Origin of the sequence: Snuella lapsa, assembly GCF_039539345.1 — a bacterium.
GTDB lineage: Bacteria > Bacteroidota > Bacteroidia > Flavobacteriales > Flavobacteriaceae > Snuella > Snuella lapsa.
On the sequence record NZ_BAABCY010000063.1, the window covers coordinates 1 to 57,671 of the forward strand.

The following is a 57,671-nucleotide window of genomic DNA, read 5'->3' on the forward strand; positions in this document are numbered from 1 at the left end:
TAATTTTTAATATAACTAAAGTGCTGCAATGAAATTGCAGGGTTTTAGACCCTAATTTGAAACCAATAAAACGAATTTCACCTCCATAAACAAACCGAGCAATACTAAATTAGTATTGCTCGGTTTGTTTTAACCAATTATTAACAAAAGACCCGAGAATATTTTAACCAATCATTAACAGCGCATAAAGAAATATTTTAACAATTTGCATTGCTCAAATAAGGGCTGTATATTCGAGGTTTTTAAAAAATAAACATAATGGAAGAGATAGGTACAATTGATATTAAAACAATTAATGAAAAGATAGAGAAAGAAAGTGCTTTTGTTGATTTGCTAATATTAGAAATGAACAAAGTTATTGTAGGACAAAAGCACATGGTAGAGCGTTTACTTATTGGTTTGCTTGGTCAAGGCCATATTTTGTTAGAAGGTGTTCCTGGTTTGGCAAAAACATTAGCCATTAACACCTTGGCCAAAGCGGTACATGGTAGTTTTAGCAGAATACAATTTACGCCAGATTTATTACCTGCGGATGTAACTGGTACGCTAATTTACAACATGAAGGTTAACGATTTTTCCATTAAAAAGGGTCCTATTTTTGCAAATTTTGTGTTAGCTGATGAGATTAACAGGGCACCTGCTAAAGTACAATCGGCTTTACTTGAAGCTATGCAAGAAAGACAGGTTACCATTGGAGACGAGACCTTTAATCTGGACAAACCATTTTTAGTAATGGCAACACAGAATCCGGTAGAACAGGAAGGAACTTATCCGTTACCAGAAGCACAGGTAGACCGTTTTATGTTAAAAACGGTTATTGATTATCCTAAACTAGACGAGGAGCAACTTATCATGCGAGCCAATTTAAAAGGGGCATGGGATCAAGTGAACCCTGTTGTATCTATAGATCAAATCTTAAACGCGCAACAAGCAGTTAGGGAGGTCTATATGGATGAAAAAATAGAAAAATACATTCTGGACATTATTTTTGCAACACGATATCCAGAGAAATATAAACTTGCCGACTTAAAACCATTAATTTCTTTTGGGGCATCGCCACGTGGTAGTATTAATTTGGCAACGGCTGCAAAATGCTATGCTTTTATAAAGCGTCGTGGCTACGTAATTCCTGAAGATGTTAGGGCTGTAGTTTACGATGTGTTAAGGCACAGAATTGGTATTACCTATGAGGCTGAAGCAGAAAATGTAACCTCAGTGGATATTATCAACAAAATAGTAAATGAAATAGAAGTACCTTAAAGGTTAACAGTACTCAGGGGCAAATAGCAGTTGCTCGCGCTACTGATTACTAAAAAGACTCAACAGTTATTATCATAGCTGTAAACTGAGACTGAAAACTGTTTACTGAATAAATGGATACTAAGGAATTACTAAAAAAAGTACGAAAAATAGAGATCAAGACACGACGGTTGTCTGATCATATTTTTGGAGGGGAATACCATTCGACCTTTAAAGGCCGTGGTATGACCTTTAGTGAAGTACGCCAATATCAATTTGGCGACGACGTACGAAATATAGACTGGAACGTAACGGCCCGTTACAACGAACCTTTTGTAAAGGTTTTTGAAGAAGAGCGAGAACTTACCATGATGCTCATGGTAGATGTTTCGGGTTCTGAGCTATTTGGTACCGAATCCCAATTTAAAAATGAAGTAGTTACTGAGATAGCAGCTACCCTAGCGTTCTCTGCAACACAGAACAACGATAAAATTGGTTTAATTTTATTTTCTGACAAAGTTGAACTTTATATCCCGCCTAAAAAAGGGCGCTCGCATGTACTCAGAATTATTCGGGAACTTATCGAATTTGAACCGGAAAGTAAGCAAACCAATATTGCGGAAGCTTTGAAATTTATGTCTAATGTAATGAAGAAAAAGGCTATTGCTTTTGTTTTATCTGATTTTATAGCGGACGACTATAGCCAAACAATGAAAATTGTTGCCGGAAAACATGATGTTACTGGTATTCGTATCTACGATAAACGTGAAGAGGAGATTCCAAATCTAGGCATGGTACAAATGCAGGATGAGGAAACAGGTGAGCTTATGTTGGTAAATACTGCTTCGAAGAAAGTACGACGAAACTACAGTAAATTTTATCACGAAAAAGTAGATTATTATAAAGAGAGTTTCAATAAATCGGGTGCAGGTACAATAGATTGTCGCGTAGACGAAAGTTATGTAAAAAAGCTTTTAGGGTATTTTAAACAAAGAGGATAATACGATTACGATTTATGGTTAACAATTTTAGATTTACAAATTTTAAAATAAAACAGGATAAGAAACTTGTTTTGTCTTTATTCTTTGTTTTTTGTTCTTTATTCTCCTTTGCGCAAGTAAAAGCTGCTATTGATTCTACAAGTATAAAAATAGGGGAACAAATAACCTATCACATTCAAGTGGAAACGGACACCACTAGTTTGGTGGTTTTCCCTGAGGGACAAACGTTCACACCTCTTGAAATGATAGCATCTTATCCTATAGATACTTTAAAAAATCAAGACAGGTACAATCTTATAAAAAAGTATGGCTTAACTCAATTTGATTCGGGAGCTTATACTATACCGAGACAAAAAATAATAATTGGGGATAAAACATTTTTTACCGACTCCTTAAAAGTTGTGGTAAACAATATAATTATAGACACAACGAAACAAGGACTCTATGATATAAAGCCTATTATAGAGGTTAGGAAATCGTCAAGTAAATGGTGGCAATATGTTTTACTAACACTTTTAATTCTGGGCATTATAGGTTTTTTGATGTTTTGGTTTATATGGCGGAAAAAACCATTAACGGAGGCTGAACAAATAGCTTTATTACCTCCTTATGACCGCGCTAAATTAGCATTGAAAAAACTTGATGAAAGCCACTATTTGGAGCACTCTGAATTGAAAGAGTACTACTCTGAATTAACACTCATTATTCGTAAATACTTAGATGAAAAGGTGTACGATCATTCTTTGGAAAGCACTACGGATGAATTAATTACAAGACTACAATTGCTTAAAGAGGCCAACAAAATAGACCTAAGCAGGGACACCATAAAAAACATTGAAAACATCTTAAAACGGGCCGATTTAGTAAAATTTGCCAAATCGGCTCCAGATATTGCCTTAGCTGAACTGGACAGGGAAACGATTGATGCAGAAATAGACCATGTAAAAGAAGTGCTTCCTGAGCCCACGGAAGAAGAAAAACTTTTAGACGAAAAGTACAGGGAGACCTTGGAACGTAAAAAAAGGCATAAAAAAATTATCATTACTGCCGTTATTAGTGTGTTTCTTTTATTTGCTACCATAACTGGGTTTTCGATAAAATATGGTTTTAACTATGTAAAGGACACAATTATTGGCCACAGTAGCATGGAGCTTTTAAAAAGCGATTGGGTAACCAGTGCTTATGGTTTCCCTCCTATAACATTATCTACGCCAAAAGTATTAAAACGTATGACTCCCCAATTGCCAGAGGAACTAATGGCTCAAGTGGACATGACTATGTTTGGGTATGGTAGTTTAATAGATAAATTTAGTGTTGTTGTTGCTACTTCCAAATTTAAAAACCTAGGTGAAAATAAAATTGATATAGAAAAAGCCATAGAGGGTAACTTAAAAACATTTGAGGCTGCTGGTGCTCAAAATATTGTTACCAAGAACGAAAAATTCGCAACACCCAATGGTGCTGAAGGTATTAAAGTATATGGTTCTCTAGACTTACCTATACCTAACACTGATAAACTGGAGAGGGGCAATTATGTTATTTTAGGCTTTACCGCAGAGCATGTTATTCAACAGCTTATAATGTCATGGCGAGAAAATGATACTTACGCAGACCAAATAGCAGAACGTATTTTAAACTCAGTTGAACTTAAAGAAGCAGCAGAATAATGTTTGAAGGGATCCAATTTTTAAACAAAGAATTTTTCTGGGTATTATTAGCACTACCCCTAGCTATACTTTGGTATAGTTTTAAGCATAAAAAGCAAACCGCTGAGCTTAAAATTTCCAGTTTAAAAGGGTTCAAGCTTACCAACTCTTGGCTACCAAAAGTTAAGCATCTATTGTTTATATTTAGACTAGTGGCTTTAGCCCTACTAATCACTGCCCTAGCCAGACCTCAAACGGTCGATGTATCTACAAGAACAAAAACCACTCGCGGTATAGACATCGTCATGGCAATAGACGTATCGGCCAGTATGTTGGCAAAAGACTTGTCTCCTAACAGGCTAGAAGCTCTAAAAAATGTGGCTGCGGAATTTATTAAAGGTAGACCTAACGATAGAATTGGTCTTGTAGAATATGCTGGTGAAAGTTATACAAAAACGCCTATTACGAGTGATAAAGCTATTGTACTAAGATCGTTAAAGGATATAAAATACAACACTATTATAGAGGGAGGAACTGCCATAGGTATGGGATTAGCTACTGCTGTAAACCGATTGAAAGACAGTAAAGCCAAAAGTAAAGTAATTATTTTACTCACCGATGGTGTAAACAATTCTGGCTTTATAGATCCTAAAATAGCAAGCGAACTGGCTGTAGAATACGGCATAAAAACCTATACTATTGGATTAGGCACCAATGGAATGGCCTTATCTCCAATAGCAATAGATCCAAGAACTGGAGACTTTCAATACGGGCGTGTACAAGTTGAAATTGATGAAGAGCTTTTAAAGGAAATAGCCCATGTTACGGGAGGGAAATACTTTAGGGCAACTAACAACAAAAAACTTCAGGAGATTTACAGTGAAATCAATAAGCTTGAAAAGACAGATATAGAGGAATTTAAGTACTATAATTACCAGGAAAAGTATCGGTCGTTAGTGATCTTGGCCGGACTGCTTTTAATAGTGGAATTACTATTGCGATTTACCTTTTTTAGAAGTTTTGTATAACAGAAAGGTGTATATGTAGTAGATATGATCTGTGAAATGTTTGAATGGTAAAAACAAATTAAGATAATTAATGTATTTGAGGGGAATAACTAAACAAATACACGAAAAACAAATAAAAGATTAATGTATCAATTAGAAGAGAAAATATGGTTTTGGGCATTGATTATTATTCCGATAATAATCCTATTCTTTTTGGTGCTCCAAATATGGAAACATAAAGCTCAGTCCCGTTTTGCCAACAAGCAATTACTTAAAAGATTAAGCCCAAATAGGTCGTTATTCAAATCTATTCTCAAAATTATTGTTTTGAGTTTAGCTTTTGCCTGTTTGGCTATAGCCTTGGTAAATCCTAAAGTTGGAACAAAGTTAGAAACGGTAAAACGTGAAGGTGTGGACATTGTCTTTGCTGTAGATGTTTCTAAAAGTATGCTAGCTGAGGACATAGCGCCAAACCGATTGGAAAAAGCAAAACAACTGGTAACGCAAATAATAAATAATTTGGCCAGCGATCGAATTGGTATTATTGCCTATGCAGGAAAAGCATTTCCTCAATTACCAATTACCACCGACTATGCAGCTGCCAAGATGTTTTTACAAAACATGAATACCGATATGCTGTCTTCGCAAGGAACGGCTATAAATGAAGCCATTAAATTAGCAAAAACCTACTTTGATGATGAAGAACAAACCAATCGGGTATTGATTATTATTTCTGATGGTGAAGATCATAGTGAAGAAGCTGCTCTGGTTGCTGAAGAAGCTAACGAAGAAGGCATTCGCATTTTCACTATTGGTGTAGGAGACATAAAAGGAGGCCCTATTCCGGAGAAAAGAAACGGGATTGTACTTAACTATAAAAAAGACAGCAATGGGGAAACCGTAATTACGCGCTTAAATGAAGAAACACTTCAAAACATTGCAAGTAAAGCCAATGGTATTTACATTAATGGGAAAAATACTAATAGTGTTGTAGAAAATATTCGTGACATATTAAATGCGATGGACAAAACAGAATTCGAAGCGAAGCAATTTGCCGATTTCAAAGATCAATTTCAATGGTTTTTAGGCTTTGGTATTTTCTTCTTACTATTAGATATTTTCTTGCTAGAACGAAAAACAGCTTGGCTTAAAAAGTTGAATTTATTTAACGAAAACTTATAGTTAACTAACAATAAAGCGGCTTTGTTTAATAAAAATGGTTAAACATTTATAATTTTTTTAACGATAGGAAAAAATGAGGTTTTATATCTTAGAAATAAAAATGAAACAGATAACAACATTTATCTTGGTATTGATTGCTTCATTTTCTTTTTCGCAAGAGATGGACAAGGAACAATTATTGGCTCTAAAAAAAGCGAATGATTATGTATATGAAGCCAATAATTTAATAGGTAAAGAAGATTTTGTTTCGGCCGAAATGGCCTACCGAAAAGCCATTTCCAAACAACCAGAGAACATAGCAGGTATCTATAATCTAGGCAACTCTTATTATAGCGAAGGAAACTTTGAAGAAGCTTTATACCGCCTTCAGGAAGCAGCTAAAAATGCTGCCTCAAAAGCTGAAAAGCATAAAGCTTTCCATAATATTGGGAATGCCTTAATGCAAAATAAGAGATGTAAAGAAGCTGTTGAGGCCTTTAAAAATGCTTTAAGAAATGATCCAACTGATGATGAGACTCGTTATAACTTAGGAATAGCAAAAGCCTGCGAAGAACAGCAAAAACAGGATCAAAAGGACGAAAATAAAGACGATCAAAACAAAGAGGATAAGGAAAACCAAGATCAAAATAAAGACCAGCAAGACAAAGAAGAAAACCAGGACAAAAAGGATCAAGAAGGCGATAACAAAGACGATCAAAAAGACGAGGAAAAAGGTGAAGAGGATAAAAAAGAAGGGGACGACAAGAAAGACGAGGAAGGCAAGCCTAAAGATGAAAAAGAAAAGAAAAACGAAGGTGACAAAAACGAAGACAAACAACAACCAAGACCACAATCTGGACAGTTGTCTCCTCAGCAAATAAAAAGTTTGTTAGAAGCCATGAACAACCAAGAACAAAAAGTTCAAGAAAAAATGAATGCTGAAAAACAGAAGGGCATCAAAATAAAAACAGACAAAGATTGGTAAAGTAAATTGCGATTAATTGATTACAAATTTTGAGATTTGCCTTATATCCTAAAAATGTAAATCGTAGATTTAACATTGTATATAAATAATGAATTTTATAAAAAAACATATTATACTGGTTTTATTACTCGCTACAAGTTTGTTATCTGCACAGGTAACGTTTGAGGCAAAAGTTAGTAAACAAAAACTAGGCATCAATGAACGTTTGCGTATTGATTTTGTAATGAATCAAGATGGCGATAATTTTAACCCTCCTGATTTTAATAATTTTACTGTAGTAGGAGGCCCCAATCAATCGGTACGCAATATATGGAACAATGGTGTAAGAAGCTATGAGAAAACCTATAGTTACTTTTTAGCACCTAAAAAACGTGGCAATTTTACTATTAACCAAGCTACAATTAACATAAAGGGAAATGTATATAAAACGCTTCCCATTAAGATTGAGGTCACAGCAGCAATAGATAAACCAAAGGACCCTAATGATCCAGATTATATTGCTTCTGAAAACATTCATCTAGTTGCCGAAGTTTCTAAAACCAATCCTTATCTAAACGAAGCTATTACAGTTGTTTACAAACTATATGTAGCTTTGGATACTGGCGTAAATAATTGGCGTGAAATAGACAGCCCCAGATACAATGACTTCTGGAGCCAAAATATGGATACTCAAGGACAAAAAGTTCAAAATGGCACTTATAATGGCGAGGATTATCGTTTCTTGGTATTACGAAAAACCGTATTGTACCCTCAAAAAACAGGGAAGTTAAATATTGAGCCCTTAACTTTAGACATTTCGGTGCAAGTCCCAACCAACAGACGCGATATTTTTGGCAGCCGTTTAATGAAACGTGTTAACAGAACGGTTTCTGCCGGCAATAAGACAATTAACGTTAAGCCATTGCCCGAAGCAGGTAAACCAGTAGATTTCACTGGAGCTGTAGGCGACTTTAACTTTGATGTTACTACATCGAAAACAGAACTCAATGCAACTGAATCTTTACAAATTAAGGTTGGCGTTCGAGGTAATGGTAATTTAAAACTGTTTAAACTCCCTAAGGTTTCTTTACCAAGCTCTCTTGAAGTTTACGAACCAGAGCATACCGAAAACGTTAAAACAACTTTAGCTGGTATGCAAGGTAGTATTTTAGATACTTACACTGTGGTACCTCAATACAAGGGCAAATATCCAATACCTAACATATCGTTTTCGTACTTCGATTTAAAAACTGAAAGTTATAAGCGATTAACTTCCAAAGATATTGTTATTGATGTACTAGAAGGCCCTACCAATAATGCCGATACAAATGACAATACCGTTGTTTCCAACATTGGAAAACAACGTGTTGTTTTAAATAGTGATCAATTTGCTTTTATTAAGACCAAAACAACTTTTAAAGGTGTTGAGGACTCATTTTTCTTCAAAACAAAATTGTTTTGGAACTTATTATTGTTGCCATTTATAGCGATTCCATTGGCTATTGTAATTCGCAAAAAGAAGGCCAGTCGGGATGCCGATGTTTTAGGCAATAGAATTAGGAAAGCAGATCGCTTGGCTAAAAAGTATTTAAGTAATGCCAAAAAATCACTTGGTAAGAAAGAAGCTTTTTATATTGCTTTGGAAAAAGCATTACATAATTACTTAAAAGCTAAATTACTTATTGAAACAAGTGACCTTAGTAAAGATAAAATTATTAGTTTACTTAAGGAAAAACAGGTAGAGGACAGTGTTGTTAATGAATTTATTCAAATTATTGAGAGCTGTGATTTGGCACGCTATACTCCAATTAACAATGTAACAATGCAGGAAGACTATAACAAAGCTGCAAAAACTATTTCTTTAATAGATAAACAAGCGAGTTAAGATGAGAAACATCCTTTATATCCTAATATTTCTGTTTAACCTAGTGGGTTTTAGTCAAAATGACGCTTTGTTCGAGCAAGGAAATACCTTGTATAATGATGGAAAATATGCCGAAGCTATAGAAAAATACCAGGCTATTTTAGACGCTAAGCAGCATTCATCCGCATTATACTTTAATTTAGCAAATGCCCACTATAAGCTTAATAATATAGCACCGAGCATTTACTATTATGAAAAGGCTTTACAATTAGATCCTAATGATACGGATATAAAAAACAACCTAGCCTTTGCAAAGAACATGACTATTGATGCCATTGATATTGTTCCTGAAGGTTGGGTTGCCAAACTTATAAAAAACATCACCAATAGTTTGTCTTTTGATAACTGGGCCAAGTTAGCCATCGTTTGGGTATTCTGCTTCGTTGTTTTATTTTTAATTTATTATTTCGCTTATACTACCTTTAAAAAGCGCCTGGCATTTATAGCTAGTTTAGCATCTTTATTTTTATTGTGTATTACGCTTGTATTGGCTTTTCACAGCTATAATTTAACTAAAAAGGATCGCCCAGCAATTATTTTTGCTCAAGAAAGCAAGGTAAAGAGCGAGCCCAATTCCCGAAGCGAAGAGTCCTTTAGGTTACATGAAGGCACCAAAGTCCAAATTTTAGACACTGTTAACAATTGGAAAAAAATTAAATTAACCGACGGAAAGACGGGGTGGGTTTCCAATCAAGACATTAAAGCTCTTTAATAGCTTTCTTTTTATTATCTTGTAAACTACACATTCCTGTTTTTTAAGCATAGGAAGTAATAGGCATAGTACAAACAATTCAAAAGAATCATTCAATGGACATTCAAAAAGTTTTTGAAAACAATAAAACGTGGATTCAGGATAAATTAGCGGAAAGTGAACATTATTTTGAAGAATTGGGAAAAGGGCAAAATCCTGATTTATTGTACATAGGATGCTCTGACAGCCGTGTTACCGCCGAAGACCTTATGGGTGCTCAACCGGGCGAAGTTTTTGTACATCGTAATATTGCTAATATGGTAATAAGCATAGATCTTAATGTAATGTCGGTAGTTAACTATGCAGTAGATCATTTAAAAGTAAACCATATTGTTGTTTGTGGACATTATGCCTGTGGCGGAGTAAAAGCAGCCATGCAATCGGCAGATTTAGGAATCTTAAATCCTTGGCTACGCAATATTAGAGATGTATACCGTATTCATAAAGAAGAATTGAATGCAATTACCGATGAGGACAAGAAATACAACCGTCTGGTAGAACTTAACGTAAAAGAACAGTGTGTTAACTTAATAAAAACGGCAGCCGTGCAACGTGCTTATCGCGATCGGGGCTTAAAAGTTCATGGCTGGGTATTCGATGTACACACTGGAAAACTTATAGATTTAAAAATTGACTTTATAAAATACTTAAAAGACATTATGGAAATTTACCATTTGGATTAGTAAATACCATTTACACCTAAAAACCACCCAATATAGTTCCTTTCTTGTACTATACTTTTGTTTTTCTGGATCAAGTTTCTCTATAGATCAAACTTGATCCCCTGAGCCAATGGCAATTCGGTTGTATAATTAATAGTATTTGTTTGGCGTCTCATATATACTTTCCAGGCATCTGATCCAGATTCCCTTCCGCCTCCAGTTTCTTTTTCACCACCAAAAGCTCCTCCTATTTCGGCTCCAGAAGTCCCAATATTTACATTTGCTATTCCACAATCGGAGCCTACAGCTGACAAAAACTGCTCAGCTTCTCTTAAATTGTTGGTCATTATTGCGGAACTCAGCCCTTGGACAACTTCATTTTGAATAGCGATAGCATTTTCAACATCTCCAGAATATTTTAGTAAGTATAGTACTGGAGCAAACGTTTCATGCTGCACAATGGTATAATCGGGTTGTGCCTCGGCTATAGCCGGCTTTACATAGCATCCACTTTCATAACCTTTCCCCGAAAGCACACCGCCCTCAACAATAATGTTCCCACCCTCATCAGTCACTTTTTCTAAAGCACTTTTATACATCTCTACTGCATCTTTATCAATTAACGGACCTACATGATTGTTTTCATCCAATGGATTACCAATACGTAATTGCCCATAAGCTTCTACTAGGGCTTTCTTTACCTGTTCGTAAATGCTTTCGTGAATAATTAAACGGCGCGTTGATGTACAACGCTGTCCTGCAGTCCCAACAGCACCAAAAACAGCACCTATAACTGTCATTTTTATATCGGCATCGGGTGTTACAATAATGGCATTATTGCCACCCAATTCTAGCAACGATTTTCCTAAACGCGCCGCTACTTCCTGTGCAACTATTTTACCCATTCTAGTAGAACCTGTTGCTGAAATTAAAGGAATACGTTTATCCTTGGTCATAAACTCACCAACTTTATAATCGCCATTAATTAAACATGAAATACCTTCTGGCAAGTTGTTTTCGGCCAACACTTCAGCAATTATATTTTGACAAGCAATACCGCATAGAGGTGTTTTTTCACTTGGCTTCCATACGCAAACATCCCCACAAACCCAAGCCAAAGCAGTATTCCAAGCCCAAACAGCAACTGGAAAATTAAAAGCAGAAATAATCCCAACAATTCCTAATGGATGGTATTGTTCGTACATACGGTGCCCAGGACGCTCGGAATGCATTGTCAAACCATGTAACTGTCTTGACAATCCAACAGCAAAATCACAGATATCAATCATTTCTTGAACCTCTCCCAATCCTTCTTGATAACTTTTTCCCATTTCATAAGACACCAATATTCCCAATGACTCCTTCTTTTCTCTTAGTCTTTCTCCAAACTGGCGCACAATCTCTCCGCGCTGTGGAGCTGGCATCATTTTCCACGTTTTAAAAGCTGTGATAGCAGAATCCATCACTTTCTCATAATCAGATTGGGTCGTTGTCTTTACCTGACCAATTAGCAAACCATCTACAGGCGAATAACTTTCTATAACCACTCCACTAGAAAAGCTATGGGTTCCCGTAGAGGTACCTTCATTTATATGTGCAACACCTAGTGTTTTAAGTGCTTTATCTATACCTATATCTGTAGCAACTGCTTTCATGAATTATCAATTTATTATTTATCGTGAGTTTATTTGCGAATATAACAATAATAAGCTTTTATATTAACAAAAACCTACTAATCTTATATACGACTAGCTAACAGTAATGGACTTCTTTTTACTTATTAAAATACGTAAAATAACATATCCTAAAATACCGGAAACAAAGGATCCCAGTATAACCCCTATTTTTGCAGAACTCAATAAAACAGGATCCAAAAAGGCAAGATTTGCAATAAATAACGACATGGTAAATCCAAGTCCACCAAGAAAAGCGACACCAATTATATACTTAAAGTTAACGCCTTTGGGCAAGTAGGCTATTTTTAGTTTTACGGCTAACCAAGAAGCTAATGTAATCCCTATAAACTTACCTCCAATTAATGCAATAGCAATAGGTAACACCAATCCAAAATCAACTACTGTACTACTCGTTAGGGTTACTCCTGCATTTGCAAAAGCGAAAACCGGCATAATAAAGAATACAATCCAGGGGCGTAAATCATGTTCTATTTTTTGCAAAGGTGAATTGATTTTTTCTGAGGCAATTCTTATGTCTACAGCTGCATGTACTTGTTCTATTTTTAATATCTGATGTGAGCGTACATGTTCCTTCTCTTTTACAAAACTTTGCAACGATGCTTTAATGTTTTCAAAAAACATATCCAGAGTGGTTCTTCTTGTCGCGGGAATAGTTAATGCCAATAGTACGCCTGCAATTGTAGGATGGATTCCCGATTTTAAAAACAGTATCCATACTACCACACTAAGTGGAAAAAATATAAACTTTGAAAAGTATTTTTTAAGTCCCAAAAACACCATGAAAGCGAGGATAATACCTGCATACAAAACCAATGTTAATTGTATATCTGTAGCATAAAAAACAGCTATAACTATAACTGCTGCCAAATCGTCTACAATTGCAAATGCTGTTAAAAACACCTTTAACCCTATGGGTACTTTTTTTCCAAACAATTGTAAAATACCAAGGGAAAAGGCAATATCGGTTGCCATAGGAACTCCCCACCCCCGAACTAAATCTGGATTAGAAATTGAATTAATGTAAATAATAATTGGCACTAAAACACCTCCTAATGCAGCAATAACGGGTAAAGATGCTTTTCGAATAGATGAGAGTTCACCGTCTAATATTTCACGTTTAATTTCCAATCCAACATGAAAAAAGAAAATGGCCATTAAACCATCATTTATCCAAAGGTAAAAGGGTTCTGTTAACTCAAAACCTTTCTCTACAAAACCAAAAGTAACCTCACTTTTTAAAAGATCGTGGTATAAATAACCCCACGGTGAATTAGCTGCGATTAAAGCCATTACAGTAGCGAACAACAACAAAAAGCTACCAGAGTTGGAAGTATTTATTATGCGATCAACAGGTTTTAAGAATGTATTCATTAAACTATTCCATTTCGATTTTCAATATACGCAGAGCTTTAGAAGCATAATATGATGTTTATCATATTTATCCATTTACCAATTGAAATCCCTTAATTTATAGCAGCCAAGGTCATAGAAACCACAGTTTGTTTCATTGCTGTACAAACCATAAATATTAAGCAATGTGATTAGTCTTTCTATATTGAGAAAACAGATAACCTCTCAAGTGAAACAATATACTTGCAAGACTCTGCAATAGCAACTCTTTTTAGTTAAAATTTACTAATGAAATCATCTTTAGTTCACTACAAAACTGTTAACTTTATTTCTTTAACTAAACCTATGGTTACAAGTCCATAGGTATTAATGTAGATTAAAAATTTATTTTGCTATGAACACACGAATATTTTTTGACGCTATCGTTCGTGAATTTGTGGTATATAAAGGTTTTTAGAAACGGAAAGTCTTGTACTAAATACATAGTCTCAACTAACGATTAAAACCAATGAACTGCTTATGAAATGAGCCATAATAACTGAATGGTAATACTCACTGAAATGTTTAGTGGCGAATTACATCTGACCTTTGAAAAACAATAAACTTTAAACAGGTGAAAAAATCTATATATCTACTTGCCTTGGTTTTCACTTTTACATCCTGTAAAAAAGAAAACAATTCTACAACTTCCAATATATTAAACAAACAGCAAAACAATAAGTTTGGAATAGTTATTCATGGAGGCGCTGGAACTATTCTAAAAGAAAACTTGAGTTCTGAAAAGGAACTTGAATACAAAGAAAAACTTGAAGAGGCTATTCGCACAGGTTATACCATTTTAAAAAATGGCGGCAGTAGTATTGATGCTGTTACTAAAACCATTAATATTTTAGAGGATTCGCCATTGTTTAACGCAGGAAAAGGAGCTGTATTCACCAATTCGGGAACCAATGAACACGATGCTTCTATAATGGATGGAAACACATTAAATGCAGGTGCTTCGGCAGGAACGACAACTGTTAAAAACCCTATTAACCTAGCTCGATCTGTTATGGATAAATCTCCTCATGTGATGCTGTCTGGTAAAGGAGCAGAGATCTTCGCTAAAGAACAAGGTCTTGAAATTGTTGACCCAAGTTATTTTTACACAAAAAAACGCTTCGAATCACTCCAAAACATAAAAGGAACACAAAACACAGAGCTTGACCATAATAACAAAACAGCTTTTTACGATACTGCCATCAAGGATTCAAAATTTGGTACTGTTGGCTGTGTAGCTCTAGACCAGAATGGCAATTTAGCTGCTGGAACTTCTACAGGGGGTATGACCAACAAACGTTGGGGACGTATTGGTGATTCTCCAATTATTGGAGCAGGCACCTATGCTAATAATAACACCTGTGCGGTTTCCAGTACTGGGTGGGGCGAATATTTTATTCGTGCTGTAGTAGCTCATGACATATCTGCTCTTATGGAATACAAAGGCTTATCCTTAAAAGAAGCTGCGAAAGAAGTCATTCAAAAAAAAATACCCAAACTCGGGGGCAACGGAGGCATTATAGCCATCGATAAAAATGGCAATATGGTTATGGAATTTAATACAGCAGGTATGTTTCGAGCAACCATAAATGACCGTGCTGAACTATACATTGCTATGTACAAAAAATAATTAAGAAGAATTTAACAATAACCCATAATCTAAACCTGAAAAATCAAGCGTATGTATTTAATAAGACTATACTTACAGTAGTAAATTCATACGTTCAACTTATCCCTTATTACTATGCGAATCCATAATTTTACAGCCATTGTTCTTCTACTAGCTTTAGGCTTCTCATGCAAAAAGAAACCATCAGAAACAGATAATATTTTCAAATTTAGGGATTATATTAGTTACACTACTTCTGGATTGACTTCTGTAACGCAACCCATTCAAATTAATCTGTCTCTTCCAATCGAAAACTGGGGAGCAGGAGACGAAATCACTAAAGAGATTATAACTGTTTCGCCTTATGTTCAAGGCAAATTAACCATTGTTAACAAACACGTGCTTACATTCACTCCCGATGCTTCTTTAGAACCTTCTACAGAATATACTGTAACTGTAAAATTAAGTAAGCTCTACAAAAAAATACCCGATGCTTTTAAGAACTATACCTTTCAGTTTAAAACCATTACTCCAAACTTCAATATAACAACTACTAGTTTACAGTCTTATAACAAAACTTGGCAGTATTTAGAAGCTTCAATCCATTCTGCGGATATCATTCCCTTGGAAAAAGCTAAACAGCTTGTAACTGCATTTCAAAAAGAAAAGAAACTGCCTCTGGTCTTTAATGAAACCAACAAACAAGCGAAGGTTTTTAATTTTAAAGTGGATAGTATCCATCGTAAGGTAGAGGACGGTGAAATAGTAATAAAATGGAACGGAAAATCCATTAACGCAGATAATGTTGGTGAAAATAAATTAAACATTCCGGGTATCAATAATTTCACTGTAGTTGGTATTGATATTATTCAATCTCCTGAGCAGCATTTATCAATTAACTTTTCTGATCCATTAAAAAAACAACAAAACTTTGATGGGTTGGTAACCATTGAAGGTGTTAAGAATCCTAAGCATATTGTTAAGGGCAATGTGCTTAAAGTTTACCCCGACTCTAAGTTGTCTGGCAACATTCAAGTTGATATATTGCAAGGCATAACTAATACGGATGACTTTAAGCTCAAAACACCTTTTTCTGAGACCTTAACTTTTGAAACATTGAAACCGCAAGTCCGATTGATAAGTAATGGTACCTTTTTACCAAACTCAAAAGACCTAAAATTTAATTTTGAGGCGGTAAACCTTAAAGCTGTAGATGTTAGGGTCATCAAAATTTTTGAAAACAACATACTTCAATTTTTGCAAGATGAACATTTAAGCAGTAATAATGGATACGCTATTAAAAAAGTAGGGCGTCGTATAGCAAAGCAAACCATTCAATTACAAACACCTGCTGATAACACAGAAAAATGGAAAGCTTATAGCATTGATTTGTCCAAATTCTTTAAGGCCGATCCTGGTGCCATGTACCGCATTGAATTAAGCTTTAACAAAAGTTATTCGCTTTACGATTGCGAAACAAATCCATCGGCTTCCAGTACTGAGGATGATGACGAAATTTCTGAAACAGACATTGAGGATGACGACTTAAGAGAGGAAGCCTATTGGGACAACATTACATACCGATATAAAAACTACACATACAACTGGAGGGAACGTGAGAATCCGTGCCATGATGCCTATTATCACAGCGATAGGATCGTCTCCCAAAACATTATTGCTTCTAACTTGGGCGTTATAGCAAAACGAAGCGCCAACAACTCCTATTATTTTGCCGTAACTAATGTATTATCTACCAACCCTGAGCCCAACGCTACTATTAGGCTTTACAATTTTCAACAACAAGAAATTGAAAAAACCGTAACGGATGAAGAAGGGCTTGCAATCATTGATGCCCAAAAGCACGCTTCGTTTGCTGTTGTATCCAAAGGCAATCAGACTGCTTATATAAAACTAGCAGACGGCAATTCTCTATCTCTTAGCAAGTTTGATGTATCTGGCAACAAGCTACAACGAGGTTTAAAAGGCTATATTTATGGTGAACGTGGTGTTTGGCGTCCTGGAGACTCATTGCACCTAACTTTTATTTTAAATGACCAAGCCAATAAGCTCCCTAACGGGCATCCTGTTAAAATGGAAGTTACTGATCCTAACGGAAAACTAATCTACAAAAATACAACACCTAACAACCTTGATAACTTCTATAAATTTATTGTTCCCACTTCTACTGAAGACAAAACAGGAAATTATAATGCAAAGGTGTCTGTTGGCGGTGCCACATTTAGTAAAAACTTAAAAATAGAAACGGTTAAGCCCAACCGCTTAAAGATTAAAGTTGATTTTGATGATGTAATACTTACAAACCAGAAACCTTTAAAAGGTTCTTTGGATGTTAAATGGCTGCACGGCTCTCCAGGTAAAAATTTAAAAGCGGAGGTTAAAGCTAAGTTTAGTATTTCAAGTAATAACTTCAAGAGTTATAAAAATTACACCTTTACAGATCCTACACGACAATTTAGCTCCGAAGACATCACTGTTTTTGAAGGCACCGTGAATAGTAATGGCCTTGCAGAAATAAACAGTAGCTTAAAAGTAGGCAAAAATGCTCCTGGCATGCTTAACGTGCATTTTTTAGTAAGAGCCTTTGAAAATGGTGGAGATTTCTCGATGGATGCATTTACCAAACAATATGCACCATACGAATCGTTTGTTGGTTTACGGTCACCTAAAGGCAGTGTACACGGTTCGCTTTCTACAGACAAAAGCCAAACTTTCGACATAGTAGTCGTTGATGCCTATGGAAACCCTATAAAACGTAACAATCTGGAAGTAAAAGTCTATAAAATTGAATGGCGTTGGTGGTGGAACGCTTCTTATGATAACTTATCGAGTTATGTATCCAGCACATACCACAAACCGTATTTAGACTCTAAAGTAAATACCGATGCTAACGGAAAAGGGCATTTTACATTAAAGATTCCAGATAATGAACGAGGCCGTTACCTTATTAGAATTACTGACCCTGTTAGCGGACATTCGACCGGACAAACTGCTTACTTTTACAAAAACTGGTATACTCCGCCAGGAGATAAAGAAGCTGCTAAAATGTTGGTGTTTTCAGGTGATAAAGAACAATACAACGTTGGTGAAACGGCAAAAATAACTTTTAAGTCAGGAACTGAAGGTCGCGCCTTAATAAGTATTGAAAATGGCACGGAAGTCTTAGATTACTGGTGGGTAAAAACGAGCGAAGGAGAGACTAAAGTAGATATTCCCGTAACGACCAATATGGCTCCGAATGTATTTATTAACATATCCCTTTTACAACCACATGCCATAACCTCCAACGACCTTCCCATTCGTTTATATGGTATCATCCCTATACGTATTGAAGACCCCAATACCAGGTTAGAGCCAGAAATTCACATGCCAGATGCATTGCGTCCAAAGCAAGAGTTTGAAGTAGCCATTTCTGAAAAAAACAAAAAACCCATGACCTATACTATTGCAGTAGTAGAGGAAGGCTTATTGGATCTAACCAATTTTAAAACTCCAAATGCATGGAATACCTTTTATGCCCGTGAAGCACTGGGTGTTAAAACATGGGATATTTTTGACGATGTTATTGGAGCTTATTCGGGAAGCATCGAGCAAGTATTTGCTATTGGTGGCGATGGGAGTGCATTAGCGGGTAAAAATAAAAAAGCGAATCGTTTTAAACCTGTGGTCACTTATTTAGGCCCCTTTAGTTTAAAGGCAGGAGAAACCAAAACGCACACAGTAAAAATGCCTAATTATGTAGGTGCTGTACGAACCATGGTTGTTGCTGGTAATCATATTACAGGAGCTTATGGAAGTACTGATAAATCGGTAGCAGTCAAAAAACCGCTTATAGTATTGGCTTCATTACCAAGAAAATTAAGTCCTGGCGAAAAAGTTACCTTACCGGTTACCGTTTTTGCAATGGAACCCAAAGTAAAAAATGTATCTGTTAAGTTAAAACTTAGCAACGGCATTACAATTACAGGAGACAACACCAAAAGCCTTACGTTTTCAAAACCTGATGAGCAAATGGTTTATTTCAACTTAGACGTAAGTAAAGCAATAGGCTTGAGTACCGTAGAAGTTATCGCAAGTGGAGATGGTGAAAAGGCCAGCTATAAAGTAGAAATGGATGTATTAAACACAAATCCTATAAGCTCTAAATCTATCGATGCATCTTTAGAAGCATCAACCTCTAAAACCATAAACTTCTCTACATTTGGAGTTAAGGGCACCAATTCGGCAACGATAGAGTTTTCTACCATTCCTCCAATGGATTTCAACCGTCGTTTGCAATATTTAATCCGGTATCCCCACGGTTGTGCTGAGCAAACCACATCCAGTATTTTTCCACAGTTATTCTTGAGCGACATTTTTGATCTGACACAGGATAAGAAGCAAAATATTCAAAACAACATTAAAAATGGTATAGCTCGTTTAGCTCGTTTTCAACGCCCTAATGGAGGCATGAGCTACTGGATTGGCGAAACTACTATTAACGACTGGGCTACAAGCTATGCTGGACATTTTATGATTGAAGCCGAAAGAAAAGGTTATATGCTTCCTCTTTCATTTAAAGCAAACTGGCTAAAATACCAAAAACAAGCAGCTAGAGATTGGCGTCCTAGTTACAGAGTTTACAACTCCGATTTGGCACAAGCTTACAGACTTTATACGCTGGCTTTGGCAGGTAGTCCAGACCTCGCAGCCATGAATCGTTTAAGGGAATTTACAGAGCTTTCTAACGAAACAAAATGGCGATTGGCGGCAGCCTATGCTCTTGTTGGACAAAAGGAGGCCAGCGATAAAATTTCACAATCAGCGAATATTAACTTTCAGGCTCCAAAATATAATTACCACACTTACGGGTCGGTAGCCAGAAACCGCGCTATGGCTTTGGAGACCATGGTACTCACCAAAAGTTCTAAAATACGGGAGCTGGCACAGTATATTGCCAAAGATCTACCTGGCAAGCAATGGATGAGCACACAAACAACAGCATATAGCCTTTTAGCTATGGCTAAAATGGTAAGTGCCAACGGCGGAAAAGCTTTAAACTTAAGTTACACAGTTAACGGAACAACTGAAACCATCAGCACCAAAAATGCCATTGCGCAACGCCATTTGAAAATTATTGAAGGTAATAACACATTATCTTTTACAAATAATGATGAGAACCTAGTCTACATACGCGTTTTAAATTCGGGAAAACTACCTTTAGGAAAAGAATTAATAGAGCAACGCGGATTAAGTATTTCTGTTAATTATTTGGATTTAAAAGGCAATCCCATTACTATTTACAAGCTAAAACAAGGACAAGATTTTGTTGCCTCCATAAAAGTAAGCAATCTAAAAAATGAAGATGTTAACGACATTGCCTTGACACAAATTATTCCTTCTGGTTGGGAAATTGTAAATACACGGTTTACAGATTATGGCGACTCAACTACAAGTCAAGCCCGCTTTACGGATATTAGAGACGACCGTGTCAATTATTATTTTGATTTACCCAAAAAAGGAAAACACAGTACAAAAACCTTTAATATCATATTAAACGCTTCTTATTTGGGAACCTATTATTTACCGGGCACACAGGCAGAAGCCATGTACGACAATGACTATCTGGTTAGAACAAAAGGACAATGGGTTATAGTGGAAAAATAAACGATCCCATTCCGCAAAAGTATTCCTTCCCTTTTATGGGAAGGTGTCCACAGGGCGAAAGGGTTAAAAACTAAACCATAAGCAACAAAATCCATAACCACAAGTATCTTGAAGAAATCGCCAGTAATTTTAAAGAATGAACCTCTTCAACTCTACCCCAAGCTATTGGAATAGAGACACTCCTCCTTGGTAAGAAGGAGAATTGGTAAACAAATCAAAGACGGAAGTGTAAAAAAGCATGAACAAAATACAATCCCGCATAAGGCAGCATAAGATAAAATTGGTAGTAATTACCTTGGTTTTAATTGCTTATTATTTTTGTTTACCCAACCCATTGTTTAAAACACCTACTGCTACGGTCATTACAAGTTCCAACAACACCTTATTAGGTGCAAAAATTGCTATTGATGGCCAATGGCGTTTTCCTCACAATGACAGTATTCCTGAAAAATTTAAACAAAGTGTTCTCTTATTTGAGGATGCCTATTTTTACAGACACCCAGGGTTTAACCCCATATCCATCTGTAAAGCGTTTTCTCAAAACTTACGATCGGGTTCTATTAAACGTGGTGGAAGCACACTCACCCAGCAGGTCATTAGACTAGCACGTAAAGGGCAACCAAGAACGTATTTTGAAAAATTAAAGGAAATTATTTTAGCAACACGACTGGAGCTTTCTACTTCTAAGGATAACATATTGGCTCTTTACAGTAGTAACGCTCCTTTTGGAGGGAATGTTATTGGTCTTGATGCTGCATCATGGCGTTATTTTAATAGAAGTCCATATAATCTGTCATGGGCTGAAAGTGCTACGTTAGCCGTATTACCCAATGCACCCAGTTTAATATATCCCGGTAAAAATCAGAAACGTCTTTTAACGAAAAGAAATCGTTTACTAAAAAAATTGCTACAAAATAATGTTATCGATTCCCTGACATATCGTTTATCTATTGCCGAACAATTACCCCAAAAGCCCTACCCTCTTCCGGAAATAACACCTCATTTACTACAGAAAATAGCACAAACGCATCATGGAAAACGATTAAAAACAACTATTAATATACAATTACAAGAACACATAAATTACCTTGTTAAAACCCATTACAATCAATTAAGCGAGAATGAAATTTTTAATGCCGCTGTTTTGGTTTTAGACGTTAAATCAAGAAAAATTTTAGCCTATGTTGGCAATACGCCAACACATATGCTTCATCAAAAAGACGTGGACATTATAGACAAACCCCGCAGTACGGGTAGTATCCTTAAGCCCTTTTTATATGCTGCTATGTTAGACGCTGGCGATATACTACCCAATACTTTGGTTGCCGACGTACCAACACAATTTGGAAACTACAATCCCAAAAACTTCTCTAACGATTATGACGGTGCCATCACTGCAAGCAGAGCTTTATCACGTTCATTAAATGTCCCAGCGGTAAGAATGCTCCAGGAATTTGGACTGGACAAGTTTTACCATTATTTAAGTGCTTTACATTTAAAAGATTTAAAATACAATGCCAATCATTATGGTTTATCTCTTATCTTGGGTGGTGCCGAAAGTAATCTATGGGACCTATGTAAAAGTTATGCTGCTTTGTCTTCTACCTTAAATCATTTTTCGGAAACCTCTGGCAGATATTATACCAATGAATTTTGTGATCCAATTTTTATTGAAGACACCTCTATAAACTTTGGAGAAATAATAGCAGAAAAACCACTTTTTGACGCTGCCTCTGTTTATTTAACTTATGAAAGTTTAAAGGAAGTAAACCGCCCAGAAGGAGACGAAAGTTGGGAGTTTTTTGATGGTTCTAAGCAAATAGCCTGGAAAACGGGCACTAGTTTTGGTTTTCGCGATGCATGGGCCATAGGAACCACCAAGGACTATGTGGTAGGCGTATGGGTTGGCAATGCCGACGGAGAAGGGCGCCCAGGGCTAGTAGGTATAGAAACCGCTGCTCCAATTTTATTTGATGTATTCGATCTGTTACCAAATAGTGAATGGTTTTCTAAACCTTTTGACGAGATGCAAGAGATTAAAGTTTGTAAGTTGAGCGGCTACAGGGCTTCACAATTTTGTGACACCACTGAAGACACCTTCGTCCAAACAAGCGGATTAAAAACTAAGCCCTGTCCCTTCCACAAACTTATCCACTTAGACAAAACCGAGACACATCAAGTAAACTCCTCTTGTGAATCAATAGATAATATTACACATAAATCTTGGTTTGTATTGCCTCCATTAATGGCTCACTTTTACAAAACCAAAAACCCATTTTATAAACCGCTACCAAAATTTAGAATTGATTGCTTGCAAGATAATGCTGTTTCTATGGAATTTATCTATCCAAAAGAAAATAATTCCATCTTTCTACCTAAGGAGTTTGATGGTAAAACAAACGATTTAGTCCTTAAGATAGCACATTCTAAGCCTGAGTTAACGGTGTTTTGGTACCTAGATGCAACCTTTATGGGAAGCACAAAAGATATTCATGAATTTTCCATGATCCCAAAACCCGGAAATCACACCATTACGGTTGTTGATGAATTTGGGAATGAAGCCAAAAGACATATAACCATTTCGGAATAATGGTTAGCGCAAAGGGAACCCTTTAGCTGCCCACCAAGGATGTATTTCAATTATCAGGCGTTTTGCTTTTACCATCGGATCGGCATTAGCCAAGCTATCTGCCATTTTTAATGTTGGCACATTGTAAATAGTCATCCCCCGAATATCGCCATCGTCTCCAAAAGGCCCTGAAATATCGGCATAACCAAGCTCATACATTTTTGTTAAGTGCTCTAAATGCGCTTCTTGTAACATGGCAGCTTCTTCTTCATTTTGAGATCGTATAGGTCCTTTTTTTAAAAATGCTATAAAATACTGCTGCATTAAAATTGTATCTTTTGTAGTTTCGTCCACATAATCAAAAAACTTAAATCCTTTCGTTTTAAGTTCTGCCTTTATTTCTTTGATCGTTTTTTCGACAGGTACTTCCTCAATGATTTCGACAAGTGTATCCACTACAGATTCCACAGTCTCGTTCTCTTGTGAATCGACTACTTTAGGTTCTTGTTTACAAGCTAATAATAGACCAATTAATACGTAAAATGCTAATATTTTCTTCATCTGTATAAATTTAATTAGTATGGTATTTATCGAAACTATTTCAAAATATTCTATACAACTCTTGTAATTTTTACCAAGTATTAAAGGGTTGTTTGATTAGTTGGGAATTGTAGTACTGTACTTGGCCTGTAACTTCTTCGCCTAACCAAACAGGTTTCTCAAAAGTATCGGTTATAGCATTCAATTCGATCTCGGCAACTACCAACCCTTCATTATCTCCATAAAACTCATCTACTTCAAAAACATGGTCTCCTACTTTTACCTCATATCGCATTTTATCAATAACGCCTGGTTCACATAATTTAAAAAGTAATTCGGCATCCTTTTGGGATATCTCTTTTTCCCATTCAAATCGTGATAACCCATCGGCTGAAGAAATACCTTTTACCGTTATGTACCCTACTTCTCCCTTTAACCTTACACGCACTGTACGCTCTTTGTGGGTATTTAAAAAGCCTTGAATGATTCTTGTTTTTTTTAATGCTTTGCTTTTAAAAGCATCAGAAATTACTAAAAATTTACGTTCTATTTCTATCAATTGTCAATAATTTTAATTGTTTATCATGGTATTTACCTAGAAAAGCCAATGCCATTATTGCTCCAACGGTGGCATATAACATATCTGACTGCGTATCCCAAATATATCCTTGGGTACCAAGAAAAGAATCGCCTCCTTCTCCTGTTGATAAAGAGACACCCCATTCAATAAATTCGTAAGCAGCACTAATTGCCAAAGCAATACAAACAACAATAAAATTCAGCCATTTATAATTGTTTACCACCTGTTTTCTAACAAGCACCTCTCTGGTAATCATTGCAGGTACAAAGCCTTGTGCAAAATGACCTAGCTTATCGTAATTATTCCTTTGCTGGTTAAAGACTTCCTGTATCCAATCAAAAAGAGGTACCTCTGCATAAGTATAATGCCCTCCAACAATTAAAATTGTACAATGGATAAAAATAAGTGAATATATCAGGTTTGTAAATCTGAACCTTTTAAAACTAAAGACTAAAACCAAAATTCCCAGAATAGCTGGTAAAACTTCTAAAAACCATGTGAAATAATCGTAGGGTCCAATTGAAGACCAGACAAATAATAAGCAGAGCAACGCCAAAAGCGAGTAAATTAATTTCATGATTTCATTCGTTTAAACTTTTGTAGTTGTTTGATAATAAATTAATTACAAAACCGAGAACGTATGCAACCGCTACGCTCTCTCATTAAAAATTTAAACATTCCCTTTTGTGAAAAAGTGCTTAAATTTTATTAATGTTCGTTTCACACCTTAATAGTATCTCATCCAAAGATATCTTATTTTTGAAACATTCAAGTTTAAAAAAGTGTCTAACAATCTCCACATACGAAAAATTATCCATGTTGATATGGATGCATTTTATGCTTCTGTAGAACAAATGGACAATCCCGATCTTAAGGGAAAACCCATAGCTGTTGGAGGTGGAGGCAAACGGGGTGTAATAAGTGCAGCCAGTTATGAAGCCAGAAAATTTGGTGTAAAAAGCGCCATGTCTGGTAATTTAGCTTCTAAACTATGTCCACATCTTATTTTTGTAAAACCTCGTTTTGAACGCTATCATGACATCTCAAAAAAAATAAGACGTATTTTCTTTGAGTATACCGATTTGGTCGAACCTTTATCATTGGATGAAGCATATTTGGATGTTACCCACAACAAAAAAGGGAATCCTAGTGCTTCACTTATTGCTAAAGAAATACGGGAACGCATTTTAAATGAAGTAGGACTAACAGCTTCTGCTGGTATTTCCATCAATAAATTTATAGCCAAAGTTGCCAGCGATTACAATAAACCCAATGGACAAAAAACCGTAAATCCAGAAGAAGTCATTACTTTTTTGGAGCAACTAGACATTCGGAAATTCTACGGCGTTGGTAAGGTAACCGCCGAAAAAATGTATCAATTAGGCATCTTTACGGGAAATGATTTAAAATCTAAATCCATTGAATTTCTAAACGATCACTTTGGGAAATCAGGAAGGTACTATTATTATGTTGTTAGGGGCATACATACCAGTGAGGTAAAACCAAATAGAATACGTAAATCACTAGCAGCCGAACGCACTTTCAAGGAAAACCTTTCCAGTGAAATATTTATGCTGGAAAAATTAGATCACATAGCAGACGAAGTATCTCGTCGATTAATAAAAAGTAAGGTTTCTGGGAAAACAGTAACTTTAAAAATTAAGTATAGTGACTTCACCCTCCAAACCCGAAGTAAGACCCTTCCTTATTTTATAAGCGATAAGGAACTTATTTTTGAAACTGCCAAAGAGTTATTATACCAAGAAAAACTTAATAACTCGGTACGATTATTAGGCATTTCTCTTTCCAATTTAAATACCGAACCCAAGAAAAAGCCAGAACAAAATAGTGTAAGCGTTCAGTTAAAGTTTGAGTTTTAAATTAATTTGATAGCTTTTTCATTTTTACCGATTCAAACTGCATTAAATATAAAAAACCTAATTCATCTATCTCGTAATGTGCTTGATAGTTAAACTTTTTATCATTAAAATAATAAAAAACGGTTTCTTCTTTTGTTTCATACTTAGCTTCAGATATACCAGAAGGTCTTGTAAAAACCACCTCTCCATTGGATTTGAATTCATATACACTTCCATTTTCAACTGGTTCCCAAACACCTAATACATCATATTGATTGTCTGGATCGTAAATATCATCTATAAACTCAACAACTTGCCATGTTCCTATAATAGCTTCATCTATAATAACTGTACCTCCCTTAGAACATGAAAGCAACGTAGAGCAAAAAACAAAAATCCACATTATTTTTTTCATAGCATTTTCTTTAACCATATTACAAATATAAGAAAAATCTTATGATTATAAAATTCTCATTTGTGTCAACAATCTAAGTTTCAGGAAGGCTTTATAAGGTTCAAATTATCACTAAAAATTAATATAACTTGATACTTTGAGCAAAGTATTAACCCAAAATTAAAAACTTCTCTTTTTCTAAACTAGAATCTATCTTTTCATACAAGTGAAACAATAAAAAATTGAATCGTTTTATCCTTAATTTAAAATTGGTAAATCCATCAGGTCTTTGATACTTGATACAACCATATCTGGATGGTAAGCAAAACTATCAAGATCTTCAATATTGGTACCCCCAGAAAGAACTAGTACTGATTTATAACCCATTTCCACACCTCCAATAATATCTGTTTCCATGGTATCTCCTACCATGAATGTATTTTCGGTGCGAACACCTAATTCTTTTCTTGCTTCTCGAAACATAATAGGACTCGGCTTACCCATTGAAAAAGCTTTTTTCCCAGTTGCAGTTTCCAACATTGCAACGATAGCACCACATCCAGGTCTAATACCATCAGGAACAGGACAGTTGGGGTCTAGATTTGTTGCTATAAGTTTTGCCCCTTTCATAATCATTTTAGTCGCAGCCTCTATCATGTTCATATTAAATGACTTACCTTCTCCAACAATAACATAATCAGGATCCATATCGTTATTTGCAATATTATTATCATGAAGAGCATTCATAAGTCCTGAGTCTCCTATAACATAGGCACTACCATTAGGCTTTTGCTTGGAAATAAATCTGGCAGTAGCCGTTGCGCATGTAAAAACATTAGATTCTTCAACCTCTATACCCATTTTATTAAGTTTCAATTGAACGTCCCTTCTTGAACGCTGAGAATTGTTAGTAAGAAATAAAAAAGGTATTTTTTTTTCTTGAAGCCTTTTTATAAACACATCTGCCCCATCAATTAATTCTTTTCCCTTATAAATGACTCCATCCATGTCTAATAAAAATCCTGTATTCTCCATATATTTTTTTGTCAAAAATAAGTGTAGCATCCCTAACAAAAAACATCTATATTATCACATTTCTAAATAAAATTAACTTGAAATTCTGCTTTAAACTAATACCAATAGGGCTCATGTATTTAACTCTGACAAAGAAATCCACATAGCACACAACCTATTGCAAAACAAACTATTATCAAAAAATAACCATAAAATATTTTGTTCGTCTCATTTGGATCTAAAGGTCTAAAACCGAAATTGGGTTATTTTGATTCTCTTTTTCATGGAAATGACCATTTCACAACGGAAACCTCGACATAAGGCGTCGAAGTATATTCAATTATGAGAGTGGACTTTGGCTAGAAGTCTAAAGAAAAACATATCCCTTTTAAAAACAACTTTATGCTTCAAACTTCTAGCTAAAAGAATGACGCTTACAGAAACTAAAGTATCTGATCTAAAATAAACAGGGTTTAATTTTTACCTTTAAAGCTCTAAACAGGCTAAATATCACAAGTGTTGATTTCAGTAACTCGTAAAGTATTTACCATACCTTTTTCTTGAATAGGCATAGCTGCCAAACTGATTACCATATCACCTTCGTTCAAATAGCCTTCCTTACAAGCTATCGCATTTACATCTTCTATGGTTTCGTCTGTGCTTACAAATTTGTCATAATAAAATACCCGAACGCCCCAAAGCAAGCTTAAACGTGTTAAGATACGTTTATTAGAGGTAAAAACTAAAATATGGCATAGTGGTCTCCAAGCTGAAATTTGGAAAGCGGTATAGCCACTATTCGTTAAAGTAGAAATAGCTCTTGCATTTATCTCATTAGCCATATTTGCTGCATGGTAACAAATAGATTTTGTTATGTAACGATTTGTACGAATATGAGGTGGCAATTGAGGTACCTGAATAAGGTTCGAATTTTCTACACTTTCAAGGATACTGGCCATTTGTTTAATTACTTGTACTGGATAACTTCCAACAGAGGTTTCTCCTGAAAGCATTACGGCATCTGCTCCGTCCATAACAGAATTGGCTACATCATTCACTTCTGCTCTTGTAGGTGTTAAACTAGAAATCATCGTTTCCATCATTTGAGTAGCTATAATCACTGGGATTCTAGCCTTTTTTGCTCTTAACACCAATTGTTTTTGGATAAGTGGTACTTCTTGAGCCGGAACTTCAACTCCTAAATCTCCACGAGCAACCATTAACCCATCGCAATATGCTACAATCTTATCGATGTTAACGACAGCTTCTGGTTTTTCTATTTTAGCTATAATAGGAATTTTATGATCGCTATGTTCACTAATTAAGTCTCTAAGCTCCATTAAATCCTCTGCATGACGCACAAAAGATAAGGCTATCCAATCTACATCCTGACCAATAGCAAAAATGGCATCTTCAATATCTTTTTCGGTTAGCGCTGGTTGTGAAATATTGGTATTGGGCAAGTTTACCCCCTTTTTGGACTTTAATGGCCCGCCTTGAATAACGCGTGCCTTAACTTCACTTTTTTTATCTGTAGAAACAACTTCAAAAATAAGTTTTCCATCGTCTAAAAGAATACGCTCTCCTGGCTTGGCATCTTGAGGAAACCTGTCGTAGGTCATGTATACCCGTTCCTTAGTCCCTTCAAAACGTTCGCCCGTAGCAAATATTATCTCATCATTCTCACTAACAACAACTTCGTCCTTCATTACACCAACCCGCAATTTAGGCCCTTGTAAATCGGCTAAAATAGCTGCAGTATAACCATATTCATCATTTAATTCTCGTATTATTCTTATACGTTCTGTGACATCAGCATAATCGGCATGTGAAAAATTTATCCTGAAAACATTAACGCCCGCATCGAGCATTCCTTTTAAAATTTCTTTAGAGCTTGAGGCCGGACCTAAGGTGGCTACTATTTTAGTTTTTTTTGTTGTTGACATTAGTTAAAAATTAAATTGTCTTTAGATTTTAATTGATTTATATCAATACTATAAGCTGTGGCAATTTGGGGAATTTTTAATATTGCACTTAAAATATACTTTTCTTTACTATAATTAAATTCACTCTCTATTTTTAAAAAATAGTTAACCCTTTTATATTCGGGCACCAAACAGTATGTGTTTGTTATTTTTTCTTGCATATCAAATAACGACCCGCTACCTATTGTTTGATACGCTTCAATCTTACAAACATTAGAAATCAAACTCCATGTTGTAAGCTGTTTTTCATCTTCCCACTCAAAAATGGAAAACGATGATGCGCCATTATTAAAGTCGATGTCTGTTGGTTTTCTTGAGAGCTTTACATCCAGATCCCTGTTAAGGAGGTAGGCCAATCGATAATCCTCAATTGTACAGTGAATTGCAATTAAAGCATATTGCTCTTCCTCAAAAACATCCTCAAGAATTAGCTTATGAACAGCCATAACTTAAATTAAACGCCGTAAATATAACATTTAAATTATTGGTCTTGATATGTTTTACGTAATCTTAAGAATAAAATACAACTAAAACGTTATAGTTCATTTCTTTTGGAAAAAGAAACTTACAGCATCTTGGATATCTTTTTCTGAAATGCAAAAAAAGCACGCTTGGAGGCCTTTTCCTCTGCTTTTTTCTTTGAAGTTGCCCTTGCCTTGGCAACTATTTTATTATCTATGGATAGTTTAACCGAAAAATGCCTAACGTCATCATTTCCTGTATCTTCGTATACATTGTAATTAAACGTTTTCTTTTCTTTTTGGCACCACTCTATTAGGAGACTTTTATAACTAATAACCTTTCCTTCAAGCTTTTCTATATCTACATAAGGAATGATAACACGGTCGTAAATAAATTTTTCACAATATTTATAGCCTCTGTCTAAAAAGATGGCACCTATTAAAGCTTCGAATAAATTGCCATGAATATTGTCTCCAAATTGACCTGATGGTATTTTACTTTGTACCAAATCAATCAAGCTTAACTCCTTTCCTAATTCATTTAAATGTTCCCTACTAACTACTTTGGATCGCATTTTGGTTAAGTAGCCCTCATCTCCTCCAGGTACTTCGAGGTATAAATGAGAAGCAATAACGGCTCCAAGCATAGCATCTCCCAGAAACTCCAATCGTTCATAGTTGATAGCGTTTCCTTGCTTATCTCTTATGTTCATAGAACGATGCGTGAAAGCTGTTTGGTAAAACTTAACATGCTTTGGCTTAAACTGTAGGACTTTAGTTAATGCCATAAAAAAATTCCCGTTGCGTTTAAAACGGGAATTTAATATGTTGCGAATGTATTTCATCTGATATTGTAATACCTTATTTTAATGTCAGATGCATTAAACCATGTTTCATTTTACTTGAAGATTTAAATTACCACTATGGTTTATTTCATTCGAAATTTAATCTAGTTTTTTGAACAATACACAGGCGTTATGTCCACCAAATCCGAATGTATTACTCATTGCTACTTTAATATCTCGCTCTTGAGCTTTATTCAATGTTAAATTCAACTCAGGGTCTATCTTTTCGTCTACCACTTCATGATTAATGGTTGGAGGAACAATACCATGTTCCATCGCCAATATTGTAGAAATGGCCTCAATAGCACCTGCTGCTCCCAACAAATGCCCAGTCATGGACTTGGTTGAATTAATATTTATATGCTTTGCGTGATCTCCAAATACTTCCGATATAGCTTTAAGTTCAGCAACATCACCTAAAGGTGTAGATGTACCATGCGTATTAATATGATCCACATCCTCTGGGTTAAGCCCTGCATTCTCCAAGCAATTTTTCATAACTGCTATAACACCTATTCCATCTGGGTGAGGTGCCGTCATATGATGCGCATCAGAAGACAAACCGCCTCCTAAAAACTCAGCATAAATTTTCGCGCCTCTGGCTTTAGCATGCTCATATTCTTCAAGAACCAATGCACCTGCACCTTCTCCTAAAACAAAACCATCTCTAGTAGCATCAAACGGACGAGATGCTGTTTCTGGGCTTTCGTTTCTAGTTGATAATGCATGCATTGCGTTAAAGCCACCCATACCAGCTATAGTAACCGCAGCTTCACTTCCTCCAGTAACTATCACATCACAATGCCCTAATCGTATTGAATTAAGAGCATCGAACATGGCATTAGCAGATGAAGCACATGCTGAAACGGTCGTATAATTTGGCCCCATAAAGCCATACTTTATAGAGATGTTCGCTGGTGCAATATCAGCAATCATTTTAGGAATAAAAAACGGGTTAAACCTTGGAGTTCCGTCTCCGTCAGCAAAATTTAAAACTTCTTGCTGAAACGTTTCTAAACCTCCAATTCCTGCCCCCCATATAACACCAACACGCAATTTATTTACCGCATCCAGATCTATTTTGGCATCGGCAATGGCTTCATCGGCTGCAACCATAGCGTATTGCGCAAACTTATCCATTTTACGAGCCTCTTTTCTATCTAGAAAATCGGTTGCATTAAAGTTTTTTAATTCGCAAGCGAATTTCGTTTTAAACTTTTCGGTGTCATAATATGTTATAGGCGCAGCACCGCTTTTACCACTAATCAGACCTTCCCAATATTCTTCTTTGGTGTTTCCAATAGGTGTTAAAGCGCCCAATCCTGTGACTACAACTCGCTTTAATTCCATAAAGTATCGTGCTTATTTTGCAGCCTCTATATATGAAATAGCTTGACCAACTGTTGCGATGTTTTCTGCTTGGTCGTCAGGAATTTGAATATCAAATTCTTTTTCGAATTCCATGATTAACTCTACAGTATCTAATGAGTCTGCTCCTAAATCGTTTGTGAAGCTTGCTTCAGTAACAACTTCGTTCTCATCAACTCCCAATTTGTCTACGATAATCGCTTTTACTCTTGATGCAATGTCTGACATAATCTTTAAATTTAAGTTTTAATTAAGTGGCAAAAATAAAAAACTTTATTTTAAAACACACTTTTACTTTAAAAATGTGTTTGTAATTTACTAAAATTACTTTTAAGTATTTCAAATTTACCTTCTAATTGTTAATATTTATTCTTTTTTTTGTTTCAAATAATTAATGCTGCTCCTACGTAAACTGCATCTTTGTTTTTTACAAAGCTGCATGTCATAATTAACTTGAGACAGCTAACTTAAATTTATAAAAGCAACTAATGAAACGTATCGTGATTTTTGCATCTGGAAGTGGTACCAATGCTGAAAACTTAATCAAGTTTTTTCAAAATAGCCAAAAAGCTTCTGTTGTTCAGGTTCTTACCAACAACCCGCAGGCCAAAGTATTAGATCGTTGTAAAACTTTAAAGGTTAGCGCTCTGTCTTTTAACAACATTGCCTTAAAGCAAACACCTGATGTACTCAATATATTAAAGGCATCGCAACCTGATCTTATTATATTGGCTGGTTTTTTGTGGAAATTTCCTGAAAACATCTTGAATGAATTCCCTAATAAAGTCATTAATATACACCCAGCTTTATTGCCTAAATACGGAGGTAAGGGCATGTATGGTATGCATGTACATAATGCCATTGTCGCCAATAATGAAAAAGAGACTGGCATTACCATACATTATGTAAATGAACATTACGACGAGGGAGCGATTATTTTTCAAGCAAAATGCACTGTTTTCCCTAATGATTCCGCTGAAGATGTTGCTGCTAAAATCCATGAATTGGAGATGGAACATTTCCCGAAGGTAGTTAATCAATTATTGTCCGAACAAGACTAAAAGATCATTTTTGACCAGACAAGTAAGGTGAGTAAGAAAAAGAAAAAATATTATACTGTTTGGAAAGGACATCATACAGGTGTTTTTGAATCCTGGAACGATTGCAAAGCACAAATTAAAAATTTTCAGGGAGCCCAGTACAAATCGTTTTCTACGTTTGAAGCTGCCAAAGCAGCCTTAAAAGGAAATTATAAAGATTATATAGGCAAAACCGCCTCTTTTAAAAGCGACCTAACTCCCGAACAACTAAAAAAAATAGGGCAACCCAATTACAACTCCATCTCGGTAGATGCTGCATCGAGTGGCAACCCAGGGGTAATGGAATACCGTGGTGTAGATACGAAAACAAAAAAGCAATTGTTTATTCAAGGGCCTTTTGAAGAAGGAACCAATAACATTGGAGAATTTTTAGCCATAGTACATGGGTTGGCATTTTTAAAAAAACACGATAGCGACCGTATTATTTACACCGACTCTAGGACAGCCATAAGTTGGGTGAAAAAGAAATCTTGCAATACAAAATTAGAGCGCAACGATAACAACAAATTACTTTTTGAATTAGTTGACAGAGCAGTAAATTGGTTGAAAAAAAACACCTACACTACGGTCATTGTTAAATGGGAGACTAAGGCTTGGGGAGAAATCCCTGCTGATTTTGGAAGGAAATAAAACGTGTTATACACTAACAATTCATTACTAAATAAGAATTTACATTCCTAAAAATATTCTTGAATTAGTAGTCAAAAGACGTATATTTGCAAAAAAATTATCGCTTCTTTTTATATGAGCAAATTAGTAATAGTTGGCACCGTAGCATTTGATGCTATAGAAACGCCTTTCGGGAAAACCGACAAAATTCTTGGTGGTGCTGCTACTTACATTGGTTTGTCGGCTTCACAATTTAGCCCAGATGCTTCTATAATCTCTATAGTAGGTGGTGACTTTCCTCAAAAACATTTAGATTTATTATCTAACAAGAACATAGACATCTCAGGTATTCAAATTGTAAAGGAAGGTAAAACATTCTTTTGGAGCGGACGCTACCATAACGACATGAATTCCAGGGATACATTAGCAACAGAATTAAATACACTTGCCGATTTTAACCCAGTTGTTCCAAAAAATTACAAGAACGCCGAAATAGTCATGTTAGGAAACTTACATCCTATCGTCCAATCTAATGTTTTAGACCAAATGGAAACAAAACCTAAATTGGTTGTTTTGGACACCATGAACTTTTGGATGGATACTGCTTTAAATGACTTACATAATATTATAAAACGTGTGGATGTTATAAGCATAAACGATGAAGAAGCCAGACAACTAACCGAAGAGTATTCTTTGGCGGTTGCGGCAAGAAAAATTCAGGCTATGGGTCCCAAATATGTAGTTATTAAAAAAGGAGAACACGGTGCTTTGCTATTTCATAACGAGAATGTATTTTACGCACCAGCACTACCTCTAGAAGAGGTTTTTGACCCAACAGGAGCTGGGGACACTTTTGCTGGAGGATTTGTAGGTTATCTTGCAAAAACTGGGGATTTCTCTTTTGAGAACATGAAAAATGCTGTTATTTACGGATCAACACTTGCATCTTTTTGTGTCGAGAAGTTTGGCACCGAACGCATGGAAAATTTATCAAGCAACGAAGTCCATAAAAGGTTGTTAAAATTTAAACAGTTAACACAATTTGAAATAGAATTAACATAACCCAACGCGCTCTAAAATGAGTGCGTTTTTAATTTAAATAAAACCCAGAGATGAGGTTGCTTATTTTTGGTATTAAAAAATTATATTTCCTATAAATGAAGGAAACTAACACAAACACTAATTTGTAATGAGTGATGCTTTAAAACATGAATGCGGAATTGCACTTATAAGGCTTTTAAAACCTTTAGAGTTTTATAAAGAAAAATATGGTAGCGCATTTTATGGCGTAAACAAAATGTATCTTATGATGGAAAAACAGCACAATCGTGGCCAAGATGGTGCTGGATTTGCTAGTATTAAGCTAGACACGCAACCTGGCGAGCGCTACATTAGTAGAGTACGATCCATTGCACAACAGCCTATTCAGGATATTTTTGGACAAATCAACCAGCGTATTAACAAAGAGTTTGCAGAACATCCAGAATATGTAAACGATGTCGCTTTGCAAAAAAGGCACATTCCATATGTAGGCGAAGTATTACTAGGCCATGTGCGCTATGGCACTTTTGGCAAGAATAGTGTAGAAAGTGTCCATCCATTTTTAAGGCAAAACAATTGGATGCACAGAAATTTAATTATGGCTGGAAACTTTAACATGACAAATGTTAAAGAACTTTTTAGCAACCTTATAGAATTAGGCCAGCACCCTAAAGAATATACAGACACCATCACGATCATGGAAAAAATTGGTCATTTTTTGGATGATGCTGTAAGCAAAATATATAAAACCCTCAAAAAAGAAGGCTATAGCAAACGAGAAGCTTCTCCATTGATAGCTGAACGCTTAAATGTGGCTAAAATTTTGAAGCGTGCTGCCAAAAATTGGGATGGAGGCTATGCTATGGCCGGGCTTATAGGTCACGGCGACTCTTTTGTTTTAAGGGATCCCGCAGGCATCAGGCCAACCTATTATTATAAAGATGACGAAGTAGTGGTAGTCGCTTCAGAACGCTCTGTAATACAAACAGTCTTTAATGTAAGCTTTGAAGACGTTAATGAACTGGATCCTGGACATGCTATTATTACCAAAAAATCGGGCAAGGTTATTATAAAAAAAATATTAGAACCTTTAGAAAGAAAGTCATGTTCCTTTGAGCGTATTTATTTTTCTAGAGGTAGTGATGCCGAGATATACCAAGAACGCAAAGAACTAGGTAAATTGGTCATGCCAAATGTTCTGGAGGAAATTAACCAAGATATTTCCAATACGGTGTTTTCATACATACCCAATACGGCAGAGACCTCATTCTATGGAATGATAGAAACAGCTGAAGACTTTTTAAATAAAAAGAAAACAACAACCATTTTAAATGGACAACGGTCTCTATCGGCCGAAAAGGTAACTGAAATACTATCCGAACGCACTCGAATTGAAAAGATTGCCATAAAAGATGTTAAGCTTAGAACGTTTATAACCGAAGACAGTAGTCGTGACGACTTGGTTGCCCACGTTTACGACATAACCTATGGCGTTATTAAACCTAACGATAATTTGGTTATAATTGACGACAGTATAGTTAGAGGAACTACATTGAAAAAGAGTATCATAAAAATGCTCGACCGTTTAAACCCTAAAAAAATCGTTATTGTGTCTTCTGCTCCTCAAATTAGGTATCCAGACTGTTACGGTATCGACATGGCAAACCTAGAGAGCCTTATTGCTTTTAGAGCTGCTCTAGAATTATTAAAAGACATCAACCAATACCATATTGTTGAAGACGTATACAACAAATGTATCGCACAAACAGATCTTGAAGACAAGAACGTAAGAAACTTTGTAAAAGAGATTTACGATCCTTTTACAGATCAGGAAATATCTGATAAAATTGCCGAATTATTAAGTGACAAGGGTATCAAATCTGAAGTAAAGATTATTTTTCAAACGGTAGCGAATTTACATAAAGCATGTCCTGAACATTTAGGAGATTGGTACTTTACGGGAAATTATCCAACTGTTGGTGGCAATAGGGTTGTTAACCGAGCTTTCATTAATTTTTACGAAGGAAACAAAGAAAGAGCATACTAATTTTACCACACTCGTTTTCTGACAGTTAAACCTAAAAAAATACGTTTTATCTGAAAAAAACGCGGTTTGTCTAATAAATAATTGAGTTATTTAAAATAAACATAAATTAGCATCACCATAACATAAGTAGGTTAAGTTCATGGTAGATTTGGGGCAAAAAAAGGTGAACTTCTGTTCGCCTTTTTTTATTCCCAATGTTTTCAAAGAAGTAGTCTTATCCTCTCGTTTTCAATAAGACAAGAAAAAAACCTCCAACTTCATTTAAACCAATATATTAGTAGTTGACCTAAAAAAATATTTAGATCTCATATAGATTTATACTTTTGGATTTACCATAACATAAGTAGGTTAAGTTTATGGTAGATTTGGGGCAAAAAAGGTGAACTTCTGTTCGCCTTTTTTATTTTTGGACATCCTCTTTATTAAAAAGCAACCCTCTTTTTATAAAATTCTAAATCCGTTTAAGCTAATATATTAGTAGTTGACCTAAATTTTTTTTAGGATCAATTCTAGATACATACCTTTGGGCTTACCATAACATAAGTAGGTTAAGTTTATGGTAGATTTGGGGTAAAAAGGTGAACTTTCGTTCACCTTTTTCATTTAAACAACTTTTATGCCATAAAAAAACGCCTAGAATAAAATTTCTAGACGTTTAGTCTTCCTAACTATGTTCTTTATTTTAGAGTAATGCCCTATTTAGCTTCAGCATAACGTCTTTCAACTTCATTCCAGTTAATAACATTAAAAAATGCACTAATGTAGTCTGGACGTCTGTTTTGATAGTTTAAATAATAAGCATGTTCCCAAACATCCAATCCTAAAATTGGTGTACCAGCACATCCAACACCTGGCATTAATGGATTGTCTTGGTTTGGTGTAGAACACACTTCCACCTTACCTCCCTTATGAACGCATAACCAGGCCCAACCTGAACCAAATCGTGTTGCCGCCGCTTTACTAAAAGCATCAATAAACCCTTCTTTAGAACCGTAGGCTGCCTCAATGGCATCTTTTAATTCTCCAGACAAATACCCTTTTCCTTCAGGGTTCATTACATTCCAAAATAAGGTGTGATTGTAAAATCCGCCTCCATTATTTCTAACTGCTCCATTGTCCATATCAAGATTTGCAAGAATATCTTCAATAGATTTCCCTTCTAAATCGGTTCCTGCAATAGCATTATTTAAATTGTTTGTATACCCCTGGTGATGCTTTGTATGATGTATTTCCATTGTACGTGCATCGATATGAGGCTCTAAAGCATCATACGCATAACCCAATTCCGGTAATTCGAAAGCCATAATTTATAGTTTTAAATATTAGTATTTATTTTCATTCAAATTTACACATAAAAGCCTTTAATTAAAAATAATTAATTGCTATCAAACCATTGATAGTTTTTATCTTGTATGCAAATTCATGTTTATGCAAAAAAATCATTCTTTTACAATCTATAATGCTTCCGCCGGAAGCGGTAAAACATTTACCCTAGTAAAAGAGTACCTCAAGGTTTTATTTAAGTCAAATAATTACGATCAGTTTAAACGTATTTTGGCAATTACATTTACAAACAAAGCTGTTGCCGAAATGAAAGAACGTATTATTGAAAAATTAAAAGCGTTTTCAGATGAATCTGTTATAGATTCCTCAGACAGCATGTTTAACTCTATTTGTGATGAATTGGGAATAGCTCCTTATACGCTACACAACAAATCAAAAACCTTACTTAACACAATAATACATAATTACGCTGCTTTTGATATTTCTACAATTGATGGCTTTACCCATAAACTGATACGCACCTTTGCCCACGATTTAAAATTACCTCTAAATTTTGAAGTAGAACTCGACCAAGAATCTTTACTTAATGAGGCTGTAGATAGTTTAATTGCAAAAGCTGGGACTGATAAAAAACTAACTAAAACTCTTGTAGATTTTGCTCTTGAAAAGGCAGACGACGACAAAAGCTGGGATCTTTCCATAGATTTTAACAAAATAGCGAAACGTCTTGTTAACGAAAATGACATGCCTTTTGTAGAAAAATTAAAAGACAAAACGCTAGAAGACTTTAAATCCCTTAAATCGCATCTACAAAAACAAATCCCCCAAATAGAAAATAGCATTGTAAAAACAGCAAAAACTGTTTTAAACACAATAGAAAATGCAGGATTGGATTTTAACGATTTTACAAGAGGAACCCTCCCCAATCATTTTAAAAAAGCCTCCGAACTAAATCTAAATGGCCTTTACAGCAATAAACTAGAAACAAACATTAACGAAGGAAAAGGCATATACAACAAATCTTTAAGCCTAGATAAAGTTATCGCTATCGATAATTTGCTACCAGATATCGCTTTGTCTTTTAAAAGTATCAAATCACAGGTATATTATTTAAAGTTTTTAAATTCTTTCTACAAAAACATCACGCCACTTTCTGTTTTAAATGCTATAAACAAAGAACTGACTTCTTTAAAAAAGGATCAAAATAAAATACTCATTTCAGAATTCAACGCCATTATAAGCAAGGAAATAAAAAACCAACCAACTCCTTTTATTTATGAGCGCCTTGGTGAAAAATTCAACAATTATTTTATTGATGAATTTCAAGACACCTCCGTTACACAATGGGAAAACCTAATCCCGCTTATAGACAACTCACTATCAAGCGGCACTGGAAATACTATGCTGGTTGGTGATGCAAAACAATCTATTTATAGATGGCGAGGCGGCAAAGCCGAACAGTTTATTGACTTATTTAATGAGAAAACCATTCCGTTTCAAGTTAAACAAACCATACAAGATCTTAAAACCAACTATCGCAGTTATAAAGAAATCATAAAATTCAATAATGGTTTCTTTAAATATTTGGCCGGCACCGCCTTTCAAGATAAAATCTATGAGGGTTTGTATGAAAAGGCCATCCAAAAAACTCATATAGAAAATGATGGATACGTAAACTTAAGCTTTCTGGATTTTGATAAAGATGATGACAAAAATGAGCTTTACCCCAAAGCTGTTCTAAAAACAATACACAACTGTTTAGACCAAGGTTACCAGTTAGCAGACTTATGCATTTTAGTTCGCAAAAAAGCAGAAGGTATTGCCATAGCCAATTATTTAAGTCAAAATACCATTCCTATTTTGTCTTCAGAAACCCTACTGCTAAATAACGCTCCTGAGGTTCATTTTATAAATAACATATTAACTCTATTAATCCAGCCAAAAAATAAAGAAGCAAAAATAACGGTACTTAACTTCCTGTCCGATCTATTAAAAACCGAAAACAAACACGATTTCTTTATCCAACATATTAACCTACCTCTTCTTGAACTATTCAAGCGTTTTGAGGCTTACCAAATCTTTATCGACCCTAATAACTTGCTAGCATTGCCCCTTCTTGATATGGCCGAAACCATAGTTAGGGAATTTAAACTAATTAAAACCTCCAATGCCTACATTCAGTTTTATTTGGATGTAGTCCTCGAGTTTTCTCAAAAGAAAGGTGCTAATATTTCAGACTTTCTAGATTATTTCGATAAGAAAAAAGAACAGCTAACCATTATATCTCCCGAGGGACAAAATGCAGTTCAAATCATGACCATCCATAAATCAAAGGGCTTGGAATTTCCTGTGGTTATTTTCCCATATGCCGATTTAGATATTTATAAAGAACAGGATCCTAAAGAGTGGTTTGCCCTTGACAAATCGCTATACCAAGGCTTTTCCCATACTCTATTAAACTTCAATTCAGATTTCGAACATTATGGAGATGAAGGATTACGCATTTACCAAACCCATCGTTCTGAACAAGAACTGGACAACATTAACTTACTTTATGTTACCCTAACACGTCCTGTAGAACAACTATACATTATTTCGAGGAAAGAAATAACGCCCAAAGGAATTGTTAATCCCAATAAGTATTCTGGTTTATTAATCAATTACTTAAAACATATTGGTATATGGGACGATTCGCAATTAAGCTACTCTTTTGGAACAATAAATTCGCATAACCAAAAAAAAACTATAAAAAAAGAAGTTACAATTCAGCAGGATTTCATTTCAACACCTAAGGAAAAGCATAATATAAAAATTGTAACCAACGCAGCTTATTTATGGGATACCAATCAGCGAGAAGCTATTGAAAAAGGCAATCTTATACATACCATCATGTCAAAAATACAAACTCATGAAGATGTAGATTCTGCTTTTAAAGATTTAGTAAATGCTTCCAATGTTACCCAAGAACAAGCTACTATTTTAAAACAGTTAGTCATTAAAATTATCGAGCACCCCACACTTAGCGACTACTACACTCCTCAATATAAAATATACAATGAGCAAGATATTATTAGCAAGCAGGGGTATATTTTAAGACCAGACAGAATTGTATGCAATAAAGATAACGAGGTAATAATTATTGATTACAAAACGGGCTCCGAGGACATAAAACACAAACAGCAACTACAATCATACCAGGATATTTTAGAAAGCATGAAACTACGCGTTATAAAAAAAATACTTGTTTACATAAACAGCGACATACAAATAAAAACGCTATAAATTTGTAAAACACATACTTTAAACGTACTATTGTATCTGGAATAGGCATAAAATATTCTGCTATTAAATGCTTTCATCGCGGTGGGAAAAACACCAAATATTATCTAAAACCATTCTGAACTACAAATAAATAGCACGAAATTGTCAATAATTTTATACATTTAGCTTTGTTAATAACATTTAACAACTTACTTTTGTTTACAATTAACACTTAAAAATTAAACTTTTGAATATGAAAAATCTTAGCAGATTAATGTTCGCTATGTTGCTTGTACTTGGTTATAGCAACGCTAATGCGCAAGACAAAAACAACCCATGGCAAATTAACATTGGGGCAAACGCAGTTGACTTCTATCCTACAGGAGAAGATGGGCAAGGTGAAATCTTTGATGAATACTTTAACGTCACAGACCACTGGAATATATTACCATCTTTATCTACAATCTCCGTTTCTAAATACTTAGGTGACGGATTCTCTTTTGGAGTTGCTGGTTCATTAAACAAAATTGAGAACTGGGGAGATACTGCTGTTGATGATTTATCTTACTATGGAGTAGATGGAACCATCAAGTATAGCCTTGGAGAATTAATTGGATGTGACACATTCGAGCCTTATTTAGGCGTTGGTGGTGGTTACACTTGGGTTGATGAAATTGGTGCCGGTACTTTAAACGGAACTTTAGGATTCAACTTATGGTTCAACGACAACATTGGTCTTACTTTTCAATCTGCATACAAACATGCATTCGAAGATTATTTAGCTACACATTTTCAGCATTCAGCTGGTATCTCTATTAAATTTGGAGGTGCTGATACTGACGGTGATGGCATCTACGACAAAGACGATGCTTGTCCAGATGTTGCTGGTTTAGAAGCTTTCAACGGATGTCCTGATACTGATGGTGATGGCATCGAAGACAGTAAAGATTCTTGTCCTAACGAAGCTGGTTTAGCTGAGTTAAACGGATGTCCTGACACTGATGGTGATGGTATCGCTGATAAAGATGATAACTGTCCTACTGTTGCTGGTTTAAAAGCTTTATCTGGTTGTCCAGATGCTGACGGTGACGGTGTAACTGATGCTGATGACAAATGTCCTAACACAGCTGGTCCTGCTGCTAACAAAGGGTGTCCATGGCCAGATACTGACGGTGACGGTGTATTAGACAAAGACGATAAGTGTCCTGACGTAAAAGGAACTGTAGCTAATAACGGTTGTCCAGAAGTAACTGCTGAAGTTCAAAAAACATTGAACGAATATGCTAAAACTATTTTGTTCGACACTGGTAAATCTACAATTAAAGCGCAATCTGCAGCTGTATTAAAAGATATTATTAGCATTTTAAAGGAGTACCCAACTGCTAAATTTACAGTAGAAGGTCATACAGATAGCACTGGTAGCGATGCTACTAACCAAAAATTATCTGATGCTAGAGCTAATGCTGTTAAAGAATACTTAGTAGAAAATGGTATCAATGAGTTTAGATTATCTGCTCTTGGTTATGGTGAGTCTAAACCAATAGACACTAACAAAACTAGAGCTGGTAGAGCTAATAACAGACGTGTAGAAATTAACTTAGCTAAATAAGAAAACCCTTTTTTAGTATTTTAAATAAGTTTAAAAAACGCTTCGGATATCCGAAGCGTTTTTTATTTTTATAACATGACAACTTTCATTTTTGATGTTCTAAAAGATTTACAGAACAATAATGTAGCCCTATCCAATATTACCTTTATTTTACCCAGTAAACGTGCTGGCCTATTTTTAAAGCACCAACTGGCTCAGATTACCGAGCAAACCTTTTTCTCTCCAGACATTATAAGTATTGAGGAGTTTGTTGAAGGACTTTCACAACTCAAAAAAGTAACGAATACCGAACTTCTTTTCGAATTTTACAGCACCTACGTTCAACATACAAATAAGGAGACCAGAGATGCATTCGAGCCCTTTTCAAAATGGGCGCAAATCTTACTTCAGGACTTCAATGAAATAGATCGATACCTTATTCCCCAAGATCAAATATTTAATTATCTAAGCGCCATAAAAGAAATAGAGCATTTTCATTGGTCTTTAGAAGAAAACCAAACAGATTTTATTAAAAATTATTTGACCTTTTGGAACAGATTAGATTCTTACTATACAAACTTTACCAAACGCCTTTTAAATAAAAACATAGGTTATCAAGGGCTTATTTACAGGCAGGCCGTTAAAATGTTAGAACCTTACATTGAAAACAATGCAAACAAGCAACATGTATTTTTAGGTTTCAACGCACTTAATACTGCAGAAGAAACTATTATCCAGACTTTGCTCCAAAAAAAAATGGCAAAGACTTATTGGGACATCGATGCTGTGTTCATTAACAATCCGTTACATGATGCCGCCTTGTTTACAAGGCAACACAAATCAGATTGGCCTTATTTTAATGAAAACACATTTAACTGGATAACGAACAACTATTCAAAACCAAAAACAATTTCAATTTATGGCGTTCCCAAAAACATTGGACAAGCAAAACGTATTGGATCCATACTCAATAAAATAAAAAGAGAAAACAAAACACTACAAAACACTGCTGTTGTTTTAGGAGATGAAAACCTTTTAATTCCAGTATTAAACGCGCTACCAGAATCAGTAGGCCCTCTCAATATCACTATGGGCTTTCCTTTGCAGTCTATACCTCTGGCTTCTCTATTTGAAATTGTATTCCATATTCATAAAAATGCTTCAGACCGTTTTTATTATAAAGATGTTATTAACCTGTTATCACACCAATACATAAGGCCATTATTTAAAATAGAAGATAGTGACTATGCTTCAAAAATTATTGAAACCATAGACACTAACAATATTATTTATTTAACAACCGAACGCTTAAAACAAATTGCTGGAAGCTCTCATAGTTATATTGATTTATTATTCTCCGATTGGAACAAAGGCATATCCAGAACCTTAAAAAATTGCCAACAGCTTATACTGTCCATTAAAAATCATTTCGAGAAAAACAAAACCTCCAACCTGCTTTCTCTGGAATACCTATACCGCTTTAACGAGTTGTTTAATGAGTTAACAAGATTAAATTCCAAATACGAACATATTCATGATCTTAATGCTTTATATAGTATTTACAAAGAGCTTTTAAGCTCCGAAACTTTAAATTTTCAAGGGGAGCCCTTGGAAGGATTGCAAATTATGGGGATGCTGGAATCTCGTGTTTTAGATTTTGAAACGGTTATAATAGCATCGGTAAACGAAGGTATACTCCCCTCTGGAAAGAGCAACAACTCTTTTATTCCCTTCGATGTAAAATTGGAAAACAAGCTTCCTACTTATAAAGAAAAAGATGCCGTATACACCTACCATTTTTACCGATTGTTACAGCGTGCAAAAAACATCCACATTACCTATAACACTGAAGCCGATGTACTAACAGCTGGTGAAAAAAGCAGGTTCATAACCCAACTGGAACTGGAAGGTATTCACAACATTAACCATGAAATCATTACACCACAGGTTCCTGTAATAATGCCAGCCTTAAACACTATTAACAAAACCAAAGCTTTACTTCAAGAACTTATTTTAGTAGCAGAAAAAGGATTCTCCCCATCCTCCCTTACAAACTACATAAGAAATCCAATTGATTTTTATTATCAAAAAATATTAAAAATACAAGAACACGACAATGTTGAAGAAACCGTTGCCGCAAATACTTTGGGAACGGTAGTACATAACACACTTGAAGACTTTTACAAACCTCTATCGGGTAAATTTTTAACGACCGAGTGCGTTAAGAATATGAAAAAAAATATTAGCAACACCGTTAAACACCACTTTAAGACCATCTATAAAGAAGGAGATATTACCAAAGGTAAAAACCTAATCATCTTTGAAATAGCAAAACGTTATGTATTGAACTTTTTGGATATGGAAATTCAGGATTTGGAAGCTGGCAACCAAATAAAGATAATTGCCATAGAAACCGATAATAAGGTAACGATAGACCTTCCCGAACTAGATTTTCCGGTTAGGATAACAGGGAAAGTAGATCGTGTTGATGAATACAACGGCATTACAAGAATTATAGATTACAAAACGGGACGTGTAGACCAAAATAGTGTAGAAATTGTAAATTGGGAAGACCTTACAACAGATTACAAAAAGTTTAGCAAAAGCTTTCAAATACTTTGCTATGCTTATATGATGCAACTATCGGGGCAAATACAACTTCCTATTGAAGCTGGTATTATATCCTTTAAAAACTTAAACCAAGGAATCTTAAAGTTTGCAAAAAAAGACCGAACGGGCGCTTATGCAAAAAAGGATATGTTAATTACCCAGGAAACACTTAACAATTTTGAAAAAGAGCTTAAACACTTAATTTTGGAAATATGCAACCCCAATATTCCTTTCATCGAAAAAGAGGTATAATATGATAATCGACAAAAATACAATCATAAAAACCCAACACGGCAAACCGATTTTAGTGGATCTTTTTTACCTGAAAAACAAGCAAAATAAACCTATCGTAATCTTTTGTCACGGTTACAAAGGTTTTAAAGATTGGGGCGCTTGGGATTTAATGGCCAAAACATTTGCTAACGCAGGTTTTCTTTTTATAAAGTTTAATTTTTCCCATAATGGAGGAACCATCGAGCAACCCATAGATTTCCCGGATTTAGAAGCATTTGCCCATAACAACTACACCAAAGAACTTAATGATTTGGACACTGTAATCAGTTGGGTTTTTAAAAATAGCGTAATAAGTAAAGAAGGCAATCTAAAAGCCATTTCACTCATAGGTCATAGTCGCGGTGGTGGCATCGTTGCTATTAAAGCAGAAGAGGACTCCAGAATTAAAGCACTAATTGGGCTCGCCAGTGTTAGTGACTTTAAATCGCGCTTCCCAACTGGAGAAGCATTTACATCGTGGCAACAAAATGGTGTTTATTATGTTGTGAACGGTCGGACCAAACAAAACATGCCTCATTACTTCCAGTTCTATGAGGATTTTGCTAAAAATGAAGAACACCTTACCATCAAACGGGCCGTGTCAAAATTAAATATACCTTATCTCATTATCCACGGAGATGATGACAGCAGTGTACGCATTGAAGAAGCTAAAGAGCTTCATAAATGGCGTCCTGACAGTACTCTAAAAATCATCGCCAACGCCAATCATGTTTTTGGTGCTTCGCATCCTTGGGACAAACCTATATTGCCAGAACAGTTAAAAACTGTTATAAACCAAATAATCACTTTTATAAAAGACCTAACCTTCTATATAGAAGGAAAATAATCTTGTCCTGATTCTGTTTCAAAACGTATGGTTTTTCCATTATAGCTTATCTTACAAGGCCCACCGTGTTTAGAATGAATCTTTACTTCTGTAAGTTTAGCATCTGTCCATGCCATATCAACAACAAACCCGCCACGGGCACAAAGTCCTTTAACAGAGCCTGTACTTTCCCATGCAATCGGTAAGGCAGGAAGCAATCTGATGGCTCCCGATTGACTTTGTAATAGCATTTCGGCTATACCAGCGGTAGCGCCAAAATTAGCATCCATTTGAAATGGTGGGTGCTGTCCGAAGAGATTAATACTCGTACTTTTTGCCAAGACAGTATGCAGGCTACGATTGGCATTTTCGCCCTCTCCCAAACGCGCATATTGGTTTATCAACCAAGCAGCACTCCATCCAGTATGCCCACCTCCATTCTTAATTCTAAAATCAAGTGATTTTTTAGCCGCTTGAGCCAAATCGGGAGTAGTTTCCAAATCAATCTGATATCCTGGATGTAAAGCAAACAAATGCGAAATATGTCTGTGTCCTGGTTCTACCTCCTCAAAAGCTTCTTGCCATTCCATTAAGCGCCCATCTGCGCCAATCTTAGGCTTTGCCAACAACCCTTGGGCTTCTTTTACCTTAACTAAAAAGTTATTGTCGATTTCCAATACCTGTGAGGCATCTATAAAGTTCTTAAAAAGTTGCCAAATAACCTGTTGGTCGTGAGCTGGCCCCATACATATTTGGCTTTTACTGCCATCGGGAGCCACAAATGTATTTTCGGGGGACACAGAAGGTCCAGACACCAATTCGCCCGTTTTAGGGTCTGGAATCAACCAATCCATATAAAACTGCGTAGAAGCCTTTAAAATGGGATAGGTTTGCTCCAAAAAGGCTTTATCTAAGGTAAAATAATAATGCTCCATAATGTGTGTTGTTAACCAGGCGCCACCCCCTACATGCATTCCCCAACTGGCCGACTCACCTGGAGCAGTGTACCCCCAAACGTTGGTAATAGGGTGCACCACCCAACCACTGGCATTGTAATGTACTTTGGCGGTTTTACTTCCTGGTTCTTGAATGGCTCCCATTAAATCAAACAAAGGCAAATGCATCTCGCCTAAATTAGTCACTTCTGCCATCCAATAGTTCATTTGCACATTAACATCGGTATGGTAATCGCCATTCCAGGGCGTTTGAATTTTGTTAGCCCAAATACCTTGTAAGTTAGCTGGCAAAGTACCCGGTCTAGATGAAGATATCATTAAGTACCTCCCAAATTGAAATAGCTGTTCCACCAATTGTAAATCGGACGATGTCTTAACGTTTTGAAGTCTTACATTTGTTGGAATCGTATCTGGAGCAGCACTCAAATTAAGGCTTACACGTCCAAAATAACCTTGATAGTCTTTTTTATGGGATTCCAGAAGTTCTTTGTACGCCCTTTGTTTGCTCTTCTCCAAGTTAGCAGCCGTTAATTTTTTATAATCCCGCCCATTATAATTTGGGTACTCCAAGACATAATTAGTAGAAGCCGTTAATAAAAGGATTACCTCATCGGCCTTTTCTACTACAATGCTATCATCATTATAATTTACCGTCCCCTTTTTATTTAAAGCTGTTAAGCGCGTCATATACTCCAGACCTTCACCACCTTTTCCATTATCTAATGCCCCATACATAATAAGCTGATCGCCTTCCGATTTTGTTTGGAACCTTTCAGGTCTGGTCAACGAACTTTTAAAAGAGATCGCTCCAGGCTTATCGGCGGTTAATTTAACAACCATTACCTGATCGGGATGACTTGTAAAGATTTCTCTTTTATAACGCACACCTCCTTGTGTATAGCTTATACGTACTACGGCATCCTCTAAATCCAATTCCCTGTAATAGTTATCATAATCACTTTGATTTTCAAAATCTATCCATAAATCGCCCAAAGTTTGGAAACAACCAAAAGGTACCGTTGCACCGTTACCATGTCCAGACCCTTTACCCTTACAAATTTGGGTTTGTTGTGTAAGTTTAGTAGCCTCCTTATAGTTTCCATTAAAAAGCAATTCTCTTATTTTGGCCTGAGCCAGATAGGCTTCTGGATTATCATTATCGTCTGGACTACCAGACCACATACTTTCTTCGTTTAACTGGATGCGCTCTTTATTAACATCTCCAAAAACCATAGCCCCTAAAGCCCCATTACCAAGAGGCAATGCTTTTAGCCACTCTGGATCGTCTTTCCAGCCATTTGGGTTATCTGCAACCGTAGCTTTTGCAGGTTCTGTGTACCAAAGCTTTAAATTTTCTTTTTGATTTGGTTGTTCACTACAGGACATTATCAATAATGTCAAACAAGATATCCAACCTAAGTGTTTTAAAATATTCATAACATTTTATTTATATACATTGCACCGATTATTGCTTGGTAATCGTATTATTCTCGACAATTGTATTGTCGCATTCACTAAAATAGAGCAAATCTTTAAGAGTTACATCTCTTGCAATATTAATACTGTTATTTGCAAACATAATACCATCAGTCCCCTTTGCTCCAACAAGGATTCCTGTAGCTAACTGAAACTGGTTATCGGTAATTTTAATGTTTTTGTGCACAAAAGCACCTTCTACAATTTCTGTATTCTCTGGATGTATATTAATTACTGGAGAACCACAATCTATAAACTTGTTATTCTTAACCGTTACATCCCGCACATAACCAGACTCAAACCAACTATTGGCATCGTCGGCTATTAAAATGGCACTCATATGTGTTTTTAGAAAGGTATTGTTTTCAATATGTACCTTGCCCCTGGTTGTTACTAAAATTCCTCGTGTGGATATGTGGTTTATGGTATTATCGACAACGGTTACATCTGGTGTCCATGTAACATTTTCTACAACATCATTAGGCTCCATATTGGCAGGCAAGGAACTATGTAGTGTGAGTTCCATATCGGTTGGATTGAGCAAAGTAGCCTCAACAACCGTGTTTTCAGAATAGGGCAGCAAACTAGTAGCCCTAATAAATTCAATTTTATCTCCTTTCTGGAAGGCCTTAAACCCATACGTTTGCGGATGCATAAAGCGAACCTTAATCTTATTATTGGCAAGTGCTTCTACTATTCGTAAATGGGTGCCATGCACATTAATGGCATCGTCGTTAGCAGCCGATAAAAACGCATTCTTTACTAAAATTTCGCCTTTGCATCCTGAAAAATGCAAAATATCGGCCCAAGCAGCACAGGTTCTACCCGAATCTTCTTTTGGAACCACCCGAAGCCCATCGAACGTAATGTTTTCACTAAACTGTGAAACAAACCCCATTCCGTGCATAAAATTAACATCTACATTTTTCCATACTATATCTTTACTGCCTTCTGTAAATATGGCTGCATAATCCCGAAAGGTATCGCGATTTTGATAGATAAGTCCTTCTTTAAAACCTGGGTTTTTATCAAAATGAATGGCTATTTTGTCGGGGGCTATTTTAGAAAACCGAAGTTTATCCAACGGTAATGTTTTTCTGGCTACGCGTTGATTCTTTCCGTCGAATACCTGAAACAGCCTGTATGCTTTATGTTCCCATCCTTCGCCTTTCCAAACCAACATACTATCAACAATATCAAACTTTGAATCTGCATGTATTTTAGCTTCGGCTACATGATCTTTTACGGTGGCAATTTCAAATTCTGAAACCGTGGGATGTTTATAATCAAAACTTATATTCTCAATTCGTATTGCTTTGGAGTTTTGAATACACGTTTCCATAGTCTTTCCCCTAAAGGCAATCTCGGCTCCCATACCATTAAGTACCACATGTTCGGCTTCCAACAAATAAAAAGCAACTGCTTTTAAAGCTTCTGGTGCATCGTTGGTGTTTGAAATATTAAATGCAGCCTTGTATGCTAACTCTGGATAAAAATTATAAACCCCTGAAGCAAACTTTACAGTGATAGGAGCTTCTTTAGTTCCTTTACCAGATAAAACCAAGGATGTTGTAAAATCTCCAGGTGATACAATTTCTATTGTATTCCCCTCGGTTAACAACAACTGATTAACTGGTTTGAACGACTTCCACGGCATTTCTTTCGATGTCCCCAGATTGGTATCCTTTCCATCGTTAGGGTCTATATAATAGGTTGTGTGGGGTTTTGACTCTTTTCGCTCTGCAATCGGTAAATAGGGGTTTTCTATTGGGGACAGTTCTTTTTTACCAGTACAACCCAAAACCACTAGCAATAGTAAAATCCTTAAGTATATTATTCTCATAGTTAGTTTTTATTCAGTTAAGTTAATATCATAATAAAGCGAATGCTAATCCAAGTTAACATAAAAACGATATTCAGGTTTTATCACGATGTTTTTTATTTGTGCGGTATCTATCTCGGAGGTATCGACGATTTTCTCAAAATAGATTTCTGGCTTATTGGTATTGAACGCTTCCACCCTAAGAACAATAGGGTTTCCCTGTAATACATCTACAAAGCGATCCAACCCTATAACCCAAGGTGCTCCATCAAACAAATAATCGCTAAAAAGTGTTTCGCCCAAGAAGGCATCAGCCCGATCGCCCACAAACGAAATATACAATCGCTGTGCTGTCCCATCTTCTTTAAGGGGCTGTAAAAGCTTTACTTCGTAATATGCCATTCGATCTTCTTTCTTCCAAGCAAATTGTGGCAAATTACCTGTACCCTGTTTTCCTAAAACCGCAACGGATTGTATGTTGTCCGCAGCGCTTTCCCAAGTGTTATCTGTTTGCCATGTTAAGCGGCTCCCGTTTTCGAGCAAAATCTCTACTTCTGCTATAAACTGTAAATTGGAAGTTTCCGATTCTATTTGAAGGGTATTATGCGACTGCCATTGTCCTTTAGGTAAAAGCACATTAAAATAATTTCCATTTTGAACCCGTTCCAAAGGGACTCCGTTTAAAAAAAGGTTAAACCCTGCTGAACCGGCACAACGTATAGTAGCCAATTTAACTTTGGACATAGAGGCATGCTCCATACTTTTACGTATTACACTTTTCCCACTTGTACTTTTTGCCTGAACCCAATGGGCATGTTCCATAGGGCGGTACTTAACCAAGGCTACCGGATGTTCATTAACAGTTTTTTTAAATTTGAATTCTGAGAATATCCCATCTTTATTAGTGGCTTTTTGCAAGTTGGGAAACACCAACAATTGGGTTTCATTACTTTCAGAAAATGCGGTTATCGTCTCATTTTCCATAAAAACACCCGACTCACTAAGTATCAGGTAATCTTGATTTTTTGCCTTTAATTTCCATATGGCATCAGACTGCGCTTCTGTTAATGTTAATACTTTTAAAACAGTACCATTTGTTTGTTCAACTTCAATAACACAATTGTTTCCGGGCTTAAGTTGAGACACAAAATATCCATGCTTTTCTTCCTTAACCATTCCATTGGCACAAGTCACCTTTTTAACCAATGCTTTATTAAAGTAATATTCGGCAGGTATGGCATCGTCTTCAAAAAACACCCAGAGATTGGTTTTCTTGTCGTTTAGCTTACATATTGGCTGGGTTGTCGCATACTTTAACTGTATTTCTCCCATAGCCATATTGAACGGCCATAAAAAATAAGCGCCATCTTGAATGGTTACTGGCTTACGGGGTAATTGTAATACTTCATTTTTTAATTTAATATGGAACTGAACATCTTTATAAGCCTTTCGCCTTTTTTTGTACAAATAGTTTGAGCAAAACAAAAAGCCTTGTTCGTCCTTTGAGCGAACTGCCCATTGTAAATTATCTGTATTATTGTTCGATGTTGGCAAATAGGCCACCATAGGAGCTAAATCGGAGCCAAAGTCGTTCATAAAATAATTGTACTTTTTAGTCTCGTTCATAACCGCCCCTAAAGTACCAAACTCCTTTAATGGAGCCTGGAAATCGTATGAAACCCTACTTGTAGACGACTCTAAAGTTGTTAATTTACCTATTTTATGGCTACCGCCGCTGTACATATAATAGCCCATTAAGTTGACCCCACAGCCCAACCTAAGGTTAATATTCTCACCCGCCATTTCTTCAGGCACAACAGGACGCCTATGGTAGAAACTAGGTGTTCCCAATCCCACTTCGCAAGTAAAATAAGGCGATTCTACTTCTTTAGAATTTAAGGACTGTACACCGCCTTCAATCGTTATTAAATCGGTACCAATGTTATCTGATAAGCGATTGTATGAGAAAAACTCAAAATTGCCTACAGGCAACTCATCATAACCTTTACTCCAGGGTGTTTCAATATAATAGCCAGCATATGGTATAACATCCTTTTTCGGATAATCGGAAGCCATCCAATGAGTCATCGAGTAAAGGGGGGGTATCTAACCCTACTTTAACAGCCATTTCCTTTAAGGCCATTAAATGGGGCACCACATGTTCTTTGGTTACATATTCATTTTCCAATTGAACGCCCATAATGGGACCACCATCTTTATACAGTAAACCTTCTACTTGCTCGTAAATAGCTTGATACCACTTTTGGGAATAGGCGAGATAAAGCGGATCGTTATAGCGCTTTCGAATGTGGGTCTTTTTCATTAACCAATCGGGGAGCCCTCCATTACGGCACTCGGCATTACAATAAGGGCCTATACGTAAATGCACCAAAAGCCCTATCTCTTCACATAGCTCTACAAAAGCTCTAATATTATTATTACCAGTCCAATCTAATTGTCCTTCTATTTCTTCATGGTAAATCCAAAGCAAATACGTACTTACAATGTTTACTCCCGACGCCTTCATTTTAAGCAACGTCTCTTTCCAGTACCTGTGATCGTAACGGCTAAAATGAAACTCTCCCATTACTGGAAGTAATGGCTCACCACCTTTAGTCAAGTACAGGCTATTAACCTTGATGTCCTCTCCCGACTTTCCCGGATGCCCCATATTGAAATCATTTATAAGGCTAGGATATTCCACTTGACTTAAATCGATATGATGATCCTGGGCAAATGCGTTCGGCACACCAATGATCATTAATAGTAATAAGACCACACTAAAGCAGCAATACTTTGTATTCATATTATTTACTTTTTATTCGTTCACATGTTTTAAGTAAAGCATATCCCCAAACCTAAGGCATAAATCCTATCCAAAACATGGACAAACACCTAATAACCATAGAGAATTTAACTATCTTCATCAAATAATTCAATCGTTTGAACAAATATATGTAAAGAGAATAGAATTATAGTATCGATGAAAAAGCAAACCATTTTGAAATTACTGATTAGCACTAAAAACCTGTTTAATAAAATCTATAAACACAAAAAATAAAGGAAGTGATAAACTAAAACAAGAATTATATTACCAAATTTATTCATTAAATTACAAGACTTTATTGACCCTGTAATAATGTCCAAAAAGCCGCTTCATATATTTCTTTACTTTCTTTTTACTTGCCTGGGTAGTCATGCCCAATTACAAAATGCCACGCCCGAGTCAGTTGGATTGGATACGCAATACATTCAAACCAAAGTAGATTCTATAATGACGCAGGGCATACAGCAACAGGCCTTTCCAGGGGCCCAACTGTTAGTAGCTAAGCAAGGTAAGATAATCTTCCACCAGTACTATGGGTACCACACCTACGACAGCATTCAAAAAGTAGCTCTAAACGATATTTACGATCTGGCTTCCGTTACAAAAATAATAGGGCCTTTACCTGCCTTAATGAAACTTTATGAAGAGGGAAAACTCGATTTAGATATACCTTTTAGCACCTACTGGAGGCCTTGGAGACATCTAAAAGACAAAAAAAACATTACGCTTAGAGAACTATTGGCCCACCAATCGGGTTTACAGCCCTATATTATTTTCTTAAATGAGGTACTTAGAGGGAACCATTTAAAAAAGCGCTTTGCGAGAAGTCGTATCTCCAGACGTTTCCCTAATGAAGCTTACCCGGGCATCTTTATAAACCGCCGCTTTAAGAAAAAGGTCTACCGAATGATCTCACGCTCCAAAGTTAACGACAAAAAGGAATATCTTTATTCAGGACTCGCCTCGTTAATTTATCCGGAACTTATTGAAAATCTATCCGGAATACCCTATACAACCTATCTTCAATCGCAATTTTTCACTCCGTTGGGATGTAATACTTTAGGATATCTACCCGCCAAAAAAGAGTTTAAAAACAATATTGTACCTACCGAGGTAGACACCTTGTTCAGAAAAGAGCTCACAAAAGACTGGGTTCATGATGAAAATGCCGCTCTTTTAGGTGGTATCTCTGGTAATGCCGGACTATTTGCAACCGCTAAAGATCTTGCTATTTTCATGCAAATGTATATGCAAAAAGGTGTCTACGCCAGCAAACGCTACTTCAAAGAAGAAACGGTCAACACCTTTATTAAAGTACAATACCCAGAAAACGGTAACCGCCGCGGACTAGGTTTTGACAAACCTCTTTTAGGTAACGACACTCTCGATTTAAAAGAGGCTTACCCCGCTCCCCAAGTAAGTTCTGAAAGCTTTGGTCATGCCGGGTTTACAGGTACCTTTGTCTGGGCCGATCCACAAAACAAACTGGTATTTATTTTCCTTTCCAACCGTGTGTATCCGTCAAGAACCCATAGTAATATTTATAACTTAAATATTCGTACAGAATTGCAACAAGTGTTTTACAAAGCACAAAAAACAACAAACTAATTCATAAATATTTTAGTATTTTAGTGCTTTAAAATAAACTATGGGCCTACTCGTTTTCTACGCTTTAATTTCTATCTTTTTTTCATTTTTATGTTCCATTCTAGAAGCTGTTCTGCTAAGTGTTACACCCACTTTTATTAACGTAAAAAAGAAAGAAGGCAAAGGATACGCTAACCATCTTGAACATTTAAAAAAAGATGTGGACAGACCTTTAATTGCCATACTTACCCTAAACACCATTGCACATACTGTTGGTGCTATCTTGGTTGGAGTACAGGCAAAAGTTGCTTATGCTGAGTTGTACGGCTCCCAAACCAAACAATTTATTGGAATCCGATTTACCGAAGATGTTATGGTAGGAATTGTTTCGACCATCATGACTGTTTTAATACTGGTAGCCTCAGAAATAATCCCAAAGACCATAGGAGCCACTTATTGGAAACAATTGGCAAACTTTACAACCAAAGCACTTCATGTTTTAATTTATCCGTTACAATATACTGGGATTCTTTGGCTCCTTCAGCTTACTACAAAACTAATTGGTAGTAAAGGTCATGGTAGTGTTCTTGATAGGGAAAACTTTCTAGCCATGACAGACATAGCTCATGAAGAAGGTGTTTTTCATGAAAACGAAAGCAAAGTAATAAAAAACCTCCTGACCTTTAAAGAAGTATTTGCTAAAGATATCATGACCCCCCGAACGGTTATGAAAACCGAAGATGAAACCACAACTGTTGAAGATTTTTTCAATAGAAATTTAAACCTTAGGTTTTCCAGAATTCCCGTTTATGTAAACGAACCAGACAACATTAAAGGTCTTGTTCTTAAAGACGATGTCTTTAAAGAAATGGCATTGAGCAACGGCTCTAAAAAGCTGTCGGACATTAAGCGAAACATTATTGTTGTTGTTAGAAACACCCCTATACCCAACCTTTTTGAACAGCTTATTGAAAGCAAAAACCATATGGCCCTGGTAGTAGATGAATACGGATCGGTAAGCGGTATTGTGACCATGGAAGATGTTATTGAAACACTCCTTGGATTGGAAATTATGGATGAAAGTGATACGATTTCAGACCTTCAACTTCTGGCCAGAAAAAGCTGGGAAGCCAGAGCTAAAAAGCTAGGAATCTTTGAAGACAAAGACCCCACGGACTAATGGACTCGTGCATTATTAAATCACCTATTGGCTATACAAAAATTAGTGGCAACACCGATGGAATTACCTCAATAACAGTTCTTGATTCTGAAGAAACCGTTACCGATATTATTCCCGAAACACTTCAAGATTGTGCATATCAACTCAAAGAATATTTTGAAGGCATTAGAAAAACATTTAGCCTAAAATTAAACCCAGAAGGCACTTCCTTTCAAAAGCAAGTATGGGACGAACTCCTTAAGATCCCATATAGCAAGACCACTACATATTTGGAGCTCTCCAAAAAACTGGGTGATGTTAAGGCCATCAGGGCAGTAGCAGGTGCCAATGGTAAAAATCCACTATGGATTGTTATACCCTGTCACCGCGTAATTGGCAGTGACGGTAGTTTAACTGGTTATGCCGGAGGTTTGCACCGTAAACAATGGTTATTGGAACACGAAAGCCCCTATAAACAACAATCTTTATTTTAGTTTAACATTAAAAGCCCGCATCTCCATTAGAATTAGTATATTTAGTTTCCGTAAACGTACTCCAAATGAAATTTCTTAGAAAACTTCTAAAATGGCTTTTAATTCTTTTCGGTTTGTTAATTATTATCCTGTACGCTACAGACACCGATTATCTATTAAAAGCCGTTAGAACCATTTATCTTAAAGGCCATACAACAGCATATCTGGAAGATTACAAAGAATTCGACAATCAAACTATTGAAACAGGCACACCGCAACCCTGGCCAAATCACAAAGACTATAACTCAGCAGCAACAACAACAAAACTAAATCAGGTAAATGCCGAATGGGGAACCATTGCTTATGTGATTATAAAGAATGATAGCATTTGGTTTGAAGATTA

At 35.9% G+C, this 57,671-nt stretch carries 42 protein-coding genes (1 of these 42 running past the window's edge); 25 read left to right on the forward strand and 17 right to left on the reverse strand.

Features of this window, described 5'->3' with window-relative positions:
• Positions 1–258: 258 nt before the first annotated feature.
• The 9 genes from ABD792_RS11320 to ABD792_RS11360 all read left to right on the forward strand — a co-directional run bounded on the left by ABD792_RS11320 (position 259) and on the right by ABD792_RS11360 (position 10,376).
• Entirely contained in the window at positions 259–1,260 is a 1,002-nt protein-coding gene (locus ABD792_RS11320) for an AAA family ATPase (RefSeq protein WP_345006151.1), read from the forward strand.
• A gap of 113 nt (positions 1,261–1,373) precedes the next feature.
• On the forward strand, positions 1,374–2,240 hold the full coding sequence (locus ABD792_RS11325) for a DUF58 domain-containing protein (protein ID WP_345006152.1): 867 nt from the start codon (positions 1,374–1,376) through the stop codon (positions 2,238–2,240).
• 14 nt (positions 2,241–2,254) lie between these two features.
• Complete coding sequence (locus tag ABD792_RS11330; protein WP_345006153.1) at positions 2,255–3,907, forward strand: hypothetical protein; 1,653 nt, start codon at positions 2,255–2,257, stop codon at positions 3,905–3,907.
• Positions 3,907–4,914 carry a vWA domain-containing protein gene (locus ABD792_RS11335; protein ID WP_345006155.1) on the forward strand — a complete coding sequence of 336 codons (1,008 nt, stop codon included), beginning with the start codon at positions 3,907–3,909 and terminating at the stop codon, positions 4,912–4,914. The genes ABD792_RS11330 and ABD792_RS11335 overlap by 1 nt, the downstream gene beginning before the upstream one ends.
• Positions 4,915–5,037: 123 nt before the next feature.
• On the forward strand, positions 5,038–6,075 hold the full coding sequence (locus ABD792_RS11340) for a VWA domain-containing protein (RefSeq protein ID WP_345006156.1): 1,038 nt from the start codon (positions 5,038–5,040) through the stop codon (positions 6,073–6,075).
• A 100-nt stretch (positions 6,076–6,175) separates the two neighbouring features.
• Complete coding sequence (locus tag ABD792_RS11345) at positions 6,176–7,039, forward strand: tetratricopeptide repeat protein (RefSeq protein WP_345006157.1); 864 nt, start codon at positions 6,176–6,178, stop codon at positions 7,037–7,039.
• Between the two features lie 88 nt (positions 7,040–7,127).
• Positions 7,128–8,903: a BatD family protein gene (locus ABD792_RS11350; RefSeq protein WP_345006158.1), complete on the forward strand. Its 1,776-nt coding sequence runs from the start codon at positions 7,128–7,130 to the stop codon at positions 8,901–8,903.
• Between the two features lies 1 nt (position 8,904).
• Complete coding sequence (locus ABD792_RS11355) at positions 8,905–9,654, forward strand: SH3 domain-containing protein (protein WP_345006159.1); 750 nt, start codon at positions 8,905–8,907, stop codon at positions 9,652–9,654.
• A 95-nt stretch (positions 9,655–9,749) separates the two neighbouring features.
• Positions 9,750–10,376, forward strand: a complete 627-nt coding sequence (locus ABD792_RS11360) for a carbonic anhydrase (RefSeq protein WP_345006160.1) — start codon at positions 9,750–9,752, stop codon at positions 10,374–10,376.
• An 80-nt stretch (positions 10,377–10,456) separates the two neighbouring features.
• Here the strand turns inward: ABD792_RS11360 and amaB are convergent, their stop codons facing one another.
• Complete coding sequence (gene amaB, locus ABD792_RS11365) at positions 10,457–12,010, reverse strand: L-piperidine-6-carboxylate dehydrogenase (RefSeq protein WP_345006161.1); 1,554 nt, start codon at positions 12,008–12,010, stop codon at positions 10,457–10,459.
• Positions 12,011–12,103: 93 nt separating this feature from the next.
• Positions 12,104–13,423 carry a Na+/H+ antiporter NhaA gene (gene nhaA / locus ABD792_RS11370; RefSeq protein ID WP_345006162.1) on the reverse strand — a complete coding sequence of 440 codons (1,320 nt, stop codon included), beginning with the start codon at positions 13,421–13,423 and terminating at the stop codon, positions 12,104–12,106.
• Positions 13,424–14,015: 592 nt separating this feature from the next.
• On the opposite strand from nhaA, the gene ABD792_RS11375 reads away from it, so the two are divergent.
• The 3 genes from ABD792_RS11375 (at position 14,016) to pbpC (ending at position 23,304) form a co-directional block, all read left to right on the forward strand.
• Positions 14,016–15,071 carry an isoaspartyl peptidase/L-asparaginase family protein gene (locus ABD792_RS11375; protein ID WP_345006163.1) on the forward strand — a complete coding sequence of 352 codons (1,056 nt, stop codon included), beginning with the start codon at positions 14,016–14,018 and terminating at the stop codon, positions 15,069–15,071.
• A gap of 114 nt (positions 15,072–15,185) precedes the next feature.
• Entirely contained in the window at positions 15,186–20,714 is a 5,529-nt protein-coding gene (locus ABD792_RS11380) for an alpha-2-macroglobulin family protein (RefSeq protein WP_345006164.1), read from the forward strand.
• 238 nt (positions 20,715–20,952) lie between these two features.
• Positions 20,953–23,304, forward strand: coding sequence for a penicillin-binding protein 1C (gene pbpC, locus ABD792_RS11385; RefSeq protein WP_345006167.1), 2,352 nt, complete (start codon positions 20,953–20,955; stop codon positions 23,302–23,304).
• A gap of 3 nt (positions 23,305–23,307) precedes the next feature.
• Here pbpC and ABD792_RS11390 read toward each other — a convergent pair whose 3' ends face one another.
• From ABD792_RS11390 to ABD792_RS11400, 3 genes are all read right to left on the reverse strand, one after another.
• Entirely contained in the window at positions 23,308–23,844 is a 537-nt protein-coding gene (locus tag ABD792_RS11390) for a YciI family protein (protein ID WP_345006168.1), read from the reverse strand.
• Between the two features lie 70 nt (positions 23,845–23,914).
• Complete coding sequence (locus ABD792_RS11395; RefSeq protein WP_345006169.1) at positions 23,915–24,382, reverse strand: CYTH domain-containing protein; 468 nt, start codon at positions 24,380–24,382, stop codon at positions 23,915–23,917.
• Entirely contained in the window at positions 24,363–24,980 is a 618-nt protein-coding gene (locus ABD792_RS11400) for a DUF2238 domain-containing protein (protein ID WP_345006171.1), read from the reverse strand. The genes ABD792_RS11395 and ABD792_RS11400 overlap by 20 nt, the downstream gene beginning before the upstream one ends.
• 205 nt (positions 24,981–25,185) lie before the next feature.
• Between ABD792_RS11400 and dinB the strand changes: the two genes are divergently transcribed.
• Positions 25,186–26,283, forward strand: a complete 1,098-nt coding sequence (dinB, locus tag ABD792_RS11405) for a DNA polymerase IV (RefSeq protein WP_345006172.1) — start codon at positions 25,186–25,188, stop codon at positions 26,281–26,283.
• A gap of 1 nt (position 26,284) precedes the next feature.
• On the opposite strand, the gene ABD792_RS11410 is transcribed toward dinB, so the two are convergent.
• The 7 genes from ABD792_RS11410 to ABD792_RS11440 form a co-directional block, all read right to left on the reverse strand.
• Positions 26,285–26,677, reverse strand: coding sequence for a hypothetical protein (locus tag ABD792_RS11410; protein ID WP_345006173.1), 393 nt, complete (start codon positions 26,675–26,677; stop codon positions 26,285–26,287).
• A gap of 237 nt (positions 26,678–26,914) precedes the next feature.
• The gene (locus ABD792_RS11415; protein ID WP_345006175.1) at positions 26,915–27,691 is read right to left on the reverse strand and encodes an HAD-IIA family hydrolase; all 777 of its coding nucleotides are present in this window, start codon (positions 27,689–27,691) and stop codon (positions 26,915–26,917) included.
• A 482-nt stretch (positions 27,692–28,173) separates the two neighbouring features.
• Positions 28,174–29,616, reverse strand: coding sequence for a pyruvate kinase (gene pyk / locus ABD792_RS11420; RefSeq protein WP_345006176.1), 1,443 nt, complete (start codon positions 29,614–29,616; stop codon positions 28,174–28,176).
• A complete protein-coding gene (locus tag ABD792_RS11425) occupies positions 29,616–30,101 on the reverse strand; it encodes an IPExxxVDY family protein (RefSeq protein ID WP_345006177.1) in 486 nt (161 codons plus the stop codon). The genes pyk and ABD792_RS11425 overlap by 1 nt, the downstream gene beginning before the upstream one ends.
• A gap of 119 nt (positions 30,102–30,220) precedes the next feature.
• Positions 30,221–30,961 (reverse strand): ribonuclease III, encoded by a 741-nt coding sequence (gene rnc, locus ABD792_RS11430; RefSeq protein ID WP_345006178.1) that lies wholly within the window; start codon positions 30,959–30,961, stop codon positions 30,221–30,223.
• Between the two features lie 99 nt (positions 30,962–31,060).
• Entirely contained in the window at positions 31,061–32,311 is a 1,251-nt protein-coding gene (gene fabF, locus ABD792_RS11435) for a beta-ketoacyl-ACP synthase II (protein WP_345006181.1), read from the reverse strand.
• Positions 32,312–32,323: 12 nt separating this feature from the next.
• Positions 32,324–32,557 (reverse strand): acyl carrier protein, encoded by a 234-nt coding sequence (locus ABD792_RS11440; RefSeq protein ID WP_007647141.1) that lies wholly within the window; start codon positions 32,555–32,557, stop codon positions 32,324–32,326.
• A 260-nt stretch (positions 32,558–32,817) separates the two neighbouring features.
• On the opposite strand from ABD792_RS11440, the gene purN reads away from it, so the two are divergent.
• The 4 genes from purN to ABD792_RS11460 all read left to right on the forward strand — a co-directional run bounded on the left by purN (position 32,818) and on the right by ABD792_RS11460 (position 37,126).
• The gene (gene purN / locus ABD792_RS11445) at positions 32,818–33,390 is read left to right on the forward strand and encodes a phosphoribosylglycinamide formyltransferase (RefSeq protein ID WP_345006193.1); all 573 of its coding nucleotides are present in this window, start codon (positions 32,818–32,820) and stop codon (positions 33,388–33,390) included.
• 27 nt (positions 33,391–33,417) lie between these two features.
• Entirely contained in the window at positions 33,418–34,059 is a 642-nt protein-coding gene (locus ABD792_RS11450) for a ribonuclease H1 domain-containing protein (RefSeq protein WP_345006194.1), read from the forward strand.
• A 114-nt stretch (positions 34,060–34,173) separates the two neighbouring features.
• Entirely contained in the window at positions 34,174–35,100 is a 927-nt protein-coding gene (locus ABD792_RS11455; protein ID WP_345006195.1) for a PfkB family carbohydrate kinase, read from the forward strand.
• A 127-nt stretch (positions 35,101–35,227) separates the two neighbouring features.
• Entirely contained in the window at positions 35,228–37,126 is a 1,899-nt protein-coding gene (locus tag ABD792_RS11460; RefSeq protein WP_345006196.1) for an amidophosphoribosyltransferase, read from the forward strand.
• Positions 37,127–37,821: 695 nt separating this feature from the next.
• Here ABD792_RS11460 and ABD792_RS11465 read toward each other — a convergent pair.
• Positions 37,822–38,430, reverse strand: a complete 609-nt coding sequence (locus ABD792_RS11465) for a superoxide dismutase (protein ID WP_345006197.1) — start codon at positions 38,428–38,430, stop codon at positions 37,822–37,824.
• Between the two features lie 124 nt (positions 38,431–38,554).
• Between ABD792_RS11465 and ABD792_RS11470 the strand changes: the two genes are divergently transcribed.
• From ABD792_RS11470 to ABD792_RS11485, 4 genes are all read left to right on the forward strand, one after another.
• Entirely contained in the window at positions 38,555–41,692 is a 3,138-nt protein-coding gene (locus tag ABD792_RS11470) for a UvrD-helicase domain-containing protein (RefSeq protein WP_345006198.1), read from the forward strand.
• Between the two features lie 232 nt (positions 41,693–41,924).
• The gene (locus ABD792_RS11475) at positions 41,925–43,280 is read left to right on the forward strand and encodes an OmpA family protein (RefSeq protein ID WP_345006199.1); all 1,356 of its coding nucleotides are present in this window, start codon (positions 41,925–41,927) and stop codon (positions 43,278–43,280) included.
• Positions 43,281–43,355: 75 nt separating this feature from the next.
• Positions 43,356–46,121 carry a PD-(D/E)XK nuclease family protein gene (locus ABD792_RS11480; protein WP_345006200.1) on the forward strand — a complete coding sequence of 922 codons (2,766 nt, stop codon included), beginning with the start codon at positions 43,356–43,358 and terminating at the stop codon, positions 46,119–46,121.
• Between the two features lies 1 nt (position 46,122).
• Complete coding sequence (locus ABD792_RS11485; RefSeq protein ID WP_345006201.1) at positions 46,123–46,989, forward strand: alpha/beta hydrolase family protein; 867 nt, start codon at positions 46,123–46,125, stop codon at positions 46,987–46,989.
• On the opposite strand, the gene ABD792_RS11490 is transcribed toward ABD792_RS11485, so the two are convergent.
• The 4 genes from ABD792_RS11490 to ABD792_RS11505 are packed head-to-tail and all read right to left on the reverse strand — an operon-like array spanning position 46,971 to position 54,028.
• Positions 46,971–49,361, reverse strand: coding sequence for a glycoside hydrolase family 95 protein (locus ABD792_RS11490; RefSeq protein ID WP_345006202.1), 2,391 nt, complete (start codon positions 49,359–49,361; stop codon positions 46,971–46,973). The two genes, ABD792_RS11485 and ABD792_RS11490, sit on opposite strands and share 19 nt — an antisense overlap.
• Before the next feature lie 28 nt (positions 49,362–49,389).
• Positions 49,390–51,243 carry an alpha-1,3-galactosidase-related protein gene (locus ABD792_RS11495; RefSeq protein WP_345006203.1) on the reverse strand — a complete coding sequence of 618 codons (1,854 nt, stop codon included), beginning with the start codon at positions 51,241–51,243 and terminating at the stop codon, positions 49,390–49,392.
• 45 nt (positions 51,244–51,288) lie between these two features.
• The gene (locus tag ABD792_RS11500; RefSeq protein ID WP_345006204.1) at positions 51,289–53,298 is read right to left on the reverse strand and encodes a hypothetical protein; all 2,010 of its coding nucleotides are present in this window, start codon (positions 53,296–53,298) and stop codon (positions 51,289–51,291) included.
• Positions 53,243–54,028: a beta-galactosidase gene (locus ABD792_RS11505; RefSeq protein ID WP_345006206.1), complete on the reverse strand. Its 786-nt coding sequence runs from the start codon at positions 54,026–54,028 to the stop codon at positions 53,243–53,245. Before ABD792_RS11505 ends, ABD792_RS11500 begins: the two co-directional genes overlap by 56 nt.
• A gap of 333 nt (positions 54,029–54,361) precedes the next feature.
• Here ABD792_RS11505 and ABD792_RS11510 point away from each other — a divergent pair, with 333 nt between their 5' ends.
• From ABD792_RS11510 to ABD792_RS11525, 4 genes are all read left to right on the forward strand, one after another.
• On the forward strand, positions 54,362–55,657 hold the full coding sequence (locus ABD792_RS11510; protein WP_345006208.1) for a serine hydrolase domain-containing protein: 1,296 nt from the start codon (positions 54,362–54,364) through the stop codon (positions 55,655–55,657).
• A gap of 40 nt (positions 55,658–55,697) precedes the next feature.
• Positions 55,698–56,816 carry a CNNM domain-containing protein gene (locus tag ABD792_RS11515; protein ID WP_345006209.1) on the forward strand — a complete coding sequence of 373 codons (1,119 nt, stop codon included), beginning with the start codon at positions 55,698–55,700 and terminating at the stop codon, positions 56,814–56,816.
• Entirely contained in the window at positions 56,816–57,289 is a 474-nt protein-coding gene (locus ABD792_RS11520; protein WP_345006210.1) for a methylated-DNA--[protein]-cysteine S-methyltransferase, read from the forward strand. The genes ABD792_RS11515 and ABD792_RS11520 overlap by 1 nt, the downstream gene beginning before the upstream one ends.
• Positions 57,290–57,354: 65 nt before the next feature.
• Positions 57,355–57,671: the 5' end (the start) of a serine hydrolase domain-containing protein gene (locus tag ABD792_RS11525; protein WP_345006211.1), read on the forward strand. The gene runs 838 nt beyond the window's last position; the window shows 317 of its 1,155 coding nt (coding positions 1–317); the start codon lies at positions 57,355–57,357; its stop codon lies off the right edge, out of view.

Bases quoted from the DNA above. Each gene is read 5' to 3' on its own strand.
- ABD792_RS11335 (WP_345006155.1), top strand. From the start codon at position 3,907: ATGTTTGAAGGGATCCAATTTTTAAACAAAGAATTTTTCTGGGTATTA.
- ABD792_RS11480 (WP_345006200.1), top strand. From the start codon at position 43,356: ATGACAACTTTCATTTTTGATGTTCTAAAAGATTTACAGAACAATAAT.
- nhaA (WP_345006162.1), bottom strand. From the start codon at position 13,423: ATGAATACATTCTTAAAACCTGTTGATCGCATAATAAATACTTCCAAC.
- ABD792_RS11360 (WP_345006160.1), top strand. From the start codon at position 9,750: ATGGACATTCAAAAAGTTTTTGAAAACAATAAAACGTGGATTCAGGAT.
- ABD792_RS11330 (WP_345006153.1), top strand. From the start codon at position 2,255: ATGGTTAACAATTTTAGATTTACAAATTTTAAAATAAAACAGGATAAG.
- ABD792_RS11440 (WP_007647141.1), bottom strand. From the start codon at position 32,557: ATGTCAGACATTGCATCAAGAGTAAAAGCGATTATCGTAGACAAATTG.
- ABD792_RS11475 (WP_345006199.1), top strand. From the start codon at position 41,925: ATGAAAAATCTTAGCAGATTAATGTTCGCTATGTTGCTTGTACTTGGT.
- purN (WP_345006193.1), top strand. From the start codon at position 32,818: ATGAAACGTATCGTGATTTTTGCATCTGGAAGTGGTACCAATGCTGAA.
- ABD792_RS11345 (WP_345006157.1), top strand. From the start codon at position 6,176: ATGAAACAGATAACAACATTTATCTTGGTATTGATTGCTTCATTTTCT.
- ABD792_RS11505 (WP_345006206.1), bottom strand. From the start codon at position 54,028: ATGAATACAAAGTATTGCTGCTTTAGTGTGGTCTTATTACTATTAATG.
- ABD792_RS11465 (WP_345006197.1), bottom strand. From the start codon at position 38,430: ATGGCTTTCGAATTACCGGAATTGGGTTATGCGTATGATGCTTTAGAG.
- fabF (WP_345006181.1), bottom strand. From the start codon at position 32,311: ATGGAATTAAAGCGAGTTGTAGTCACAGGATTGGGCGCTTTAACACCT.
- amaB (WP_345006161.1), bottom strand. From the start codon at position 12,010: ATGAAAGCAGTTGCTACAGATATAGGTATAGATAAAGCACTTAAAACA.
- ABD792_RS11350 (WP_345006158.1), top strand. From the start codon at position 7,128: ATGAATTTTATAAAAAAACATATTATACTGGTTTTATTACTCGCTACA.
- ABD792_RS11425 (WP_345006177.1), bottom strand. From the start codon at position 30,101: ATGGCTGTTCATAAGCTAATTCTTGAGGATGTTTTTGAGGAAGAGCAA.
- ABD792_RS11470 (WP_345006198.1), top strand. From the start codon at position 38,555: ATGCAAAAAAATCATTCTTTTACAATCTATAATGCTTCCGCCGGAAGC.
- ABD792_RS11380 (WP_345006164.1), top strand. From the start codon at position 15,186: ATGCGAATCCATAATTTTACAGCCATTGTTCTTCTACTAGCTTTAGGC.
- pyk (WP_345006176.1), bottom strand. From the start codon at position 29,616: ATGTCAACAACAAAAAAAACTAAAATAGTAGCCACCTTAGGTCCGGCC.
- ABD792_RS11490 (WP_345006202.1), bottom strand. From the start codon at position 49,361: ATGAATATTTTAAAACACTTAGGTTGGATATCTTGTTTGACATTATTG.
- ABD792_RS11415 (WP_345006175.1), bottom strand. From the start codon at position 27,691: ATGGAGAATACAGGATTTTTATTAGACATGGATGGAGTCATTTATAAG.
- ABD792_RS11510 (WP_345006208.1), top strand. From the start codon at position 54,362: ATGTCCAAAAAGCCGCTTCATATATTTCTTTACTTTCTTTTTACTTGC.
- rnc (WP_345006178.1), bottom strand. From the start codon at position 30,961: ATGAAATACATTCGCAACATATTAAATTCCCGTTTTAAACGCAACGGG.
- ABD792_RS11390 (WP_345006168.1), bottom strand. From the start codon at position 23,844: ATGAAGAAAATATTAGCATTTTACGTATTAATTGGTCTATTATTAGCT.
- ABD792_RS11485 (WP_345006201.1), top strand. From the start codon at position 46,123: ATGATAATCGACAAAAATACAATCATAAAAACCCAACACGGCAAACCG.
- ABD792_RS11455 (WP_345006195.1), top strand. From the start codon at position 34,174: ATGAGCAAATTAGTAATAGTTGGCACCGTAGCATTTGATGCTATAGAA.
- ABD792_RS11325 (WP_345006152.1), top strand. From the start codon at position 1,374: ATGGATACTAAGGAATTACTAAAAAAAGTACGAAAAATAGAGATCAAG.
- ABD792_RS11340 (WP_345006156.1), top strand. From the start codon at position 5,038: ATGTATCAATTAGAAGAGAAAATATGGTTTTGGGCATTGATTATTATT.
- ABD792_RS11520 (WP_345006210.1), top strand. From the start codon at position 56,816: ATGGACTCGTGCATTATTAAATCACCTATTGGCTATACAAAAATTAGT.
- ABD792_RS11500 (WP_345006204.1), bottom strand. From the start codon at position 53,298: ATGGCTTCCGATTATCCGAAAAAGGATGTTATACCATATGCTGGCTAT.
- ABD792_RS11320 (WP_345006151.1), top strand. From the start codon at position 259: ATGGAAGAGATAGGTACAATTGATATTAAAACAATTAATGAAAAGATA.
- ABD792_RS11355 (WP_345006159.1), top strand. From the start codon at position 8,905: ATGAGAAACATCCTTTATATCCTAATATTTCTGTTTAACCTAGTGGGT.
- ABD792_RS11460 (WP_345006196.1), top strand. From the start codon at position 35,228: ATGAGTGATGCTTTAAAACATGAATGCGGAATTGCACTTATAAGGCTT.
- ABD792_RS11495 (WP_345006203.1), bottom strand. From the start codon at position 51,243: ATGAGAATAATATACTTAAGGATTTTACTATTGCTAGTGGTTTTGGGT.
- pbpC (WP_345006167.1), top strand. From the start codon at position 20,953: ATGAACAAAATACAATCCCGCATAAGGCAGCATAAGATAAAATTGGTA.
- ABD792_RS11410 (WP_345006173.1), bottom strand. From the start codon at position 26,677: ATGAAAAAAATAATGTGGATTTTTGTTTTTTGCTCTACGTTGCTTTCA.
- ABD792_RS11515 (WP_345006209.1), top strand. From the start codon at position 55,698: ATGGGCCTACTCGTTTTCTACGCTTTAATTTCTATCTTTTTTTCATTT.
- ABD792_RS11400 (WP_345006171.1), bottom strand. From the start codon at position 24,980: ATGAAATTAATTTACTCGCTTTTGGCGTTGCTCTGCTTATTATTTGTC.